The organism is Sphingomonas sp. 2378 (assembly GCF_038084995.1).
In the GTDB taxonomy this organism is placed as follows: Bacteria; Pseudomonadota; Alphaproteobacteria; order Sphingomonadales; family Sphingomonadaceae; genus Sphingomonas.
Window position 1 is genome coordinate 1 of the sequence record NZ_JAXCMJ010000002.1, and the last position, 57,186, is coordinate 57,186.

53 protein-coding genes (1 of these 53 only partly in view) are annotated in these 57,186 nt (G+C 66.2%); 25 read left to right on the top strand and 28 right to left on the bottom strand.

Features of this window, described 5'->3' with window-relative positions; translation table 11 throughout:
• Positions 1-884, top strand: an 884-nt coding sequence (locus tag SM191_RS01125; protein WP_341504590.1) for a hypothetical protein, incomplete at its 5' end; no start/stop codon positions are given.
• 387 nt (positions 885-1,271) lie between these two features.
• Here the strand turns inward: SM191_RS01125 and SM191_RS01130 are convergent.
• On the bottom strand, positions 1,272-2,045 hold the full coding sequence (locus tag SM191_RS01130) for a metallophosphoesterase family protein (protein WP_306998204.1): 774 nt from the start codon (positions 2,043-2,045) through the stop codon (positions 1,272-1,274).
• Positions 2,046-2,055: 10 nt separating this feature from the next.
• Positions 2,056-3,162 carry a catalase family protein gene (locus SM191_RS01135; protein ID WP_341504592.1) on the bottom strand — a complete coding sequence of 369 codons (1,107 nt, stop codon included), beginning with the start codon at positions 3,160-3,162 and terminating at the stop codon, positions 2,056-2,058.
• A gap of 117 nt (positions 3,163-3,279) precedes the next feature.
• Here SM191_RS01135 and SM191_RS01140 point away from each other — a divergent pair, with 117 nt between their 5' ends.
• The 3 genes from SM191_RS01140 (at position 3,280) to SM191_RS01150 (ending at position 7,964) form a co-directional block, all read left to right on the top strand.
• On the top strand, positions 3,280-4,308 hold the full coding sequence (locus SM191_RS01140) for a quinone-dependent dihydroorotate dehydrogenase (protein ID WP_341504593.1): 1,029 nt from the start codon (positions 3,280-3,282) through the stop codon (positions 4,306-4,308).
• Positions 4,309-4,354: 46 nt separating this feature from the next.
• Positions 4,355-6,100: a gamma-glutamyltransferase gene (ggt, locus tag SM191_RS01145; RefSeq protein ID WP_341504594.1), complete on the top strand. Its 1,746-nt coding sequence runs from the start codon at positions 4,355-4,357 to the stop codon at positions 6,098-6,100.
• Between the two features lie 76 nt (positions 6,101-6,176).
• The gene (locus SM191_RS01150; RefSeq protein WP_341504595.1) at positions 6,177-7,964 is read left to right on the top strand and encodes an AMP-dependent synthetase/ligase; all 1,788 of its coding nucleotides are present in this window, start codon (positions 6,177-6,179) and stop codon (positions 7,962-7,964) included.
• Positions 7,965-8,079: 115 nt separating this feature from the next.
• Here SM191_RS01150 and SM191_RS01155 read toward each other — a convergent pair whose 3' ends face one another.
• Positions 8,080-8,661 (bottom strand): hypothetical protein, encoded by a 582-nt coding sequence (locus tag SM191_RS01155; RefSeq protein ID WP_341504596.1) that lies wholly within the window; start codon positions 8,659-8,661, stop codon positions 8,080-8,082.
• Between the two features lie 13 nt (positions 8,662-8,674).
• Positions 8,675-10,198: a fumarate hydratase gene (locus SM191_RS01160; RefSeq protein ID WP_341504597.1), complete on the bottom strand. Its 1,524-nt coding sequence runs from the start codon at positions 10,196-10,198 to the stop codon at positions 8,675-8,677.
• 138 nt (positions 10,199-10,336) lie between these two features.
• On the opposite strand from SM191_RS01160, the gene SM191_RS01165 reads away from it, so the two are divergent.
• The 4 genes from SM191_RS01165 to SM191_RS01180 all read left to right on the top strand — a co-directional run bounded on the left by SM191_RS01165 (position 10,337) and on the right by SM191_RS01180 (position 16,313).
• The gene (locus tag SM191_RS01165; protein WP_341504598.1) at positions 10,337-12,988 is read left to right on the top strand and encodes a putative bifunctional diguanylate cyclase/phosphodiesterase; all 2,652 of its coding nucleotides are present in this window, start codon (positions 10,337-10,339) and stop codon (positions 12,986-12,988) included.
• Between the two features lie 82 nt (positions 12,989-13,070).
• Positions 13,071-13,538, top strand: a complete 468-nt coding sequence (locus tag SM191_RS01170) for a DUF3429 domain-containing protein (protein ID WP_341504599.1) — start codon at positions 13,071-13,073, stop codon at positions 13,536-13,538.
• 360 nt (positions 13,539-13,898) lie between these two features.
• Positions 13,899-15,821, top strand: coding sequence for a ribonucleoside-diphosphate reductase subunit alpha (locus SM191_RS01175; RefSeq protein WP_445949799.1), 1,923 nt, complete (start codon positions 13,899-13,901; stop codon positions 15,819-15,821).
• A gap of 63 nt (positions 15,822-15,884) precedes the next feature.
• Positions 15,885-16,313 carry an endonuclease domain-containing protein gene (locus SM191_RS01180; protein WP_341504600.1) on the top strand — a complete coding sequence of 143 codons (429 nt, stop codon included), beginning with the start codon at positions 15,885-15,887 and terminating at the stop codon, positions 16,311-16,313.
• Between the two features lie 74 nt (positions 16,314-16,387).
• On the opposite strand, the gene SM191_RS01185 is transcribed toward SM191_RS01180, so the two are convergent.
• Positions 16,388-16,639, bottom strand: coding sequence for a DUF2171 domain-containing protein (locus SM191_RS01185; protein WP_341504601.1), 252 nt, complete (start codon positions 16,637-16,639; stop codon positions 16,388-16,390).
• A 74-nt stretch (positions 16,640-16,713) separates the two neighbouring features.
• On the opposite strand from SM191_RS01185, the gene SM191_RS01190 reads away from it, so the two are divergent.
• From SM191_RS01190 to SM191_RS01200, 3 genes are read left to right on the top strand one after another with little or no spacing between them, the layout of a single operon-like run.
• Entirely contained in the window at positions 16,714-16,893 is a 180-nt protein-coding gene (locus SM191_RS01190; RefSeq protein ID WP_341504602.1) for a hypothetical protein, read from the top strand.
• Entirely contained in the window at positions 16,890-17,192 is a 303-nt protein-coding gene (locus SM191_RS01195) for a hypothetical protein (RefSeq protein WP_341504603.1), read from the top strand. Before SM191_RS01190 ends, SM191_RS01195 begins: the two co-directional genes overlap by 4 nt.
• Before the next feature lie 5 nt (positions 17,193-17,197).
• Positions 17,198-18,253 (top strand): ribonucleotide-diphosphate reductase subunit beta, encoded by a 1,056-nt coding sequence (locus SM191_RS01200; RefSeq protein ID WP_341504604.1) that lies wholly within the window; start codon positions 17,198-17,200, stop codon positions 18,251-18,253.
• Between the two features lie 449 nt (positions 18,254-18,702).
• On the opposite strand, the gene SM191_RS01205 is transcribed toward SM191_RS01200, so the two are convergent.
• From SM191_RS01205 to SM191_RS01225, 5 genes are all read right to left on the bottom strand, one after another.
• Complete coding sequence (locus tag SM191_RS01205; protein WP_341504605.1) at positions 18,703-19,002, bottom strand: HNH endonuclease; 300 nt, start codon at positions 19,000-19,002, stop codon at positions 18,703-18,705.
• A gap of 127 nt (positions 19,003-19,129) precedes the next feature.
• Positions 19,130-19,765 carry an outer membrane protein gene (locus tag SM191_RS01210; protein WP_306998169.1) on the bottom strand — a complete coding sequence of 212 codons (636 nt, stop codon included), beginning with the start codon at positions 19,763-19,765 and terminating at the stop codon, positions 19,130-19,132.
• A gap of 231 nt (positions 19,766-19,996) precedes the next feature.
• Positions 19,997-20,323 (bottom strand): MliC family protein, encoded by a 327-nt coding sequence (locus tag SM191_RS01215; RefSeq protein ID WP_341504606.1) that lies wholly within the window; start codon positions 20,321-20,323, stop codon positions 19,997-19,999.
• Positions 20,320-20,661 carry a DNA primase gene (locus tag SM191_RS01220; protein WP_341504607.1) on the bottom strand — a complete coding sequence of 114 codons (342 nt, stop codon included), beginning with the start codon at positions 20,659-20,661 and terminating at the stop codon, positions 20,320-20,322. Before SM191_RS01220 ends, SM191_RS01215 begins: the two co-directional genes overlap by 4 nt.
• Positions 20,662-20,732: 71 nt before the next feature.
• Positions 20,733-21,980 (bottom strand): multidrug effflux MFS transporter, encoded by a 1,248-nt coding sequence (locus SM191_RS01225; RefSeq protein WP_341504608.1) that lies wholly within the window; start codon positions 21,978-21,980, stop codon positions 20,733-20,735.
• A gap of 170 nt (positions 21,981-22,150) precedes the next feature.
• Between SM191_RS01225 and SM191_RS01230 the strand changes: the two genes are divergently transcribed.
• Positions 22,151-22,648 (top strand): hypothetical protein, encoded by a 498-nt coding sequence (locus SM191_RS01230; protein ID WP_341504609.1) that lies wholly within the window; start codon positions 22,151-22,153, stop codon positions 22,646-22,648.
• A gap of 70 nt (positions 22,649-22,718) precedes the next feature.
• Positions 22,719-23,675, top strand: coding sequence for an isopenicillin N synthase family dioxygenase (locus SM191_RS01235; protein WP_341504610.1), 957 nt, complete (start codon positions 22,719-22,721; stop codon positions 23,673-23,675).
• 99 nt (positions 23,676-23,774) lie between these two features.
• Here the strand turns inward: SM191_RS01235 and SM191_RS01240 are convergent, their stop codons facing one another.
• The gene (locus SM191_RS01240) at positions 23,775-25,064 is read right to left on the bottom strand and encodes a homoserine dehydrogenase (RefSeq protein ID WP_341504612.1); all 1,290 of its coding nucleotides are present in this window, start codon (positions 25,062-25,064) and stop codon (positions 23,775-23,777) included.
• 122 nt (positions 25,065-25,186) lie between these two features.
• Here SM191_RS01240 and SM191_RS01245 point away from each other — a divergent pair, with 122 nt between their 5' ends.
• Complete coding sequence (locus SM191_RS01245; protein ID WP_341504614.1) at positions 25,187-25,756, top strand: 3'-5' exonuclease; 570 nt, start codon at positions 25,187-25,189, stop codon at positions 25,754-25,756.
• Between the two features lie 197 nt (positions 25,757-25,953).
• On the opposite strand, the gene SM191_RS01250 is transcribed toward SM191_RS01245, so the two are convergent.
• From SM191_RS01250 to SM191_RS01270, 5 genes are all read right to left on the bottom strand, one after another.
• Positions 25,954-26,391 (bottom strand): hypothetical protein, encoded by a 438-nt coding sequence (locus SM191_RS01250; RefSeq protein WP_341504615.1) that lies wholly within the window; start codon positions 26,389-26,391, stop codon positions 25,954-25,956.
• Positions 26,392-26,410: 19 nt separating this feature from the next.
• Positions 26,411-26,827, bottom strand: coding sequence for a hypothetical protein (locus SM191_RS01255; RefSeq protein ID WP_341504616.1), 417 nt, complete (start codon positions 26,825-26,827; stop codon positions 26,411-26,413).
• A 97-nt stretch (positions 26,828-26,924) separates the two neighbouring features.
• A complete protein-coding gene (locus tag SM191_RS01260; protein WP_267435433.1) occupies positions 26,925-27,194 on the bottom strand; it encodes a hypothetical protein in 270 nt (89 codons plus the stop codon).
• Positions 27,195-27,213: 19 nt separating this feature from the next.
• Complete coding sequence (locus SM191_RS01265) at positions 27,214-27,648, bottom strand: CoA-binding protein (protein WP_341504618.1); 435 nt, start codon at positions 27,646-27,648, stop codon at positions 27,214-27,216.
• Between the two features lie 94 nt (positions 27,649-27,742).
• Positions 27,743-28,693, bottom strand: a complete 951-nt coding sequence (locus tag SM191_RS01270; protein ID WP_341504619.1) for an Mrp/NBP35 family ATP-binding protein — start codon at positions 28,691-28,693, stop codon at positions 27,743-27,745.
• Positions 28,694-28,764: 71 nt separating this feature from the next.
• Here SM191_RS01270 and hflK point away from each other — a divergent pair, with 71 nt between their 5' ends.
• From hflK to SM191_RS01295, 5 genes are all read left to right on the top strand, one after another.
• Positions 28,765-29,892: a protease modulator HflK gene (gene hflK, locus SM191_RS01275; protein WP_341504620.1), complete on the top strand. Its 1,128-nt coding sequence runs from the start codon at positions 28,765-28,767 to the stop codon at positions 29,890-29,892.
• Positions 29,889-30,755 carry a protease modulator HflC gene (hflC, locus tag SM191_RS01280; RefSeq protein ID WP_267435437.1) on the top strand — a complete coding sequence of 289 codons (867 nt, stop codon included), beginning with the start codon at positions 29,889-29,891 and terminating at the stop codon, positions 30,753-30,755. The genes hflK and hflC overlap by 4 nt, the downstream gene beginning before the upstream one ends.
• Positions 30,756-30,863: 108 nt before the next feature.
• Positions 30,864-32,393: a Do family serine endopeptidase gene (locus SM191_RS01285; RefSeq protein WP_306998140.1), complete on the top strand. Its 1,530-nt coding sequence runs from the start codon at positions 30,864-30,866 to the stop codon at positions 32,391-32,393.
• Between the two features lie 114 nt (positions 32,394-32,507).
• On the top strand, positions 32,508-34,118 hold the full coding sequence (locus SM191_RS01290; RefSeq protein WP_341504621.1) for a helicase HerA-like domain-containing protein: 1,611 nt from the start codon (positions 32,508-32,510) through the stop codon (positions 34,116-34,118).
• 370 nt (positions 34,119-34,488) lie between these two features.
• Positions 34,489-36,468, top strand: coding sequence for an OPT family oligopeptide transporter (locus SM191_RS01295; RefSeq protein ID WP_341504622.1), 1,980 nt, complete (start codon positions 34,489-34,491; stop codon positions 36,466-36,468).
• On the opposite strand, the gene SM191_RS01300 is transcribed toward SM191_RS01295, so the two are convergent.
• From SM191_RS01300 to queF, 5 genes are all read right to left on the bottom strand, one after another.
• Positions 36,443-37,726, bottom strand: coding sequence for a glycoside hydrolase family 130 protein (locus SM191_RS01300; protein WP_306998134.1), 1,284 nt, complete (start codon positions 37,724-37,726; stop codon positions 36,443-36,445). The two genes, SM191_RS01295 and SM191_RS01300, sit on opposite strands and share 26 nt — an antisense overlap.
• Before the next feature lie 61 nt (positions 37,727-37,787).
• Positions 37,788-40,067, bottom strand: a complete 2,280-nt coding sequence (locus SM191_RS01305; protein ID WP_341504623.1) for a glycosyltransferase family 4 protein — start codon at positions 40,065-40,067, stop codon at positions 37,788-37,790.
• 252 nt (positions 40,068-40,319) lie between these two features.
• On the bottom strand, positions 40,320-41,213 hold the full coding sequence (locus SM191_RS01310) for a SurA N-terminal domain-containing protein (RefSeq protein WP_341504624.1): 894 nt from the start codon (positions 41,211-41,213) through the stop codon (positions 40,320-40,322).
• 199 nt (positions 41,214-41,412) lie between these two features.
• On the bottom strand, positions 41,413-42,162 hold the full coding sequence (locus tag SM191_RS01315) for a PEPxxWA-CTERM sorting domain-containing protein (RefSeq protein WP_341504625.1): 750 nt from the start codon (positions 42,160-42,162) through the stop codon (positions 41,413-41,415).
• Positions 42,163-42,321: 159 nt separating this feature from the next.
• A complete protein-coding gene (queF, locus tag SM191_RS01320; RefSeq protein ID WP_341504626.1) occupies positions 42,322-42,762 on the bottom strand; it encodes a preQ(1) synthase in 441 nt (146 codons plus the stop codon).
• 21 nt (positions 42,763-42,783) lie between these two features.
• Between queF and SM191_RS01325 the strand changes: the two genes are divergently transcribed.
• The 6 genes from SM191_RS01325 (at position 42,784) to SM191_RS01350 (ending at position 50,223) form a co-directional block, all read left to right on the top strand.
• On the top strand, positions 42,784-44,322 hold the full coding sequence (locus SM191_RS01325) for a cryptochrome/photolyase family protein (protein WP_341504627.1): 1,539 nt from the start codon (positions 42,784-42,786) through the stop codon (positions 44,320-44,322).
• Positions 44,323-44,537: 215 nt separating this feature from the next.
• Complete coding sequence (locus SM191_RS01330; protein WP_341504628.1) at positions 44,538-45,383, top strand: sulfurtransferase; 846 nt, start codon at positions 44,538-44,540, stop codon at positions 45,381-45,383.
• A 5-nt stretch (positions 45,384-45,388) separates the two neighbouring features.
• A complete protein-coding gene (gene metC, locus SM191_RS01335; protein ID WP_341504629.1) occupies positions 45,389-46,585 on the top strand; it encodes a cystathionine beta-lyase in 1,197 nt (398 codons plus the stop codon).
• The gene (locus SM191_RS01340; protein ID WP_341504630.1) at positions 46,582-47,874 is read left to right on the top strand and encodes a mechanosensitive ion channel family protein; all 1,293 of its coding nucleotides are present in this window, start codon (positions 46,582-46,584) and stop codon (positions 47,872-47,874) included. Before metC ends, SM191_RS01340 begins: the two co-directional genes overlap by 4 nt.
• A 195-nt stretch (positions 47,875-48,069) precedes the next feature.
• Positions 48,070-48,906: a TorF family putative porin gene (locus SM191_RS01345; protein ID WP_341504631.1), complete on the top strand. Its 837-nt coding sequence runs from the start codon at positions 48,070-48,072 to the stop codon at positions 48,904-48,906.
• Positions 48,907-49,083: 177 nt separating this feature from the next.
• Complete coding sequence (locus tag SM191_RS01350; RefSeq protein ID WP_341504632.1) at positions 49,084-50,223, top strand: TonB family protein; 1,140 nt, start codon at positions 49,084-49,086, stop codon at positions 50,221-50,223.
• A 60-nt stretch (positions 50,224-50,283) separates the two neighbouring features.
• On the opposite strand, the gene SM191_RS01355 is transcribed toward SM191_RS01350, so the two are convergent.
• The 7 genes from SM191_RS01355 to SM191_RS01385 all read right to left on the bottom strand — a co-directional run.
• On the bottom strand, positions 50,284-50,697 hold the full coding sequence (locus SM191_RS01355) for a DUF3035 domain-containing protein (RefSeq protein ID WP_341504633.1): 414 nt from the start codon (positions 50,695-50,697) through the stop codon (positions 50,284-50,286).
• Positions 50,690-51,196, bottom strand: a complete 507-nt coding sequence (lspA, locus tag SM191_RS01360) for a signal peptidase II (RefSeq protein ID WP_341504634.1) — start codon at positions 51,194-51,196, stop codon at positions 50,690-50,692. The genes SM191_RS01355 and lspA overlap by 8 nt, the downstream gene beginning before the upstream one ends.
• Positions 51,189-54,020: an isoleucine--tRNA ligase gene (gene ileS / locus SM191_RS01365; RefSeq protein ID WP_341504635.1), complete on the bottom strand. Its 2,832-nt coding sequence runs from the start codon at positions 54,018-54,020 to the stop codon at positions 51,189-51,191. The genes lspA and ileS overlap by 8 nt, the downstream gene beginning before the upstream one ends.
• 35 nt (positions 54,021-54,055) lie before the next feature.
• Positions 54,056-54,994: a bifunctional riboflavin kinase/FAD synthetase gene (locus SM191_RS01370; RefSeq protein WP_306998109.1), complete on the bottom strand. Its 939-nt coding sequence runs from the start codon at positions 54,992-54,994 to the stop codon at positions 54,056-54,058.
• A gap of 33 nt (positions 54,995-55,027) precedes the next feature.
• Positions 55,028-56,074 carry a GGDEF domain-containing protein gene (locus SM191_RS01375; RefSeq protein ID WP_306998107.1) on the bottom strand — a complete coding sequence of 349 codons (1,047 nt, stop codon included), beginning with the start codon at positions 56,072-56,074 and terminating at the stop codon, positions 55,028-55,030.
• Between the two features lie 160 nt (positions 56,075-56,234).
• Positions 56,235-56,702, bottom strand: a complete 468-nt coding sequence (locus SM191_RS01380; RefSeq protein ID WP_341504637.1) for a dihydrofolate reductase — start codon at positions 56,700-56,702, stop codon at positions 56,235-56,237.
• Positions 56,699-57,186 carry the 3' portion of a thymidylate synthase gene (locus SM191_RS01385; RefSeq protein ID WP_341504639.1) on the bottom strand. It continues 307 nt past the right edge of the window, so only the last 488 of its 795 coding nucleotides appear in the window; its start codon lies off the right edge, out of view — the gene reads right to left on this strand; the stop codon is at positions 56,699-56,701. Before SM191_RS01385 ends, SM191_RS01380 begins: the two co-directional genes overlap by 4 nt.

Below are 57,186 nucleotides of genomic sequence, written 5' to 3' on the forward strand. Positions count from 1 at the left end.
CCCCCGCCCCGTCGCCCGAGCCGCCCGCGACCCGCCTGCCCGACCCCGAAACCTCGCCCGACGCGACGATGGCCAACCGGCCCGATACGGGTGCCGAGGGGATGACGATCACCAACGCCCAGACGACCAGTCCGGCGATAGCCGCCCCCGGCACCGCCGCGCCGGAAAGCGGCGAGGCGGAGCGCGACCTGCCCTTCTGGCCGCTGCTGATCGGCACGGGGCTCGCCGCGCTCGCCATCGGCCTGTGGCTGGGTCGTCGCAGCCGTCGCCCGCAGGCGCTGCCCGCGCCGACCATCGCCCCGGTGCCGCCGCCCGCCGAGCCGGTGGACGAACGCCCCGCCGTCCCTCGCGCGCCTCAACCGGCCCCGGCCCAACCCGCCGCCGCTCCCGCCCTGCCGCCCGAGCCGAGCTTCCTGGCGGTCGAGGCGCGTCCCTTGCGCGTCGGGCTGAACATGCTGTCGGCGACGATCGAGGCGGAAGTGACGGTGCATAATACCGGCGCGACCCCGATCGGGCGGGTCGCGGTCGATCTTCGGCTGCTGAGCGCCCATGCCGGGCTCGACGCGCAACTGATCGAACTGGCCCGTCAGCCCCAGGGGCGCCCGATCGTCCCGCCCTTCGCGCTGGGGGCGGGCGAGAGCCGTACCGTGCGCGGCGTCACGGCGTTGCCGCGCGAGGCGATCCATGTGATCGACGCCGCCGGTCGCCCGATGTTCGTCCCCGTCCTCGCCGCCGCGGCGCATACCGACTGGGGCGTCTCACGCTGCGCCTATGCGGTCGGGCTGGAGCGCGTCGACTCGACCAAGTTGTCGCCGATCTGGCTCGACCAGCCGGGCCGGATGTTCGACCAGGTCGCCGCGCGCCCGCATGTGATGAAGGGGTAAGCGGACCCGAGGCGGAGCCCGGTTTCGGAAGGCGGTCGGCGAAACTCAGGATGGTTGGCGCGGAGGCGTGGAGGACGCGGAACTGTCTTGCACGCCGCATCTATGTCCTGTTGCTATCGACCTGTGATCGGTAGGGTGACCGCGCCACCAGCCCGACACCTCCGCGTTCTCCGCGCCTCCGCGCGAACATCTTTATGATCCACACGATGCGCGTGGTCGTGGCCTTCGACTTCGCTCAGGCTGAACGGAGGTTGGGAAGCGATTACGTCAACGCCGGTAGAGCCGGTGCCTTCTGAACCCGGACATAGTCGCTGAGAACTATACCAAACCCCGTTCAGCCTGAGCGAAGTCGAAGGCCGCACCCCGCCCAAACCAAACCCAAACCGATCACCCCGTCCGCATATCCTCGGTGATGACATGCGGCGCGGTTTCGCCGAAGCGGCGGACCAGCGTCTCGAACGCCAGCCCCTCGACACGGATCTCGTTGAAGGCGGGCGGGGTCTTGCGGGTGCGCTTGGACAGGGTGCCCGCACCGATCATCCGGATGATCCAGCCATTGCGATCGACCGGCACATCGAACGGGTCATGGACATGCCCGCTCAGCACCGCATGGGCACCCGCCGCCGCGAGTTGGGTCAGCGCTTCGTCGCCGTTGCGGGTCTTGGCCGTGCCCTTGGTCCCGCCCTCGATCAGCGGGTGGTGCGCGGCGACCAGGATCAAATGATCCTTGGGCGCCTGCTCGATCAGCGCGAGCGCACGGCGGAGCGAACCGAGGCTGACCCGCCCCTTGGACCAGTTCCACCGCCACTGGGCGCGTGCGGTGGTCTTGAGCGGCACCACCGTCACGCCGGGCAGGTCGAGCGGTTTCTCGATCATCCGCTCGACCGCCGCATAGCGCTGATAGGGCGCGAAGAACCGCCGGAACGGGTCCCAATAATAGGGGATGTCGTGATTGCCGACCTCGACCGTCACCGGCACGCCCAGCGATCGCAGCCATTCCCCGCCCGCCTGAAACTCGCGCTTGGTCGCGCGCATCGTCAGGTCGCCGGTCATGATGACCGCATCGGGCTTTTCCTCCGCCACCCGCTCGGCGAACCAGGCGAGGGCGGCGGGGTCTTCGGCACCGAAATGCACGTCGCTGACATGAAACAGACGGATCATGCCGCCAGTCCTAGCCTCTGCGCGCGGCTCTCGGCAACTCGGCCAGTTCGCGCGGCTCGTGCATCGGACAGCCATTCACCCGACCGCGATAGTCCGCCGAGAAGCGATAGGTGTCCTTGCGCGCCCGGTTGACATTGCCCAGCGGCTGATGCGCGGCGAGGCCGTGCCAGATGCTGTAGGACAGTGCGTCGTCGATCGCATTGGTCTCGCCATTCCGCCAACTGATCTGCGGTTCGGCGGCGAAGGTCGCGACGGTGACATAGGGACTGTCCTCCTCGCTCCATTCGGCGGTGGCGTCCTCGATCGGCATGGATTCCAGATCGCGGTTGAGTTGGACGCGGAGTTCCCACTGGCCGCCCTGCTCGATCATCACTTCGCGCACCACCTCGCGCAGCGCATCGGGCCGGTCGTGGGTGTCCACCGTGTCGCCGGTCAACCGGGTCAGGGCGGGGCTGACGGGGAAGAGGGCGAATTTGGCGACATGGTCGCCATAGCGGAACGGCGTCTGGCTGTAATAGGTCTCGCCCAGCGGATGGACCTGCTTCGCCCCGCCCAGCGTCTGGAGCGTCGGGCTCTCGATCCCGACCGTTTCCAGCGTCGCCTCGATCCCGCGAAGGATGCCCGAGAGCAGCTTCTTGCCCCCTTCCGCCTTGTCGGTGGTGGTGGCCAGCATCTTCAGATTCTTGGCGAAGGCGTCGGCGGTCGGCGCGGTGAAGACTGGCGCGTTGGCCATCACGAAATCCTGGGTCGCATCGCCTTCCGAGCCGGGCAGCCGCTCGCCCTCGACCCCGATGACCTTGAGCGCCAGCCCACGCGGCAGGCCGATCGCGTCGTCCAATATGTCGCCCGGATTGGTCGAGATGCGCGCCACCGCCTCATATTCGCCGCCCCGCGCGAACAGCCCTTGCGCCAGTTCGGGCGGAAGGCCGTCATGAACGGTCAGCGTGCCCCGGATGATGCCGTGCGCCTTGGCATGGACCGCTCGGACGCCGTGGCAATAATCCTTCGACGTGGTGTCAAGGATATGCGCGAAGGACTGCTTCATCTGCTCGACGGTTTCGCCTTCCTCGGGCTTCACGTCTTCGACCTGGGGGGTGAATGGCACGGGGGTCTTCATCGGGGCTCTCCCTATAGGCCTCCACAAACCCATGTTATGTCATAGCGTTCCTTTTGATTACGCATGCCGTTCGATCTTGCCGCTCCCCTCCCCCCGCAATCCGCTAACCGGCCCGACATGGCCTTTTACCACCCGCTCCTCTTCGCCCTCGATGCCGAACGTGCCCATGGTCTGACGGTGGCGATGCTGTCGCGCTGGGGGTCGCTGGGGGCGCCGCTGGGGGTCGATCCGGCGCGCTATCCGCGTCTGGCGACACGCGTGGCGGGGATCGACTTCGCCAATCCGCTGGGGCTGGCGGCGGGCGTGGACAAGAATGGCGAGGCGATCGACGGCTTTTTCGGCCTGGGCTTCGGCATGGTCGAGATCGGCACGCTGACCCCCAAGCCCCAGCCCGGCAACGCCAAACCCCGCCTGTTCCGGCTGGTCGAGGACAAGGGCGTGGTCAACCGCTATGGCTTCAACAATGGCGGGCTGGACGCGGGGCTGGCGCGGGCGAAGGCGGCGAAGCGCAAGGGCGTGCTGGGCATCAATGTCGGTGCGAACAAGGACGCCGCCGACCGGATCGCCGACTATCGCCACGGCGTGACCCACGCCGCGCCGATCGCCGATTATGTCACGATCAACATTTCCAGCCCCAACACGCCGGGCCTGCGCGATCTGCAACATGGCCCGGCGTTGACCGAGTTGCTGGCGGCGTCGCGGGAGGCGGCGGGCTCGGTGCCGCTGTTCCTGAAGGTCGCGCCCGACCTCGAACCCGCTCAGATCGATGAGATTTCGCGCGCCGCGATCGACAATCGGCTGGATGCGATCATCATCGGCAACACCACCATCACCCGCCCCGATGTGAGAAGCGCCAACGCCGCCGAAACCGGCGGACTGTCGGGTCGCCCCCTCGCCCGGCTCGCCCGAGCCCGGCTGGCCGATTTCCGACAAGCCACCGGGGCTGCCATGACGCTGATCGCGGCGGGCGGGATCGATAGCGGCGCGGAGGCCTATGCCCGCATCCGGGCGGGAGCGAGCCTGGTCCAGCTTTATTCGGCGCTGGTCTATGAAGGGCCCGGTCTGGCGGCGCGCATCCTGGCCGATCTCGACACGCTGCTCGCCCGCGATGGATTCGCGAACGTGGCGGAGGCGGTCGGAGCCTGACGTTACGGCTTGGCGCGGGGCGGGCCTTGCCGCTAGGATCGCGGCCATGAAGCACTGGCTCCTGTCCGTCGCGGCGCTCGCGCTGCCCTTCGCCACGCCCGTCGAGGCGCGCCAGCCCGCCCCGAAAGCCCCGGCCACAGGGATGGTCAGCGCCGCCGACCCCCGCGCCGCCGCCGCCGGGGTGGAGATATTGCGCGCCGGGGGCAGCGCCACCGACGCCGCGATCGCGACCATGCTGGCGCTGAACGTGGTCGAGCCGCAAAGCTCCGGCATCGGCGGCGGCAGCTATTGGGTCCGCCATGACGCGCGCGGCACCACCACCATCGACGCGCGCGAAGCCGCGCCGATGGCCGCCACGCCGCAATGGTTCTACGGCCCGGACGGCCGCCCGCTCAGCCATTCCGAGGCCGTGCCCGGCGGGCGCAGCGTCGGCGTGCCCGGCGCGTTGCGGGGCATGGCGCTGGCGCATGCCAAGGGCGGCAGGCTGCCCTGGGCCCGGCTGTTTCAGCCCGCGATCCGGTTGGCCCGCGACGGTTTCGCGCTGACTCCGCGCCTCCAGACCGCATTGACCCGCTATGGCGCGCATGTCGACGCCACCACCCGCACCCGCCTGACCGGCCCCGACGGCCAGGTACTTCCGCTCGGCAGCACGATTCGTAACCCGGAACAGGCCGCGCTGCTGGAACGCATCGCCAGGCTCGGCCCCGATTATTTCTATGTCGGACCGCAGGCGCAGAAGCTCGTCACTACGGTCAACACGGCGGCGCGCAATCCGTCGAAGATGACCACCGGCGACCTGGCCTCCTATGCCGCCAAGCCCCGTCCGCCGCTCTGCGCCACCTATCGCGGCTATCGGATTTGCAGCATGGCCCCGTCATCGGGCGGCGGATCGACCATGTTGTCGATCCTGAAACTGCTCGAACGCTTCGACATGGGCAAGCTGGGCAAGGATTCGCCCGTCGCCTGGCATCTGTTCGCCGAGGCTTCGCGCCTCGCCTATGCGGACCGCGACATGTATCTGGGCGATCCCGATTATGTCCGGGTGCCGTTGAAGGGTCTGTTCGACCCGGCCTATATCGCCAGCCGCTCGGCCTTGATCTCGCCCGACCGGACCATGGCGTCGGTTTCGCCCGGAACGCCCCCCGGCGCGCCGCCGCGCGTCCGCGCCCCGGTCAGCGAAGTGCCGGGCACCACCGATCTGGTGACCGTGGACGATGCGGGCAATGTCGTCGAGGTCACGACCACGGTCGAAGGGTCGTTCGGCTCCGGCCTGTCGGTCGACGGCACGATGCTGAACAACGAGCTGACCGATTTCGATATCGTGCCGGTCAAGGACGGCGATCTGGTCGCCAACCGGGTGGAGGGCGGCAAGCGCCCGCGCAGTTCGATGTCGCCGACCATCGTCTATGGCCCCGACGGCAAGGTCCGCCTCGCAGTCGGCGCGGCGGGCGGATCGACGATCATCGCGCAGGTCGCCAAGGCGATCATCGGCGTCATCGACTGGAAGCTGAGCGCGCAGGACGCGATCGCGCAAGGGTTGCTCTTCGCGCCCTATAAGGTCGCGACGGTCGAAAAGGGCACCACGCTGGAGGCGCTCGTCCCCGGTTTGCAGGCGCTGGGCGAGACGGTCACGGTCGCGCCGATGGGCCTCAAGGCCAATGCGATCGAGCGCGTGGGCAACCGCTGGGTCGGGGCCGCCGATCCGCGCAGCGAAGGCGTCGCGATCGACGTGACCGGCCGCACGACCGAGATCCAGCGGGTCGGCGACAAACCCGGTCGCCCGCCGGAATAAGCACACGAACCCGACAAGCATACAAAGAGCCCGATCGCGCGTTTACGGACGCGATACGGGCCGGTGGGAGAGGCATATGCGCACGCTGGAATATTTCCCCAATCTCGTCACTATGTTCTTCACCCGCGCCGCCGAGAAGGACGACGCGCCCTTCCTGTGGCGCAAGGACGCGGGCGAATGGCGCGCGATCAGTTGGGCCGAGACGGCACGACAGGTGGCCAGCCTGTCGGCGGGGCTGAAGGCCGCCGGGCTGCAACGCGGCGACCGGGTGATGCTGGTGTCGGAGAACCGCCCCGAATGGTGCATCGCCGACCTCGCCATCATGGCGGCGGGCTGTGTCACGGTGCCGACCTACACCACCAATACCGAGCGCGATCACACCCATATCATCGAGAATTCGGGTGCGCGCGCGATCATCGTCTCTACACAGAAGCTGGCGACGACGCTGATGCCCGCCGCGCTACGCTCCAACCATGTCCAGACGGTGATCGGCCTCGAGCCGCTGAAACTCGGCCCGAGCCAGATCGAATGCCGCCAATATGACGCGATGATCGCCGCGCATACCGCCGACCCGGTCGCGGTGGCGGCACAGGCCGATTTCACCCGCGAGGATCTGGCCTGCATCATCTATACCTCGGGCACCGGCGGTGCGCCGCGCGGGGTGATGCAGCATCACGGCGCGATCCTGCACAATTGCGCCGGGTGCAGCGCCGTCATCGCCGAGGATTTCGGCTGGGACGACGAGGTGTTCCTGTCCTTCCTCCCCCTCTCCCATGCCTATGAGCATACCGGGGGGCAGCATTTCCCCATCTCGCTGGGCGGGCAGATCTATTATGCCGAGGGGCTCGACAAGCTGGCCGCCAATATCGAAGAGGTTCGCCCGACGATCATGTTCGTCGTGCCCCGCCTGTTCGAAGTGCTGCACACCCGCATCGCCAAGGCGATCGAGAAGAAGGGCGGGCTCGGCGCGCGGCTGCTCGACCAGGCGCTGGCACTGGGCGCGAAGAGTTACGACGGCAAGCTGCGGCTGATCGATCGCCCGGCGCAACTCGCGGTCAACATGCTGTTCAAGCCCAAGATCGCCAAGCGCTTCGGCGGGCGGTTGAAGGCGATGGTGTCGGGCGGCGCGCCGCTCAACCCGGAGATCGGGCTGTTCTTCCACTCGATCGGCCTGACCCTGCTGCAAGGCTATGGCCAGACCGAGGCCGCCCCCGTCATCGCCTGCAACCGCCCCCGCGCGGGCGTGCGGATGGAGACGGTCGGCCCGCCGCTGGCGGATACCGAGGTGCGGATCGCCGAGGACGGCGAAATCCTGGTGCGCGGCGAGTTGGTCATGCACGGCTACTGGCGCAACCCGACCGAGACCGAGCGGGTCCTGAAGGACGGCTGGCTGCACACCGGCGACATCGGCGAGATCGATGCGGCGGGCCGCCTGCGCATCACCGACCGCAAGAAGGACCTGATCATCAACGACAAGGGCGAGAATGTCGCCCCCCAGAAGGTCGAGGGGATGCTGACCCTCCAGCCCGAGATCGGCCAGGCGATGATCGCGGGCGACCGGCGGCCCTATATGGTCGCGCTGATCGTGCCCGACGCGGAATGGACCGCCGAATGGTGCGCCAAATCCGGCACAGGCTGCAACCGCGCCGCGCTGGACGACGATCTCGATTTCCGCGGGGCCATCTCGGCGGCGATCGACCGGGTCAATCGCGACCTGTCGGTGAGCGAACGCATCCGCCGCTTCATCATCGCCGACGAACCCTTCGCGATCGAGAACGAACAACTGACGCCGTCGCTGAAGATCCGCCGCCATGTGTTGCGCGAAGTGTACGGCGAGCGGTTGGACGCGCTTTTCAAAAATTAGAACGATAGCATTACTATTCTACGGGTAACAATCTCAAAAAATTGAATTTAACTAATCAAAATTTTTCTCATAATATTCTCGTTGTTTTGATTCAATGATAAATTACAGTAACTCTTCAATTTATTGGCCAACGACGCCGATCCGCCGCATCCCAATCCTCTTTATACTGTTGAAACCAGATATCTCGCGCCCTATCCCAAGGCACTTTACAGATGTAGCCAAACACGATCAACAATGCGGTCATATATGTTACTATCCATACCTGACTCCCTTTACTTACGTCTATTTCGGTAACGATTAAACGATAAGCACCATTAGCTGCCGCAAAAAGCCCTCCTGCAATCGCCGTCACGGCAAGCAAACTCCATCGCTGATTCATTCTCTCCACTATTGTTCTTGCGTAACCACCCATCATCGCCGACAATACGAATATTGCTACAACACCAAACATCAGCATAGAAATTTGGGGAATCCCAAGGAACAACACTGCTTCAGCGCCCTCTCCTTTGATGGTTCCCAACTTTATTACAATAAGCAGAAAAACAAAATATAGAAACAAAACAATATACAAGGGAAAAATGAGCGACACCAAACCAGCCCAAGGCTCTGATGCTCTAATCCAACGCTGATTGCGAAATATCCACTTCCGATGGCAGAGATCTAAAGCGGCAATAATGGATAGTAGGCGTATTAACATTGCCGACGACACCTTATGCAAAATTAAGCAGGCCTTCCTTGGCGATCTTCTCGCGCCACACCAGCGGGGCCAGGGTGTGGACGTTCTGGCCCTCGGCATCGACCGCGACGGTGACGGGGAAATTCTCCACGTCGAACTCGTAGATCGCCTCCATGCCCAGATCCTCGAAACCGACGACCTTCGATCCCTTGATCGCGCGGGCGACCAGATAGGCCGCGCCGCCGACCGCCATCAGATAGGCGGACTGGTACTCCCGGATCGCGTCCGTCGCAGCGGGGCCGCGCTCGGCCTTGCCGACCATCGCCAGCAGGCCCTGGTCGAGCATCATGCGGGTGAACTTGTCCATGCGGGTCGCGGTGGTGGGACCCGCAGGGCCGACCACTTCCTCGCCGACCGGATCGACCGGGCCGACATAATAGATCACCCGTCCCTTGAACTCGACCGGCAGCTCCTCGCCGCGGTCGAGCATGTCCTTGATCCGCTTGTGCGCGGCGTCGCGCCCGGTCAGCATCTTGCCGTTGAGGAGCAGACGGTCGCCATGCTTCCAGCTCTTCACCTCTTCCGCCGTCAGCGTGTTCAGGTCGACACGTTTGGCGGCCTGAAGGTCCGGCTTCCAGTCGACCTTGGGCCACTCGTCCAGCTTGGGCGCCTCCAGATAGACCGGCCCCGAGCCGTCCAGCGTGAAGTGCGCGTGGCGGGTGGCGGCGCAGTTGGGGATCATCGCGACGGGCTTGGACGCGGCATGCGTCGGCCAGTCCATGATCTTGACGTCGAGGATGGTCGACAGGCCGCCCAGCCCCTGCGCGCCGATGCCCAGCGCATTGACCTTGTCGAACAGCTCGATGCGCAGCGCCTCGATATCGTTCCTGGGCCCGCGCGCCTTGAGCTGGCCCATGTCGATCGCGCCCATCAGCGATTCCTTGGCGAGCAGCACCGCCTTTTCGGCCGTGCCGCCGATGCCGATGCCCAGCATCCCCGGCGGACACCAGCCCGCACCCATTTGCGGCACCATCTCCAGCACCCAGTCGACGATCGAGTCGGACGGGTTCATCATCTTGAACTTGGACTTGTTCTCCGACCCGCCGCCCTTGGCCGCGACGTCGACCGTCACCTTGTTGCCCGGCACCATCTCGACATGCAGGACCGAGGGCGTGTTGTCCTTGGTATTGCGGCGGGTGAAGGCGGGGTCGGCAAGGATCGAGGCGCGCAGCTTGTTTTCGGGGTGGAGATAGGCGCGGCGCACGCCCTCATCGACGACCTCTTGCAGCGAACGGTCGCCCGACAGGCGGCAATCCTGGCCCCATTTGACGAAGACGGTGACGATGCCGGTGTCCTGGCAGATCGGGCGATGCCCCTCCGCGCACATGCGGCTGTTGGTCAGGATCTGCGCGATGGCGTCCTTGGCCGCCGGGCTCTTCTCGGCCTCATAGGCTTTGCCGAGCGCGCGGATATAATCCATCGGGTGGTAATAGCTGATGAACTGGAGCGCGTCGGCCACGCTCTCGATCAGGTCGGTGTCGCGGATCAGGGTCGTCATGCGCCGCCTTTTGCGACAGCCGGACGCGCTGTGCAATGTCGACATGAGGTCGGGCACGCCCGCTGAGGGCGGCTTCAGTCATTCTTAACGTCAATCATGGCAGGAGCGGTCCCAAATCCCTGGGATCGCAAACCGCGCATGTCGTCCGTGACCACCGACCGAATACCGCTGCTGGCCCTGATCGGTCTTGTCGAGGACAATGACGAGCTGCTGATCGCGTCGCATATCAATCGGTTGAAGACTTTGTGCCGGACATGGCCATTGGCCATTCTGCAGAATCTGATCGCGATGGCCGTGATACTCGGCTTCAGTTCTCTGGGTGATTCGCGCGCGTTGTTGATCGAGAAGACGGCGGCGTGCGGCGTTATCTTGTTCGTCGCGCTGGCGATCGGGATTTTTCTTTATCACGGCGTTTCACGACAAAAGCCGCTTTACCAGATGAAGCGGTGGCTCGGCCTGTTGAGCCTGGTCCTTGCCTTGGCGACCGGCCCGCTGCTCTTCACCGTCGCGCGGGCGCATCATGGGCCCAGCGGATGGGGCTCGGCGCTGGCGCTCGCCTGCACGATGTGGGTGACGGCGGCGATGCTGCATCCGGTGCGGGCGGCGATGCTCGGATATTCCTTCGGCTTCGCCTTCCTGGCGCCGGTCGCGGCGATCGCCTGGGGCATATCGGTCCTGCCGGTCCTGGCGGGGGTCGGGCCGGCCATGTTGCTGCTCGTCGTCAAGGCGTGGCGCATGGGCCGGCTGGATTATGATACCGCCAGCGTCAGGGCGCAGGAATTCGGCCAGGGGAAACAGGCGGTCAAGATGATCGCCGAGTTCGAGGAACATGGCACCGGCTGGTTCTGGGAAACCGATCGGCGGGGACGGCTGACCTATCTGTCCCGGAAAGTCGCCGAGGATCTGCGCGCATCGGGTCTGGATCCCACGCGGCGGATGCTGACCGAGATCTTCCAGATGGACCCCTCCGCACCGGGGACCGAGCGGACCCTGTCGTTCCACATGGCGTCGCGCACCAGCTTTTCCGACTATACGGTCTGCACGGTGGCCGATGGCCCCGAGGCAGAACGCTGGTGGTCGATCTCGGGCCGTCCGATCATCGACGGCATCGGGCGGTTCCGGGGTTTCATCGGCTCGGGCTCCGACCTGACAGAGAAGCGCCGGTCGGAGGCGGAAATCACCCGCCTCGCCCTGTTCGACAGCCTGACCGGGCTGGCCAATCGCCAGCGGATGAAGCTGTCGCTCGACAAGACGCTGAAGCAATCGCTCAGCCCCTATCGCCCGACCGCGCTGTTCCTGATGGACCTGGACCGGTTCAAGGCGGTCAACGACACGCTGGGACATCAGGCGGGCGACCTGTTGCTGCAACAGGTCGCGCGGCGGCTGGAACAGGTGGTCGGCGATGTCGGGCTGGTCGGACGGCTGGGCGGCGACGAGTTCCAGATCCTGCTGCCCGGCATCGATGCACGCGACCGCCTGGCCTCGCTCGCCAGCGAGATCATCGCGACCCTCTCCCACCCCTATGAGATCCAGGGCAACGAGGTGACGATCGGCTGTTCGATCGGCATCGCGATCGCCCCCCATGACGGCGCGGATTCGCAGACGCTGATCCGCAACGCCGATCTGGGGCTCTACGCCGCCAAGGGCGACGGGCGCGGCGTCCATCGCTTCTATGCCGAAGCGATGCTGGAGGGCGCACGCAGCCGCAAGCGGATGGAGGAGGACCTGCGCATCGCCATCTCGCAGGGCCAGTTCCAACTCGCCTATCAGCCCATCGTGTCGACCCGCGATTCGCAGATCGTCGGCTATGAGGCGCTGCTGCGCTGGAACCACCCGACGCAAGGCGACATCTCGCCCGTGCAATTCGTGCCCGTGGCGGAGGAATGCGGGCTGATCGAGCAGATCGGCGAATGGGTGTTGCGCACCGCCTGTACCGAGGCGGCGGGCTGGCCGCTGCCGGCGCGGGTCGCGGTCAACGTCTCGTCGATCCAGTTCGCCAAGCCGCATCTGCCGGCGCTCGTCGCCCAGGCGCTGGCGCAATCGGGGCTCACGCCGTCGCGGCTGGAGCTGGAGATCACCGAGAGCGTGTTCCTGAACGACGACCAGGAGTCGCAACGCCAGTTTGCCGCGCTCAAGGCGCTGGGCATCCGGCTGGCGCTCGACGATTTCGGCACGGGCTATTCCTCGCTCGGCTATCTGCGCCATGCGCCGTTCGACAAGATCAAGATCGACCAGTCCTTCGTGCGCGGCGCGATCCGGACCGGCAGCCGCAATGCGGCGATCATCCGGGCGATCGTGACCCTGGCCGACACGCTGGGCATGGAGACGACCGCCGAGGGGGTCGAGATTCAGGACGAGATCGCGTTGATCCGCGATCTGGGGTGCAGCCATATCCAGGGCTATGTCTATGGCAGACCCACCACCGTGTCCGAGGTTCACCGGATGCTGGGGGAACGGGGCGGTCGCGCCGAGCCGGTCGGGCTCAAGTCCAATCGCTCCCCGCGTATCAAGATCCTGCGGACCGCCCAGATCCTGTCGGGCATCGCGACGATCGACGTTCGGATCCGCGACCTGTCGACCACCGGTACGATGGTCGAGGGGCTTCCCCCCGCCTATATCGTGGGCGGAGCGGCGGTGGGAGTGCGCCTGGGCACGGACAAGCCCTTGCGGGGCTATATCCGCTGGGAACGCGAAGGCCGGGTCGGTATCGCCTTCGCATCCCCCCTGCCCGAGGATCACCCCTGGCTGGAACCCCCCGAAGCCGAGGAACCACGTCGCCATATGGCGTAAAGGAGCCGATGCAATGCCGGACGCGCTGAGGATCGGTCGGGGATAAGCGGGATAGGAACATCCCCCCGTACGTTCGCGCCCCATGACGTCACCCATGTCGCCCGCGCCGACACCCGAAGCCGCCTCGCCCCGCACGCCCGCGCTCAGCCTGATCTTCGGCTATGGCCCGGCGCTGGTCCTGCCGATCGCCGCGCTGGCCGCTTGGACGCGAGTGCCGCTGGCGCTGCTGATCGGGCAGATCTGGGGAGCGGCGATCCTCATCTTCCTGGCGGGGGTCGTGCGCGGGCTCAGCTTCTTCACGCCCGGTGGCCCGCATCTCTCGCAGATGTTGACGATGATTCTGCGATTCTCGCTGGGGTTGGTCGCGCTGATCGCGGGGCCGCAGACGGGGTTCGCACTGTTGATCCTGGGCTATGCCTCGATCGCGCTGACCGATCCCTGGATCGCGCGCTGGGGCGGGGCGCCGCTTCATTTTGCGCGGCTGCGCCCCCCGCAAATGATGGTCGCGCTGATCGGCCTGATCGCGATGTTCCTGCTGTCGCTCGGCTGATCCCGAACGCCGAAAAATTTTTTTGGGGGCTTGCGCTTCGCGAACCCCGCAGCAATCCATGCGTCGCGGCTTTCGCGCTGCCGATCCGCGCCGCCATTCGTCGCAACCAACCCCCTCGCCAGGCTTTAACCTCTTGCGGTGCTCGCCGGGATTTTCCACTATGGATTGTGGAAGAGGCCGGGAACGGCCCCAAGCACTGGTAGTAGGGGTCATGCCCGACAGGCATGACGAGGAATGGAAACCAGGCCCGGAATCGGGACCTTGGGAACCGTCCTGCCCATGCTGCCGCGACGCCTGCGCGTCGTGCCGGGGCCATGCCGACGACCCGAACGGGACCAGAACAAGGGAGCGGCATCGATGATGGATTTCAGGGATAGCCGGGATAGCGACATGACGACTGATATGCTCGAAAAAATGGCGGCGAACACGGCTCAGGCCAGCACCCCCGCCCCGACGCCCGCCGATACCAAGTCGGTGCGCCCGCAACCCTATCCGGTCGAGGTCGACCATGCCCGCGACGCGCGGCTGACCGATTTCGGCAAGGAAACGCTCAACGACCGCTACCTCCTGCCCGGTGAAAGCTATCAGGACCTGTTCGTGCGCGTGGCCTCTGCCTATGCCGACAATGCCGAGCATGCGCAGCGGCTGTACGACTATATCTCGAAGCTGTGGTTCATGCCCGCCACGCCGGTGCTGTCGAACGGCGGCACGGGTCGCGGCCTGCCGATTTCCTGCTATCTCAACTCGGTGCCCGACAGCCTGGACGGCATCGTCACCACCTGGAACGAGAATGTGTGGCTGGCGTCGCGCGGTGGTGGTATCGGCACCTATTGGGGCCAGGTGCGCGGCATCGGCGAGCCGGTCGGCCTGAACGGCAAGACCAGCGGCATCATCCCCTTCGTCCGCGTGATGGACTCGCTGACGCTGGCGATCAGCCAGGGTAGCCTGCGTCGCGGTTCGGCCGCCTGCTATCTCGACATCTCGCACCCCGAGATCGAGGAGTTCCTGGAAATCCGGAAACCCAGCGGCGACTTCAACCGCAAGGCGCTGAACCTCCATCACGGCGTCCTGATCCCCGACGCCTTCATGGAAGCTGTGCGCGACGGCGCCGAGTGGCATCTCAAGAGCCCGAAGACCGGCGAGGTCCGCGCCACGGTCGACGCGCGCGCGCTGTTCCAGAAGCTGGTCGAGACCCGCCTGGCGACCGGCGAGCCGTACATCGTCTTTGCCGACCATGTGAACAGGAACATGCCCAAGCATCACCGCGAACTGGGCCTCAAGGTTTCGACCTCGAACCTGTGTTCGGAAATCACCCTGCCGACCGGCATGGACCATAAGGGCAAGGACCGCACGGCGGTGTGCTGCCTGTCGTCGCTCAACCTGGAAACCTGGGACGAGTGGAAGGACGACAAGGGCTTTATCGAGGACGTGATGCGCTTCCTCGACAATGTCCTCCAGGACTATATCGACCGCCACGAGCCGGGCATGGAGCGTGCCGCCTATTCGGCGGGTCGCGAGCGTTCGGTGGGCCTGGGCGTGATGGGCTTCCACAGCTTCCTCCAGGCGCGCGGCATCCCCTTCGAGGGGGCGATGGCCAAGTCGTGGAACCTGCGGATGTTCAAGCACATCAACGCGCAGGTGAACCAGGCGTCGATGACCCTGGCGGTCGAGCGCGGGCCCTGCCCCGACGCGGCGGATGTCGGCGTGATGGAGCGCTTTAGCTGCAAGATGGCGATCGCGCCGACCGCGTCGATCAGCATCATCTGCGGCGGCACCAGCGCGTGCATCGAGCCGATCCCGGCGAACATCTATACCCACAAGACGCTGTCGGGGTCGTTCGTCGTCAAGAACCCCTATCTCGAAAAGCTGCTGATCGAGAAGGCGAAGAATTCGGACGCGGTCTGGAACTCGATCCTGGAGCATGGCGGCTCGGTCCAGCATCTCGACTTCCTGAGCCCGGAAGAGAAGGACACGTTCAAGACCTCGTTCGAGATCGACCAGCGCTGGCTGCTCGAACTGGCGGGGGACCGGACGCCCTATATCGACCAGGCGCAGTCGCTGAACCTGTTCATCCCGGCCGATGTCGAGAAGTGGGACCTGCTGATGCTCCACTTCCGCGCCTGGGAACTGGGCATCAAGTCGCTCTATTATCTCCGGTCGAAGTCGGTGCAGCGCGCCGGTTTCGCAGGGAGCGGCGGGGTCGAAGCCGACAACACGATCAGCGCGCCCAAGTTCGAAATCGGCGAGACGACCGATTATGACGAGTGCCTGGCGTGTCAGTGAGGTGATTTCCCTCTCCCTCTGGGAGAGGGAGGGAGCCGCATAGCGGCGGAAGGGTGAGGGTGTGTGCGTCACTACGACAACCATCGCTCCGGCACGGTGCAACGTGCCCGCCAACTCCGCCGCGACGCATCCGAACCCGAGCGCCGCCTGCTCCGCGCATTGCGTGAAGCCTATCCGCATCTGAAATGGCGTCACCAGGCGCCGCTGGGACCTTTCTTCGCCGACATGCTGTGCTTTTCCGAAAAGCTGGTCATCGAGGTCGACGGCGACACCCATGCCGTCGCGGAAGGCCATGATGCGTCACGCAAAGGCTTCATGGCGCGCGAGGGGTATCGCACGATCCGTGTCAGCAATGCGGACGTGATGGAAAATCTGGACGGCGTAATACGGCGCATTTCCTTCTCCCTGCGGGAGAAGGAAGGGGCCCGCGCGGTCGAGCCGCGTGGGAAGGATGAGGGTGTGTCGCACAGGAAAAAGGGTGGGTCGGCATGAACCGTACCCACCCTCACCCTTCCGCCGCCTATCGGCGGCTCCCTCCCTCTCCCAAAGGGAGAGGGTTTGGGAAATCACTCCGCCTCTTCGAACTGGTCGACGGCGTTCTGGGCGGTGGCGGACAGGCGGACCTTGTCGCCCTCAATCTCGGCGACCAGGCCGAGCGGCAGGTAATGATGCTTGGCGCCCTGCCCGTCCTGGGTTTGCGGGCTGTCGTTCTTGGTCAGCTTGATGCGGTCGCCATCGACATGGTCGACGGTGCCGACATGGACGCCGTCCGCACCGATGACTTCCGCATGTTCCTTGATCTGGCTGACATCGACCATCGTTCGTCTCCTGTGTTGGGTTCGGCTTCGGAACGCTCCAAGCCGGAATTGGTCGCATGACATCGGCGTTCATCATGTACGCGGTAGCGGCCGTGCTGGGCGGGATCGGCGCGACACTGCTGCTGCAACTCCGCACGCCCCGATCGGACCAGGGCCGCTATGCCCGGCTGATCGCGGGCACCATGTGCGCCATGGGCGGGATCATTCTCGCCGGTTTCGCCACCGCGCTTCGACAGTGGAGTGCGGGGGCATGATCCCGATCGAGCGTGCCCTGGCCCTGGTCGCCGCCATCATGGTCGTCGGCTTCATCATCCTGGGTTTCCAGGCCTATAGCGATGCCGACCTCGGCCAATGCTTCCTTGAAGCGCATGGCCGTCGTTCGCGCTTGGTCCGCGATTATCTTTGCAGCCCCTATCTGCTGGCGGGCCGTCCGCGCGACTGGTTCGCCTTCGTCTGGCTCTGGTCGTTCCCCGTGACGATCGCGGCCCTCACCCTTTCCGCCCGGCGCCGAGTGCGCCGTGCGTCCGTCTTGAACACCATTCGTCCGGAGTAACCCCGATGCCTCTTCTCCAAGCCTCAAAGCAGTATAAGCCCTTCGAATACCCCTGGGCGTTCGAGTTCTGGAAGCGCCAGCAACAGCTCCACTGGCTGCCCGAAGAGGTGCCGCTGGGCGAGGACTGCCGCGACTGGGCGCAGAAGCTGACCGATCATGAGCGCAACCTGCTGACCCAGATCTTCCGCTTCTTCACCCAGGCGGACGTCGAGGTGCAGGACTGCTATCACGAGAAATATGGCCGGGTGTTCAAGCCGACCGAGATCAAGATGATGCTGACCGCGTTCAGTAACATGGAGACGGTGCATATCGCGGCGTACAGCCATCTGCTCGACACGATCGGCATGCCCGAGAGCGAATATGGCGCCTTCCTCGAATATGCCGAGATGAAGGACAAGCATGATTACATGCAGAATTTCGGCGTCGACAGCGACGAGGACATCGCGCGCACGCTGGCCATGTTCGGCGGCTTTACCGAGGGCGTTCAGCTCTTCGCGTCGTTCGCGATGCTGATGAACTTCCCGCGCTTCAACAAGATGAAGGGCATGGGCCAGATCGTCAGTTGGTCGGTGCGCGACGAGAGCCTGCACTGCGAAGGCATCATCCGCATGTTCCACGCCTTCTGCCAGGAGCGCCAGTGCCTGACCAAGGCGGTCAAGGACGACATCGCCGATGTGTGCCAGACGACGATCCGCCTGGAGGACAATTTCATCGACCTCGCCTTTGAAATGGGCCCGGTCGAGGGGATGAAGCCCAAGGAGATCAAGAAGTATATCCGCTACATCGCCGACTGGCGTCTGGGCCAGCTGGGGCTGAAGCCGATCTATATGATCGACGAGCATCCCCTGCCCTGGCTGACCCCGCTGCTCAACGGCGTCGAGCATGCCAACTTCTTCGAGACGCGCGCGACCGAATATTCCAAGGCGGCGACGCGCGGCCAGTGGAACGACGTCTGGGACGCGTTCGACACGCGGCAAAAGGCCAAGACCGCCAAGGCGGCGAACGAGGAGCCGACCGAAACCGGCGACATGTTCTCGGCCGCGGGCGTCGCGGCGGAGTGATCCGCGAGAGGGCGGGCTTCGGTCCGCCCTTTTTTGTTCGCGCGGAGGCGCGGAGACGCGGAGATTTCCGGGTTCGCGCAGAGGCCGCAGAGAAGTAGATCATGGCGGGTGCATTCCCCCGCGCCGTTCAGCCTGAGCGTAGTCGAAGGCCACGCGATGACCTCTGATAAACGCATCCCCGAGCGCGAAGCGCTTTCAAGTAACTGCTTGGGCCTCTGGCCCGAAAATGCCTTGGGGCAAGGGGATGCCCTTGGCCTTCGACTGCGCTCAGGCTGAACGGAAGGGGTGGATGCGGGTGAAGGCCAGCCGCGCGTCTACTCCGCGCCCTCCGCGCCTCTGCGCGAACCCAAAAGCCTCCGCGCCTCCGCGTCTCCGCGCGAACCCAAAAGCCTCCACGCCTCCGCGCGAACAAAAATCTTCGCGTCATCGCGGCTTCGCGTGAAACAAAATCACCGCGCCGCCCGCGTCGGCGCATGGAAGTCCGCCGGTTTCCCCGCAATCCACTTCAGAAACCGCACCATGTCCGGATGCGCCCGCAGCACCGCGAAGTCCGCATAAGCCCGTGCCAGTTCCGCGTTGGACAGCGTCGCATGGATCGTGCGGTGACAGATGGGATGCACCGGCACCGTCTCTCGCCCGCCCTCGCTCTTGGGCACGGGATGGTGCCATTCCACCTTCACCCCCAAGGGCCTTTCGCACAGCGCGCAGACCGGAACCGTGACCGCCTCGATCCGTTCGGCGGCGGCCATCAGCCCCGCCTTTCGCTTCACCCGTCCAACCATCGCCACGGATATGGGGAGCCATCGCGCACAGGAAAACGGGGCTCGGCATCGCTGCCGAACCCCGTCCCCTTAAGCCAACTGGATCCGAGAGGGATCAGAAGTGTGCGACGACACCCGCCATCGGGCGGAACGAATGCGCGTCGTCGAAGGTCGAAACTTCCATGCGGAGGCGCAGACCCGAATTGCCGGTCAGGCCGCCCAGACCGATATCCTTGGGGCCGACTTCCGCGCCGACGCCGTACACGGTGCCGTGATAGTCGCGCTTCAGGTCGCCAGCGACGCCCGGTGCGAAGTTGTGGAAGTTGTTCCAGCGATAGCCGACCTTGCCGTAGAACAGGCCGCTCTCACCGGCGCGGAAGCCCGCGCGGCCATAGGCGCCATACTGCCAGTCGATGTCACCCGACACGCCCTTGGCGACCGAGCCCTCGGCACCGACGAACACGGGGCCCAGCGGGATGTTGGCACCGACGATGCCCTCGACCAGCGCGCCGTCCAGGTTATAGCCCTTGGGCTGCGCGGGGATGCCGGCGACCGACTGGCGATCGAACTGCTCCCAACCACCCATGATCGCGACGTACGGCTCGATACCGAAGGCGCGGGTGCCGTCGGGAGCGGTCGCGGTGTCGGCGGCCGGTGCCGACGTGTCGCTGGTGGTGTTCATGTCCTGCGCCATGGCAGGCACGGCAACGAACGCAGCCGCCGCAGCGGCGACGAGGGAAAGCTTACGCATACGAGATACCCTTCTCTTATTCTATGTGGGGCGGCGGATCGAACCGCTCAGCCCAGGCCCGCTTAACCGGCAATTGCGCCAGGAGTTGCACGGGAAACGCGAATTTCAGTCGCCTTCCGACAAGCTGTGCCATGAAAGTCACAGTTCCTGTCACTTAGATGAACCAAATGGGGGCGGATTGGGGCGATCGCGGTTTTCCGCCATTTTTCCGCCTCTTTTGTCGCCCCCGCTTCAGCGGAGCGCGGTGCAGCGCAGGGAGTCACCGGTGGGCCGTGTCAAAACAACCTCACCCCCCTTGCCGCGAAGGTCATGGCCGAAGCCCGCATAATGGATGCCGGATGCGACCGGCTGTCCGGCCATCCGCACCTCCAGATCGCCGTCGAGACGCAACAACGCGCTGTCGTCGCGGTTATCGAATCGCGCCCAGAAGCGGCTGCCATTCTCGCACTGAAAGGTGGTGGAGATCATCGGCGGCATCGCGGCGCGGGGATCGGGCATGGTCGAGCAGCTGACCAGCACGATCCCGCCCGCCGCCAGCGCCACGGGCAACCGCGTCATGGCCGAAGCGCGGCGTCGTCGGCCTCGTCGATATCGCCGTCGGCGACGGTGTCGTCCTCGAAATCCTCCTGGAGATCGTCTTCGTCGATATCCTCGGCATCCATGTCGACCGAGGCGTCGCTTTCGCCAACCTCCTCCGAATCCATGTCGATTTCGTCGATCGGTTCGTCCTCCACCGTATCGTCGCCCAGATCGGGTGCGATATCGGTCAGCAGCACGCCGTCCGTCGGGCCGTTGCGCGTCGCCTCCAGGATTTCGGCACGCTGGCTCTCGTCATAGCCTTCCTCGTCCCAGCCATCGTCGCCGGGTCCCTGGCTGGGAACCTGATGTCCGCCCATGCTCGCCTCCTCTACTTGGTTGCAGATGAGGAACGGTGCGGTGGGCCGGGCGGTTCCCGAGCGGAGCGGGTTCAGGTGGGGCGGAACATGCGCCCGCGCTCGGTCAGGAACACCATCGCGAAGGCCACGCATCCGGCGATCAGGAAGCCCAGGATCAGCGGGCGGGTCGTCGTATCGAACGCCTGGCCGATCCCCGCGCCGATCAGCGACCCGATCGTGACGCTGGTAAAGCCCTGCACGCTCGACGCGGTCCCGGCGATACGCCCCATATTCTCCATCGCCATGGAGGAGAAGTTGGAGGTCGCCAGACCGAAACACGCCATGGTAATCGCCTGGAGCACGGCGAAGACGATCAGCGACTCACCCCAGAATTGCGCGATGCCCAGATGGATCGCCGACACGAGGATCAGGATCGTCACCGCGCTGTGGCTGATGACCCGCGTGCCCAGCCGCATGACGATGCGCGAGTTGAGCAGGTTCGCCGCCGCCATCGTGACCGAGGTGGTGGCGAAGATCAGCGCGAGCAGCTTTTCCCGCCCGAACGTTACCGCCATGATCGGCTGGACCGAGTTGAGATAGCCATAGAGCGCCGCCATCAGCGCGGTCGCCGCCAGCGTATAGCCCAGCGACAGCCGGTCGCTCAGCGTCTCACGCCAGCCGCCCAGGATGCGCGGTAACGAGATGGGCTGCCGCGCCTCGGGCGCCAGCGTCTCGGGCATCCGGATGGAGAACCAGGCCAGCACCAGCCCCGCCAGCCCCGCGATCGTCCAGAAGATCAGCCGCCAATTGCCGAACAGCAACACCAGTTCGCCGAAGGCGGGCGCAAGGATCGGGACGATCATGAACACCATGAAGGCGATCGACATGACCTGCGCCATGGCGCGGCCATGATAGCAGTCGCGGACCAGCGCCACCGTCGCGACCCGCGTCGCCGCGATCGCCGCGCCCGCACAGACGCGCGCGACCAGCAACAGCGTGAAGCTGGCCGCCACCGCCGCCGCGCCATTGGCGATGACATAGATGACCAGCGCGACGATCAGCACCCGCCGCCGCCCATAGCGATCGGCGAGCGGTCCGTGCACCAGTTGCGCCACGCCGAACCCGATCAGGAAGGCGGTGACGACGAACGGGCGGGCGGCGGGCGACGCATTCAGGCTCTCGCCCATGGCGGGCAGCGCCGGCAGCATCGAATCGATGCCGAGCGCGGTCAGCGCCATCAGCGCCGCGATCAGGAGGACGAATTCGACAAAGCCGATCGGCGCGCCGGGCGGCTCGGCCACGACGGACGCCGCCGGAGCAGCGGAACGGGGTTCGGACATGATGGCTGTCCCTTAGGGGGAATTGGTCCGAAGGGAAACCGGGAAAGCGGCCCGAGGCCGGCGGTCGTCGCCGCACGCGCCACGACGTTCAGCACGTCGACAGCTTGTGGGCCCCACAGGGTACAACTCGCTGTATTGGATCAACAGGGCACGCAAGGGAGTTTGCCGCCATGATTACCCCGTACCGCATTACCCTGTCGCTCCCGCTTGTCGCGGCACTGGCCCTGTCGGCATGCGATCGACCGAGTCAGGGCACGTCGATCACCGTGAACAGCTCGGATGGCGAGACGCTGGCCTCGGTCGATGGCAAGTCGGGCGAGGTGAAGCTGGCGCTGCCGGGCTTTCAGGGCGCGTTCAAGCTGCCCAAGGTCTCGCTGGAGGCGGATAATTTCGAGCTGAACGGCGTCCACCTCTATCCGGGATCGACGATCCGCAACGTCGATGTCGGCAATGGCCGTGACAAGGCGTTCACCATGACCTTCGACAGCCCCGCCGACTTGGCGACCGTGCGCGGCTGGTTCCAGGAGAAGATGGGCGAGGCCGATTTCACCCTGACCGATCAGGGCGGCGCGCTGGTCGGCAAGACGGCGGAGGAAAAGCCCTTCCGCCTCGACCTGCGCCCGGCGGGCGGCGACCGATCGACCGGGACGATCACGCTGGGCGGATAACTCGGCCTGTTCGGACGGCCTGGGCGCGTTATAGTGATGCCAGCCTGTTAGATTTTCTGGACATATCGCCATGACCGACACCCGCTCCGCCGAGGTTCCGACGCTCAGCCTCGCCGATCAGGACCGCGATCCCGAGGGCTTTGCCGCCGCGCTGGGCGGCTCGTTCGAGCGGTTCGGTTTCGCCATCGTCGCGGACCACGGCGTGCCCGCCGACCTGATCGACCGCGCCTGGGCGCAGACCAAGGCGCTGTTCGACCTGCCCGAAGAAGAGAAGCGCGGCTATCACGTCCCCGGCGGCGGCGGCGCGCGCGGCTATACCCCGTTCAAGACCGAGATCGCCAAGGACGCCAAGGTCGTCGACCTCAAGGAGTTCTGGCATGTCGGCCGCGAACTGCCCGAGGGCCATGCCTATGCCGACCGGATGCCCGCCAATATCTGGCCCGAACGCCCTGAGGGGTTCCGCGCGGATTTCCTGGAACTGTTTACCGCGTTCGACAAGGCGGGGGACCGGCTGCTCTCCGCCATCGCGCGCCATCTGAAACTCGACCCGCACTGGTTCGACCCGGCGGTGAAGGACGGCAATTCGGTGCTGCGCCTGCTCCATTATCCGCCGATCCCGGCGGATGCGGAGGGCGTCCGGGCGGGCGCGCATGAGGATATCAACCTCATCACCCTGCTGCTCGGTGCCGAGGAGGCGGGGCTGGAACTGCTCGACCGCGATTCGGGCGAGTGGCTGGCGATCCGCCCGCCCGAGGGCGCGATGGTGGTCAATGTCGGCGACATGCTCCAGCGGCTGACCAACCATGTCCTGCCCTCGACCACGCACCGGGTGGTCAACCCGCCGGTCGAGCGGCGCGGCTTTTCGCGTTACTCGATGCCGTTCTTCCTGCACCCGGCGCCCGATTTCCTGATCAAGACGCTGCCGGGGACGGTGAGCGAAGGCCACCCGGATCGGTACCCGGAGCCGATCACCGCGCATGACTATCTGTTCGAGCGGTTGGTGGAGATCGGGTTGATCAAGAAATAGCCTTCACACCGTCATCCCGGCGCAGGCCGGGATCTCTGGCGAGGAAATGCCGTCATCGCCAAAGGCCCCAGCCTGCGCTGGGGCGACGGTTCGGGGATATCACCCCAGAATATGCATCAACAGCGGCTGCCCGACCAGGCTCTGGCTCCCGCGCAACCGCTCCAGCGCCTGCGCCACCGCGCGCTCCGGCCCCTCATGCGTGACGATCGCGATCATCACCCCGCCGTCCGCCGCCTCACCGCGCTGGATCAGGCTCTCGATCGAAACCCCAGCATCGCGCATCGCGGCGGCGATCTCGGCCAGCACGCCGACCTTGTCCTGCACGGTGAAGCGCAAATAAGCCCGCCCGCGCCGCTCGCCGCTATCGGCCTTGGCGGCGGGGGTCAGTTCGTGCGCGGGCATGGCGAAGGACGCGCCATATTCGCCGCGCGCGATGTCGATCAGGTCGGCGACCACCGCGCTGGCGGTCGGGCCGTCCCCCGCCCCCGCGCCCTGGAACAGCAAGCGGCCGACGAAATTGCCCTCCGCCACCACGGCGTTGGTCGAACCGGTGACATGCGCCAGCGGATGGTCGAGCGGCACCAGATGCGGATGCACCCGCTGGAACAGGCCGCTCGCCCCCTCTTCCGCCACGCCGACCAGACGCACGCGATAGCCGAGCGACGCCGCCTGCGCGATGTCGGCGGCCAGCACATGCCGCACGCCGCCGATCGCGACGTCCTCGAAGGCGGGCTGTGTCCCGAAGGCGATGGCGGCCAGGATCGACAGCTTGTGCGCCGCGTCCACCCCATCGATGTCGAAGCTGGGGTCCGCCTCCGCATAACCCAGCGCCTGGGCCTCGGCGAGCACCTCGGCGAAGTCGCGGCCTTCCGCTTCCATCTTGGACAGGATGAAATTGCAGGTGCCGTTGAGGATGCCATAGACCCGCGCGATCGCGTTGGCCGCCGCACCTTCGCGCAGGCCCTTGATGACGGGAATGCCGCCCGCCACCGCCGCCTCGAACTTCAGCGCCGCATTGGACGCCTCCGCCTCCCGCGCCAGTTCCAGCCCGTGATGCGCCAGCATCGCCTTGTTGGCGGTGACGAACCCGCGCCCGGCATCGAGCGCGGTCCGCGCGAGCGTCAGCGCGGGGCCGTCCGATCCGCCGATCAGTTCGACCACCACATCGGCATTGGGGTGGAAGGCGAGCGCGGCGGTATCGTCGACCCATTCGAAGCGCGACAAGTCCACGCCCCGGTCCTTGGTCCGGTCCCGCGCGGAGACGGCGACGATCTCGATCGGGCGACCGGCGCGCCGGGTAATCAGGTCACGGTTCGCGTCGAGCAGGCGAATGACGCCGCCCCCCACCGTGCCGAGTCCCGCCAAAGCCACCCGCAATGCGTCGCCCATATCGTCTTCCTGTATCCCGAGCGTTCGTAGAGCCTCGGCGGGTAGCGGATAGAAACGGTCGCTGTCGAGCCATGGGGCGACCTTTTATTGCTCGAATGGCGATAGGGCGCTAAAGTGGCGGGATGATCTCCCCCGATTTCGTGGTCATCGACGTCGAAACCGCGTGCCAGCGTACCAGCAGCATCTGCCAGATCGGCATCGTCGGCTATGCGGCGGGCGTCGAGGTGCTCGCCTATGAAACGCTGGTCGATCCGTGCGACGAGTTCAGTCATTTCAACATCGGCATCCACGGCATCACGGCGGAGCATGTGCTGGGCAAGCCGACCTTCGCGCATCTCCATCCCGAACTGGCGGGGCATCTGGGCGGGCGGGTGACCGTGGCGCATTCGGGGTTCGACAAGGGCGCATTGGGCCGGGCCTGCGAGCGCGACGCGCTGCCCCCGATCGCCGCGCGCTGGCTGGACAGCGTGACGATCGCGCGGCGGGCCTGGCCCGAACTGCCCAATCACAAGCTGAATACGCTGGCTACGTTTCTGGACCTGGAGCATCGCCACCATGACGCGCTGAGCGACGCGCGCGCGGCGGGGCAGGTCGTGTTGCGGGCGATGGCGCAGACTGGCCTGACACTGACCGACTGGTTCACCCCGCCGCCCTCGGCGCGGGCACGCGCGCGGCGACAGGCCGGGGCCTGATCACCCGATCCTCCCCATCTCCAAGCCGAGCTTGGGGAGGAATAGAGTGCTTCTCGCTCCTCCCCGGCACGGGGAGGGGGACCATGCGAAGCATGGTGGAGGGGGCGTGCGGCCAGCTATGTCCTGTGGGGAAGCCCCCCTCCGTCAGGCCTTCGGCCTGCCACCTCCCCGTGCCGGGGAGGAATGGGGACACGATGTCAGGGTTCCAGATGCCCCTGCGGCCCCGGTCCATCCAGCGCGATGGGAACGCGGTTGCTCTTGTCGCGGGATTTGTCGACCAGCTTGCTGATCCCAATCCGCGCCTCGTTGGCGAGCAGCATCGCGGGGCCCAGGATGTTGACCCCGGTCTGGCACCCCCATTGGCTGGCCGCACAGGGCGTGCCCGACGCCCGCAACGCACCGATCCCGGTCCGTTCCGGATTGGAGGGGATGGGGCCGGCCGGTATCTCACCCGGCACGTCTGGGATACGGTCGTCGGCCTGCCGCCGCCCGCAGACGATCACATCCTCCCTGGTCCCCGCCGAGGGCGGGCAGGGATCGCGCGCGAGGATCGAAAAACGCTCCGTGCCCGGAGCGGCCGGTGGCGGCGGGGTGGCCTGGGTCGCCTGTAGGGCGATCAGCAACAAGGCGATCATCGGCCGTTCCTCCTTCGCGTCATGGCGCAGGCTTGCGCAGCGTCGGCCCGCCGCCGCCACGGGGGTTCGTATCCAGCGTGACCCCGACATGACCACCGCCGACCAGAAAGGGCGACATACTCTTGACCGAATTGGAGCGCGCGAGCAGCCTGGTCCGTTCATCCATCACCCCTTCATGGCGCGGATCGCCGGGCTCCGGCGGGATTTCGAAGGGCATGCGGAAGCGATCGGCATTACGGCGACCGCAGACGGTGATGTCGGTCCCGTTAGGGTCGTAGACGCAGCGCTTCTGGACCCCGCTCGCTTCGCGCGTCTTCGCCATGATCGCCTCGACCGACGGGACCGCCGGTGATGCTCCGTCTTGAACAGGCGCCGCCATCACCAGCATGCCCCCAAGCACGGCCATCGTCATCGCCACCATGACACCTCCCGGCATCGCGTTCGCCCGGACCATCTCGATCAGGCGCGGGGCATCATGCCCGGTTCCACGATACGCCCGCCAGTATCGTTACGCTTATGTCATTTTCAGGGCGTCAGTCGATCTGAGTGCGGAACAGCGTGCGCGGCTTGCTGCGGCAATATTTGTCGCCGACCACGGCACAGTACGTGCCGTCATTGGCGAAGGCCCGCGCCTTGGAATCGATCGGCGTGCCGTGATCCTGCGCCAGGCGATAGGGTGAAGGCTTCGCCGTGCCCGGACAGGCCCCCGTGGCGCAGGCGGGCGTCAGTCGGGGCAGGGTCATCGCATGGCCGGCATGTCCTTGCGGAGCGGCCAGCATCAACAGGATCGGCACCATCGCCATTCTCCCCTTTGTTATAGTTTCAGTCCTGGCCGACCGGCTCCACACCCAGCCGGGGCAGTTCGATCGCGGGGCAGCGGTTCATCACGACCTTCAGCCCGGCGGCTTCCGCCCGCGCGGCGGCCTCCTCGTTGACGACGCCAAGCTGCATCCAGATCGCCTTGGCCCCGACCGCGATCGCCTCGTCCACGATGGGCCCGACCGCATCGGAGCGGCGGAAGATGTCGACGATGTCGATGGGGTCGCCCAATTGGCCCAGCTCGCGGAAGACGAACTCGCCATGGACATGCTCGCCGGTGATCTGCGGGTTGACCGGGATCACGCGATATCCGTGATCCTGAAGGCGCTTCATCACGCCGTAAGAGGGCCGGTCGGGGCGATCCGAGGCGCCGACCAGCGCGATGGTACGCGCCTCCTGCAACAGAGCGCGGATATCCTCATCATCGGTCAGCGGCATGGACGGTCCCCTTGGCGGACCGCCCCTTCGGCCTGTCGTATCGACGGGGTGCGGACGGTCTATCCCGCTCCAACGCCCCGACGATCCGCCGGTTTCATCCGCGCGAGAGCCAATCCGCCACCGACTTCGCCAGCGGTGCGAAGGTCATGTCCCCCTCCCCCGCCGCCGGCGGCTGTCCCGCATCGGACGCTGTGCGAATCGCGATGGTCAGCGGCACCCGGCCCAGAAACGGAATCCCCAGCTCCGCCGCCGCCGCCTCGGCCCCGCCCGATCCGAACGGGTCGGAATATTCGCCGCAATGCGGACAACGATAGCCTGCCATATTCTCGACCAGCCCGATGATCGGCACGCCCGCCTTGGTGAACAGGTCGATCGCCCGCCGCGCATCGATCAGCGCCAGGTCCTGCGGGGTCGAGACGATCACCGCGCCCGCTGGGCGATGCTTCTGCACCATGGTCAGTTGCACGTCGCCGGTGCCGGGCGGCAGGTCGAGCACCAGCAATTCGGTCGCGCCCCAGTCGCCATCGACAAGCTGGCTGAGCGCCCCCGCCGCCATCGGCCCGCGCCAGGCGATCGCCTTGTCCGGCTCGACCAACTGTCCCATCGAGAGCAACGACACGCCATAGGGCGTGGGCACGGGTTGCAGCTTGCCGTCCTGCGCGACGGGCTTCACCCCCTCGGCGGCCATCAGGCGCGGCTGCGAGGGACCATAGATATCCGCATCGACCAGCCCGGTCCTGATCCCCCCCCGCGCCAGCGCGATGGCGAGATTGGCGGACAGGGTGGACTTGCCCACCCCGCCCTTGCCGCTGGCGACCGCGATGATCCGGCGCTCGCGCTTCTCGGCGGTCAGGACGACGCGGACGTCCTCGGCCCCCGACTGGATCGCGGCGGCCTTCACCTCGTCCTCCAGCGCCTGTCGGCCCGCGCCGTCGAGCCCCGTGGTGTCGAGGACGACGCCCGCCCGCGCGCCCTCCATCCGCACATTCGCGCGCTTGCCCGCCACCGCGGCCACCGCCGCCTTTACCGTCTCGATGATGCTCATGGCCGCCAGATAGGATGCGATACGCGGCTTGGCACTGTTTTTGTCGGCGAACCGTTCCTATAACGATGAGCATGAGAAAGCTGACGGGCCGGTTTCAACGCCCCCCCAATCTAGCCGCCGAAACGCCGAAGGGCCCCTGGGGCGGGTCCGGCGAGGACTCCGATGGTGGCCCCCGCAACCCCTGGGCGGTGCCGCCGGGTGGCCGCAAGGCACCGGGCAAGCCCACCGCGCTGGATGAATTCATCCGCAAGGCGCGCGGCGCCGGCGGCGGCGGTCCGGGCGAAGGCCCCGGCGGCACGGGGGGCGGCTTCGGCGGCATTCCGGGCGCGCCCGGCGGCCGGACGCTCTGGGCGATAGGCGCGGCGATCCTGTTCGGCATCTGGGTGCTCTATACCTCGATCCACCCGATCGGCCCGCAGCAACGCGGCGTCGTCACCTATTTCGGTCGCTATACCGGCATATTGGAACCGGGCATCCAGTTCACGGCCCCCGCCCCCATCGCCAGCGTCCGCGTGCTGGACGTGCAGAAGATCCGTACCGAGAATTTCCCCGAAGGCTCGGACGCGAATCTGGTCCTGACCGGGGACCAGAACATCATCGACCTGACCTATTCGGTGCGTTGGGACATCGCCAATCCGCGCGACTACGCCTTCCGCCTCGCCCAGCCGCAGGAAACCGTCCGCGCCGCCGCCGAAAGCGCGATGCGCGCGGTGATCGCGGAGACGACACTGGACCAGGCACTGGGTTCGGGCCGCACCGGCATAGAGCAGCGCGTGCAGGAGATGACCCAGGCGATCCTGAACGAGTATCGCTCGGGCGTTCGTATCCAGGGCGTGGCGATCAAGCAGGCCGCCCCGCCGCAGCAGATCGTCGACGACTTCAACAAGGTGACGGCGGCGCAGCAGCGTGCGGTCGCCGATGTGAACCAGGCCCGCTCCTATGCGCAGCAGGTGATCGCGCGCGCCCAGGGTGAGGCGGCGCAGTTCGACAAGATGTACGAGCAATATCGCCTCGCCCCCGAAGTGACCCGCCGCCGCATGTATTACGAGACCATGGAGGCCGTGCTGGCCAAGTCCGACAAGACCATCGTCGAGGCACCGGGCGTCGTCCCCTATCTGCCGCTGTCCAAGGCGCGGCCGACACCGCCGCCGCCCGAAGTCGCGACGCCCACTCCTGCGAATCAGGGAGGTGGCCAGTGAACGGCCTGACCCTTCGCAACCCGATCGTACTGGGTGTCGCCCTGCTGGTCGCGGTGATCGTCGCGGCGGCGACCTTCGCCATCGTGCCCGAGACCAAGCAGGCGGTTATCTATCGCTTTGAACAGCCCCGGCGGATCGTCAACGGCTATCGCCCGAACGAGGAACTGGGGGCGAGCGGCGCCGGGTTGATCGCACGCATTCCGTTCGTCGACCGGATCGTCTGGGTCGACAAGCGGGTGCTCGACCTCGATCTGGAAAAGACCCAGGTCCTGTCGACCGATCAGCTCCGCATGAATGTCGATGCCTTCGCACGCTTCCGCGTGGTCGATCCGCGCCGGATGCTGGCGACGGCGGGCACCGTCGACGGCGTCGTCAACCAGCTTCGCCCGATCTTCGGCTCGGCGCTGCGCAACGAACTGGGCAAGCGCCGCTCGACCGAATTGCTCAGCCCGGAGCGCGGCCAGGTGATGGACGCGATCCAGGTGCGACTCGACCGAATCGCCCGGCAGTATGGCGTGCAGATCGTCGATGTCCGGATCAAGGAGGCCGAATTGCCACCGGGCACCCCGCTGGAAAGCGCGCTCGCCCGGATGCAGACCGCGCGTCAGCAGGAGGCGATCACCATCGCCGCGCAGGGGCAAAAGCAGGCGCAGATCGTCCGCGCCGACGCCGATGCGCAGGCCGCGCAGATCTATGCCCAAGCCTTTGGCAAGGATGCAGGTTTCTATGATTTCTATCGCGCCATGCAGTCCTATCGCCATACCTTCGGCGCGGACGGCAGCACGCAGGAACATGGCAACACCCAGATCATTCTGTCGCCCGAGAACAGCTATCTGAAGGAATTCACCGCGCCGGGTCGATAAGGATTTATACACCTTTCGACCTGTTCATATTCAAGCGTTGTTCAGCAAAATCGTGACATATAGGCCACGGTCAAACTGAATTTTCTTCATTGAGAGGACCTTAGCCCAGTGCGCTACGCCTACGCCATTACCAGTGCGCTCCTCCTCGGTGGTGCGACCGCGACCCTGGCCCTCCAGCCGGGCACCGCGCAGGTCGCGCAGAACGAGCCGGGCGCGATCCAGGCCGTCGCGCCCCGCGCCGGTGCGCCGATGAGCTTTGCCGACATGGTCGCCAAGCTCCAGCCCGCCGTCGTCAACATCTCCACCAAACAGTCGATCACCGTGAAGCAGCAGGCGAACCCGTTCGCCGGTACGCCGTTCGAGGGCTTTTTCGGCCAGTTCGGCGGCCAGGGCGGACCGCAGCCGCAGAAGCGCGAGGGCGCGTCGCTGGGTTCGGGCTTCCTGATCTCGCCCGACGGGTACATCGTCACCAACAACCATGTGATCGCGCCGGGGGCGGCGGGGGCGTCGGTCGATTCGATCACCGTCACGCTCAACGACCGCAAGGAATATACCGCCAAGGTCGTGGGCCGCGACGAAACCTCGGACCTCGCGGTCCTGAAGATCGACGGCAAGAACCTGCCCTTCGTCCGCTTCGGCGATTCGTCGCGGGCACGGCCCGGCGACTGGGTGCTGGCGATCGGCCAGCCCTTCGGCCTGTCGAGCACCGTGACCGCCGGTATCGTCTCGGCCGTGCACCGCGTGACCGGGCAGGGCGGCGCGAACGACCGCTTCATCCAGACCGACGCCGCGATCAACCAGGGCAATTCGGGCGGCCCGATGTTCGACATGAACGGCAACGTCATCGGCATCAACAGCCAGATCTATTCGCAGTCGGGCGGCAATATCGGCATCGGCTTCGCCATCCCGGCGGAGGACGCCAAGCCGATCATCGACCGGCTGATGAAGGGCCAGAAGATCGAGCGCGGCTATCTGGGCGTGCAGATCGGCGGCCCGGTCAATGACGATGTCGCGGCCTCGCTGGGCGTGCCCAAGGGCCAGGGCGAGATCATCGCCAAGGTCGAGCCGGACGGTCCCGCCGCCAAGGCCGGCCTGAAGGCCTTCGACGTGGTCACCAAGGTCAACGGCCAGGCGGTGACGCCCGAGCAGACCCTGTCCTATCTGATCGCCAATGTCCCGCCGGGTGGTCGTGTCCAGCTCGACGTGTTGCGCGGTGGCAAGCCGATGTCGCTGACCGCGACAGCCGCGACCCGTCCGTCGAATGACGAACTGCGCGCGACGATGGGCGACGGTTCGGACGCCTTCCCCGATAATGACGACGACGCGCAGGCCGCCCCCACGGCGGGCGGCGGGCTGGGCCTGTCGGTGCAGGCGCTGACCCCCGCGATCGCCCGCGCGATCAACGTCGATCCGACGACTCAAGGCGTGGTGATCGCGGCGGTCGATCCGTCGAGCGATGCGGCGTCCAAGCTGAAGCGCGGTGATGTCATCACCGCGATCAACGGCACCGCCATCCGCAGCGCCGCCGATATCCAGCGGATCGTGACCGAGGCCAAGTCGGCGGGTCGTCCGCAGGTGCTGGCCCAGATCACGCGCGGTCGCATCGCGGGTGCCCTGATCCCGCTGCGCATCAAGTAGCACCCGTCTTTTCCCTCCCTCATCATGGGAGGGCGGGGAAAAAGGCCGTCGCATCTCGATGATGCGGCGGCCTTTTCCTATTCCCGTCGCCCAACAGCGCGATAAGATGCGGGCATGGACGGCATCTTCATCGGCATGGGCGGCGGCAAGCCGCAGACGATCGACCTCAAGCGCGCGAACCGGCACGGCCTGATCGCGGGTGCGACCGGCACCGGCAAGACGGTGACGCTCCAGACGATGGTCGAGGGTTTCTCTCGCGCCGGGGTGCCCAGCTTCGTCGCGGACGTGAAGGGCGACCTGTCCGGCCTGGGCATGGCGGGATCGGCGATGGGCAAGACCCATGCCGCCTTCACCGCTCGCGCCGCCGAGTTGGGCATGACCGACTGGACCTATGACGCCGCGCCCGTGCAGTTCTGGGACCTGTTCGGTCGCCAAGGCCACCCGGTCCGCGCCACCGTGTCGGAGATGGGGCCCCTGCTCCTCGCCCGGATGATGGGCCTGAACGAGACGCAAGAGGGGGTGCTGACCATCGCCTTCCATCTCGCGGACAAGGAAGGGTTGCTGCTCCTCGACCTGGACGATCTCCAGGCGATGCTGGCCGAATGCGCCGCGCGGGCCGAGGAACTCACCACCACCTATGGCAATGTGTCCAAACAGTCGGTCGGCGCGATCCAGCGCGCGTTGCTCCAGTTGCGCACGCAAGGTGCCGAGCATTTCTTCGGCGAACCGGCGCTGGAACTGGCCGACCTGATCGCCACCGATGATTCGGGGCGCGGCGTCGTCAACATCCTGGCCGCCGACCAGTTGATGGCGAGCCCCAAGCTCTATGCCACCTTCCTCCTCTGGCTGTTGTCCGAACTGTTCGAGCAACTTCCGGAGATCGGCGACCCGGACAAGCCGAAACTCGTCTTCTTCTTCGATGAAGCGCATCTGCTGTTCGACGATGCCGGACCCGCGCTGGTCGACACGATCGAGCGCGTCGTGCGGCTGATCCGGTCCAAGGGCGTCGGCGTCTATTTCATCACCCAGAACCCCATCGACGTGCCCGACAAGATCGCCGGGCAACTGGGCAACCGGGTGCAGCACGCCCTGCGCGCCTTCACCCCGCGCGATCAGGCGGCGGTGCGCTCGGCGGCGGAAACCTTCCGGGCCAATCCCGGCGTCGACGTGGCGAGCGCGATCACCGAGTTGAAGGTCGGCGAGGCTTTGGTCTCGCTGCTCCAGCCCGACGGTTCCCCCTCGCCAGTCGAGCGCACGATGATCGCGCCACCCCGCAGCCGGGTCGGCCCTGCGACGCCGGAGGAGCGCAAGGTGCTGGTCGAGACGGATGCGGTCGGCACGAAATACGATCAGGCGATCGATCGCGAATCGGCCGAGGAACTGCTCGCCGCCAAGACGCAGGAAGCCGCCGCCGCTGCCGCCGAAGCCAAGGCGGCGACCGAGGCGGACAAACAGGCGGCGCAACAAGCCAAGGCCGATGCCAGGGCGGCGAAGGACGCCGAACGCGCGCGGATCGCGGAACAGCGCGAGGCGGCGAACTCGCCCTGGGCCAAGATGGCGACCAGCGCGGCGCGATCGGCCAGTTCCTCGATCGGACGACAGGTGGCGAACGAGATCGGCAAGCAGGTGTTCGGTGGCGGCGCGCGGCGGCGGTCGAACGGCGCCGGCGGCGGGATCGTCGGCGCCGTGGTGCGGGGGGTGCTGGGGAATTTGTTCCGGGGGTAATTTCCCCTCCTCCGTTCAGCCTGAGCAAAGTCCAAGGCCACAGGATTGGGTTTTTGCAAGCCATCGCGCGCGCTTGGCGAGAATCGAGGTCCAAGTGCCACCCAGTTGGGAGTATGCGGTAAGATGAGCGCGTGGCTTCGGTATCCCGCCATCGATAATGCACTGCAACGGGGGCCCGGCCTTCGCCGGGGTGGCGTGATGGAGGCAGACAGATCTCGTGGCCTTCGACTTCGCTCAGGCCGAACGGAGGTGGGGGGGGTAGGAAGATACCTCGCCCGTTCGCGCCGAGCGAAGTCGAAGCGCACGTTCCCCGCTCACCCCCATATGGAAACGCTAGGCGAGCGCGCCGCACTCTGCCACATCTGCGGGCATGAGCCGTACTCCGACCGCTACCACCCCGCCGATCGCCGAACTCACCCTTCGCGGGATCGCACTGGGCGGGATCATCACCCTGTTGTTCACCGCTGCCAACGTCTATCTGGGGCTCAAGGTCGGGCTGACCTTCGCCACGTCGATCCCGGCGGCGGTCATCTCGATGGCGATCCTGCGCTATCTGCCCAACAGTTCGGTGCTGGAGAACAACATCGTCCAGACGGTCGCCTCGGCGGCGGGGACGCTGGCGGCGATCATCTTCGTGCTGCCCGGCCTGGTCATGATCGGCTGGTGGCAGGGTTTCCCCTATCTGCTGACCGCCGGGATTACCGCGACCGGGGGCATATTGGGGGTGATGTTCTCGGTGCCGCTGCGCCGCGCGCTGGTGGTCGACACCAACCTCCCCTATCCCGAAGGCCGCGCCGCCGCCGAGGTGTTGAAGGTCGGTGCAGGCAGCCGTGAGGGCGAGGCGGAGAGCGCGACCGGCCTGCGCCTGATCGTCGTCAACGCCATCGCCTCGGCCGGGTTTGCCATACTCACCCAGACCAAGCTGGCCGTATCGGAAGCGGCGATCTTCTTCCGAACCGGCGCGGGGGCGACGGGGATTGCGGGCGGGCTGTCCTTCGCGCTGGTCGGGGTCGGGCATCTGGTCGGCCTGTCGGTCGGCCTCGCCATGCTGGTCGGGATCGCGATCGGCTGGTGGGTGGCGCTGCCCATCCTGACCGCGATGGCACCCTCGGCGGGACCGGTCGCCGAGTGGGCAGGCGGCGTGTTCAGTCGCGACGTACGCTTCCTGGGCGCGGGCGTGATCGGGGTGGCGGCGATCTGGACGCTCATCAAGATCATCGGGCCGGTGATCGGCGGCATCCGCTCTTCGCTCGCCGCCGCCTCCGCCAAGCGGGACGGCGCGGTGCTGGCGGTGGGCGAGCGTGACCTGCCGATCGGGATCGTCGCGGCGGTCGCGCTGGCGACGCTGGTGCCGATCGCGGGGCTGCTCTGGTCGGTGATCGCGGGTGGGCCGCTGGCGGCGTCGGGCTTCGCGTTGATCGGCGGAGCGCTGTTGTTCATCCTGCTCATCGGCCTCGTGATCGCCGCCGTCTGCGGATACATGGCGGGCCTGATCGGCGCGTCGAACAGCCCGGTGTCCGGGATCGGCATCCTGTCCGTCCTCGCCGCCGCGCTGTTGCTGGTCGGATTGTTCGGGCGCGGCACCTCGCCCGATACGACACAGGCGCTGGTCGCCTATGCCCTGATCGTCACCGGCATCGTGTTCGGCGTGGCGACCATCTCCAACGACAATCTCCAGGATCTGAAGACCGGCGAACTGGTCGGCGCGACGCCGTGGAAGCAGCAGGTGGCCTTGGTCATCGGCGTCGTCTTCGGCAGCCTGGTGATCCCGCCGGTGCTCGACCTGCTCAACGCGACTTTGGGTTTCGCCGGTACGCCGGGGGCTGGCCCGAACGCCCTGTCCGCCCCGCAGGCGGCGTTGATCTCGGCGCTGGCCAAGGGTGTGCTGGGCGGCGACCTCAACTGGGGGATGATCGGGATCGGGGCGCTGGTCGGTGTCGGCGTGATCGTGGCGGACGAAGTGCTGGGCAGGCTCGGCTGGATTCGCCTGCCGCCGCTGGGCGTGGGGCTGGGCATCTATCTGCCGATGACGGCGACGCTGCCGGTCGTGCTAGGGGCGGCGATCGGCCATGTCTATGACCGCTGGGCCCGCCGCAGCGGCAATCCCGAAGCCGCCGAGCGGCTGGGCGTGCTGGCGGCGACCGGCATGATCGTGGGCGAAAGCCTGTGGGGCGTGGGCTTTGCGGGGATCGTCTACCTGACCAACTCGGACGCGCCGCTGGCGCTGGTCGGCGACGGGTTCGCGACCCCGGCGCTGGTCGGGGGGACGCTGGTGTTCCTGGGGATCGTGGCGGCGCTGTATCGCTACACGCGCCGCCGGGTGATCACATTGCCGCCAGCAACTCGCTGATCTTCACGAAGGCGAAGCCGATCGAACTGTCCGCGATGCCATAGGGCAGGAACAGCGAATCGCCGTGCCGGATCGCACCGCAGGAATAGACGACGTTGGGCACATAGCCCTCGCGATCCTGATCCTTGGCGGCCAGGATCGGCTGCTTCGTCCGGCCCAGCACCTTGGAAGGATCGTCCTTGTCGAGCAGCGCGGCGCCGATCGAATATTTGCGCATCGCGCCGACACCGTGCGTCAGCAGCAGCCAGCCCTCGTCCGTCTCGATGGGCGGGCCGCAATTGCCGATCTGCACCAGCTCCCACGGATAGACGGGGGTCAGGATCTTCGCCCCTTCGTCCCAGTGCGTCAGCGAGTCCGACTTGAGCAGGAACAGATTCTCGCCGTCCTGCCGCCCGATCATCATATACTGCCCGCCGACCTTGCGCGGGAACAGCGCCATGCCCTTGTTGCGCGCGGCTGAGCCCGTCATCGGCACCAGGTCGAACGCGCGGAAGTCGCGGGTGCGCATCAGTTCCGACTGGATGCCCGAGCCGTCATAGGCGGTGTAGGTGCCGATCCATTCCACCGCGCCGTCGTCATGCGTGAACTGGACGATGCGCATATCCTCCAGCCCCTTGGACTGGGCGCGGGTGATCGGGAAGATGACCGTGCCCGACAGGGTCGAGTCGCGGTGGCGGTGCACGGTGATCGGGCCGCTCGGCGCATGTTCCTCGCCCCAGCCATGCACGTCGGTGGCGGTGGCGAAGGGCGGCTCGGGCGCGAGGCGAAGCTGGTTCTGGTCGTTGATGATGCCTTCGCGGAAGGCGACCGAGGAAATATGCCCCTCACCCACCGCGCGCATCGACATCAGGATACGCTGCGACCCCGGCTGGATGCCGGTCTGGTCGAAATGCGGCACCGCCGAGGGGTTCATCAGCGCGGCGGCGGCATAGCTGTATTCGTGGCAGAAATAGGCGCCGATCAACTGCCGCTTCTCGTCGCTGATCTTCGCCCCGTCGAGCTTCAACAGATCCTCGATCTGGTCGTAGCGGGTCATGAAGACGCGTCGCGTCTGCCAGTGCCGGGCCTCGAAATCCTTCAGCACGGTTTCCAACTGGTCGCGCGCTTCCTGCGGCGTCATCGCCAGCACTTCGCCGACCAGCCGTTCGGTCCGGCTGGGCGGTGCGCCGTTGCCGCCGCCCCATGCGATATGGAAGGGCCGCACCACGACGCGCGAAGGATCGGCATGAAGCCGCAGCCGGTGGTTGAACAGATCCATCGCGCTACCGTCTCGCCATCTTACCAAAAACGCTCATCCCATCCCCCCATGCGACAGCGCATCAGGCGATGTGACGATCGGCTCCTGCCATGGATGAGGCGGATTGGCAAAGGCTTGCGATAGCGCAATTGGCCAGTTGCAGCGCCAGGATCGATTCGGCGCCCTGGTTGCGGTTGAGCCCGGTCGGCATCAGCCCGTCGAAACAGCCGCCGTCACTGGCGGTGGCCAGCGGCAGGTCGAGGTCGTTCATGCCCAGAAACCAGCCATAGGCCCGCTCGCCCTCCGCGATCCAGCGCGGGTCGTGGGTCGCGAGATAGGCCGAATGGCACGCCTCCACGGTCGCCTGCGCCTCCAGCGGCTGCTGGTCGAATTGCAGCGGCTCGGCATAGGGACGGCCGAAACTCTCGCTGCCCACCGCGCGGAAGCGGCCCTCGGGCGAGGTCTGCTTGCCGACGATCCAGTCGAGCGTGGAAATGCCGCAATCGATCAGGTCCTGCCGCCCCAGCGCACGCCCCGCCTCGATCAGCGCCTGGGGCACGCGGGCATTGTCATAGGCGAGCACGATCTCGAACCACTGCCATTCGGGGCGCCGCGCTTCTTCGAGCAGGGCGAGGTGCAGGTCGGGCATCTTCTCCAGGATCGAGCGCGCCAATTGGTGCCCCGGCCGCGCCTCCAGCATCGCGGCGGCCCCGAGCATCGCAAAGGCCTGCGCGCGCAACGAACCCAGGTCCAGCGCCAGCGATGCGGTGGCGTCGAACCACATCTGCGCCCAGTCGCGATGCTTGGACTGTTGCGCGTCGCGCGCGGTCACGCCCAGTGCCCAGAGGGTGCGCCCGTTGGAATCCTCCGATCCCACATCCTCGCACCAGCTCCGGTCGAAGCGCATGAAGTTGCGATAGCGCCGCGCCTCCGGGTTCCAGGCATATTGCAGGAACGAGGCGTAGATGGTCGTCCACTTGTCGCGCGTGACAGGATCTATATCCGGCGCCTGCGTCATGAAGATCAGCGCACGGGCATTGTCGTCGATGCAATAGCCGTGGCGACGGTCGGGCACCGAATAGATGGCGTGCTGCAACATGCCGGTCGAATCACTCATCCGCTCCACAGCGGACAGATCGGGGGCAAGTGGCTTGATCGCGCTGGACGCGCCCGACGTGCCCGTCGCGATCCGCCGCGGGCGGGTGGTGATCGCGGTGCCGATCAGCTTGATCGCGCCTTCCGCCAGACGCGGCCAGATCATCGTGCGGCCGCGCGCATAGGCGCGGCTCGACAAATGGTCGCGCGCCGCCTGGTCGCTCAGCAACCGGTCGATTTCGCGGGCGAAGGCACCGACATCGCCGAAGGGCACCAGCACGCCATGCTCGTCGGCCAGGATCTCGGTCGCATGGACATAAGGGGTGGAGATCACCGCCTTGCCCACGCCGATCGCATAGGACAGCGTCCCGCTCGTGATCTGGGCGGGGTTGGAATAGGGGGTGGCGTAGATATCCGCCGCCTGGAGATAGTCGAGCAGTTCGTCATGCTCGACGAACGCATCGACGAACGCGACATTGTCCGACACGCCCCGCGCTGCGGCCAGCGCCTTCAGCCGGTCGCGATACGCCTCGCCCTCATGCGCGATCAGGTTGGGATGGGTCGCGCCCAGCACGACATAGAGCAGTTCCGGGTGATGCGCGGCGACGGCGGGCAACGCCTCGATAATCGTCTCGATCCCCTTGTTGGGCGCGAGCAGGCCGAAGGTCAGCACGACCTTGCGCCCTTCCCAGCCGAAACGCGGCTTCAGCGCCTCGGGCGACATCAGGGCGCGGTCGGGCACGCCGTGCGGGATCATCGCGATCTGGCGCGGATCCGCGCCATAGACGCGCTGGAGGATATCACGGCCCTTGTCAGCCATGACGATGATCTTGGCACAGCGACGGAGCAGCCCCTCCATCACCCGACGCTCGTCGGCGGAAGGCTTTTCGAGAATGGTGTGCAACGTCGCGATCACCGGCAGGGTGGTGCGATCGAGCAGCGCCAGCAGATGCTCGCCCGCCGCGCCGCCATAGATGCCATATTCATGCTGGACCCAGATGGCCTGCGCCCCGCTGGCATCGATGCGGCGTGCCATGTCGATATAGGCGCCGCGATCGTTCTGCGGGACGGCGGCGGTCACCGCAGGGGGATAGGCATAGCGTCCGGGATGGTCATCCATCGCATAGACATCGACCGAAAGTTCGGGAAATCGGTCGCGAAGCGCGGAATAGACGTCGGTGGTGAAGGTGGCGAGCCCACATTGCCGGGGCAGAAAGTTTCCGATCAGCGCCAATCGTTCGATCACGGTTCCGTTCGCATCCACCATTTCGCTTGTCCTTGCAGGCGCGAGGGTTGGCGGCGACCCGCACTTCCCCTCTCGTACACGGTTAACACGCGGTCGGCACGATGGTTGCAGCGCGTGTTACATTTTCGCTGCACTGCAACTTTGGAACGGGACCGGTCGACGCCAGGGCGGGGCCGGTGGTGGAGTCGCCGGGTCTGAAATGGTCGGCACGATGCCCGATGACCCCGTATCCGGGTCCGAACAACATCATGCCTCGGCTCGGCGCTCCGGGGGTCAGTGGGGCACGCCAGAGGTTGCGGTTGCTGCGTCGGACCTATGCTCGGTCGCATCCTGGATCGCCTTGCTGGCAGTGGAGGACCTGCCGTCCGGCGTATAGCCCGGCTGATAAGTGATGGCGGCGTCCTTGCGGGCCTTTTGCAGCGTCTGTCCCATGGCGTCGGCAATCGACTTGCGCCGCAGAATCTCCGCCGCAAGCCCACGCGCCACATCGCCACTCACCGGCGTCGGCAGACGCTGGATAATGGCGTTCGCGGTATAGAATCCCTTATAGGGCAACAAGATAGGATCGACCAAAGGCTGTTTGGCGACCTGGCTCGCGATGGCCGGATCCAGAAAGGCGGTGTCGATCAGGACGTGATCGCGGGTAAAGGGTATCGCGCTCCGGCTCAGCCCATCGGCCAGCGCATCCAGCGTCCTGAACTGACCAAGCGACAATAACGCCTGGGTGCTGGCCGGTTGCGCGAAGCGGATCTGGTCGACGTAGAATTTCTGACGCTGCGCGAATTCGAAGGGATGGGCGGCGATATAGCGGTCGGTCGCCTGGACGGTCGGCGCCGCCACGGTGTCGGCAAGCTTTTTCGCCAGCATCTCGACCAGCAGCTTCTGCTCCTGACGCTCCCGCTGCGCTGCGAATTCGGGGGACTTGTCGAGGCCCATTTCTCGCGCGGACTCCGCCAGCAGGGCGCGATCGACCAGTTGTGGCAGGATCGTCTTGCGATACGCCAGCCGGTCGACGTTCGGCGGCGCATCCGTCAGTTCGGCGTCCAGCGCCTGGGTGGTAATGCCCTGTCCGTCGACCTTGGCCACCGTCTGGCCCTCGGGCTTGGATTGGCAACCCGACAATGCCACCATCGCCAGAGCCGCGGCCTTCAAAAGCAGATGTCTCACGCGCACCGACTCCGTTCTTCCTATCGCCTCCGCCCGTGCGGAGGTCATCGAGCCGAGATTCCGGCCCGCCTTCCCTATCCGGGAAGCCGTTGCCATGTGCTTGCGGGTCGGAATCCCAAAAAACCCCAAAAAACGACCGGCCGCACGATGCGCGGCCGGTCCATTCGCTGCCACCGCCCCAATGCGGCGGGTGGGAGGCTCAGGCGATCGTCATGGCCGGCGCACCGCCGCGCCGACGCTGGACATAGCCGACCAGCGCCAGGCCCAGCAGCATCATCGCCCAGGTCGCAGGTTCCGGCACGGCGGTCGGGTTCGAGACGGGCACGGAGCCAGCGCCATAGCCGGTGCCGCCCGCGAACGTCGCGACACTGACGCCGACGCCCGTGGTCGGATCGATGCTGAGGATATTATTGTCCTTCACGCCGAACAACCCGTCGGCCGTGGCCGCCAATCCGAACACGTCCGTGGTCCCGCCGATCAGGCGGGCCGCGCCGGTGATCGTATCGACCGTCGCAAGCCCGAGATTGCTGGCGAGGTACAATTGACCCTTGAAGAAGGCGAGATCGCCCGCCGATTGGATGCCCATCGCGCCGACAAGGCTCGTCTGGCCGTTGGTCGGATCGATCTTGTAGAGAGCGTCGCTGCCCGAGCCGAACAGCGTCCCGTCGGCGCCGAAAACCAGGCCGTTCACGAAGCCGCCGAGCGAACCCAGCACCGTGGTCGCGCCGGAAGTCGGCGAAATCTTGAACAGCGTCCCGCCATTCACGCCGAGCAGATCGCCGCCGGAACTCAACGCGATATCGAACATCACGCGACCGGTGTTGCTGATCACCGTGCTGCCCTTCGTCACCGTGTCATAGGAGATAAGGTTGCCGTTCGAGTCATTGATGAGAATGGTGGGGTTGGCATTGGCCGCACCCGCAGCCCCCAACCCGATCAACACAGACACTAAGACTGCGAAATACTTGAATATCTTCTTCACTGCCCCGCCTCCATCAATCATCGGATCGATGCCAATTGCCGGGCATAGTTACAGGACGCGAGACAGTGCTTCAAATATTGTCGATGTTTCAAACCGAGATTGACGGGACATCTCGGCGGGACTTGCTCAACCCCGGCCGCGATAGCCCGCCACACCCTGGTCGGGCAGCCACAGATCGGCGGGCGGGGCGGAGGACTGCCAGAACACGTCGATCGGAATGCCGCCGCGCGGATACCAATATCCGCCGATGCGCAACCAGACGGGCTTCATTTCCTGAAAAAGACGCTCGCCGATGCCGACGGTGCAGTCTTCATGGAACGCGGCATGGTTGCGGAAACTGCCCAGGAACAGCTTCAGCGACTTCGACTCGACGATCGTCTCGCCGGGCACATAGTCGATCACCAGATGCGCGAAGTCGGGCTGGCCGGTCACCGGGCAGAGCGAGGTGAACTCGGGTGCCGCGAACCGGATCAGGTAGGTGCGCCCCGGACGGGGGTTGGGAACATAATCGAGCACCGCCTCTTCCGGGGAAGCGGGCAGCGCGCTGGTCTGGCCGAGATGCTTCATGAAAGGCCATGTAGGACAGCCATGCCCAAAGCGCCAACGCTGATCCCGATTCTGGGCGACCAATTGTCGATGAATCTGTCCAGCCTGGAGGGCGCGGACCCCAAACGCACCGTGCTGCTGATGATGGAGGTGGCGGACGAGACATCGTACGTGCGCCATCACAAGGCCAAGATCGCCTATATCCTGTCGGCCATGCGCCACCATGCCGAGGCGCTGAAAAAGGCGGGCTGGCAGGTCGACTATGTCAAGCTGGACGATCCGGACAATGCGGGCAGCTTCACCGGCGAAGTCGCGCGTGCGGTCGAACGCCACGACCCCGAACGCATCGTCGTTACCCAGGCGGGCGAATGGCGCGTCGCCGCCATGCTGGACGCATGGGAAACGATGTTCGGCATCCCCGTCGATATCCGCCCCGACACCCGCTTCATCGCGTCCCAGGCCGAGTTCGAGAATTGGGCGAAGGACCGCAACGAACTGCGCATGGAGTATTTCTACCGCCTGATGCGGCGCAAGACCGGGCTGTTGATGAAGGGCGACAAGCCCGAGGGCGGCAAATGGAATTACGACGCCGACAATCGCAAGCCCGCGCCGAAGAAGGACACGCCGCCCGAACCGCTGAAATTCGCGCCGGACAAGATCACCCGCGACGTGCTGAAGCTGGTCGCCGCCCGCTTCGACAATCATCCCGGCTCGCTCGACGGTTTCGCCTATGCCGTCACCGCCGACGAGGCCCAGAAACAGGCCGAGGCGTTCATGGCGCATGGCCTGCCCAAGTTCGGCGACTATCAGGATGCGATGCTGACCGGGCGGCACCAGCTCTGGCACTCGGTCCTGTCGCCCTATATCAATTCGGGGCTGCTCGATCCGCTGGACCTTTGTCGCATGGCCGAGGCGGAATATGAGGACGGCAACGCCAGCCTTAATTCGGTCGAGGGCTATATCCGCCAGATCATCGGCTGGCGCGAATATGTGCGCGGGCTCTACTGGCATGTCGGGCCGGATTATGTCGACCGCAATGTCCTGCGCGCGAAGCGGCCGCTGCCCGGCTTCTACTGGACCGGAGAGACCGACATGCACTGCATGGCCGAGGCCTTGGGACAGACGCTCGACACCGCGCACGCGCATCATATCCAGCGGCTGATGGTGACCGGCAATTTCGCCCTTCTGATCGGCGCGGACCCGGCGGAAGTGCATCGCTGGTATCTGGAAATCTATGTCGACGCCTATGAATGGGTCGAACTGCCCAATGTCATCGGCATGAGCCAGTTCGCCGATGGCGGCATCATCGCGTCCAAGCCCTATGTGTCGTCCGGCGCGTACATCAACCGCATGTCGGATTATTGCGGAGCTTGCCGATATGACGTGAAGCAGCGGGTGGGCGAGGACGCCTGCCCGTTCAACGCGCTCTATTGGGATTTCCTGGCGCGGCATGAGGAGCGGTTCGGCCAGAATCCCCGGATGGCAATGCCCTATCGGAACTGGAACCGGATGGCGGAGAAGGACCGGCAGGCGATCCGGGCGCAGGCGGCGGGGTTTTTGGAGGCGTTGGATCGGGGATAGTGATCCCCTTGGCCTTCGACTTCGCTCAGGCTGAACGGGATTTAGGGATAAGGGCCATACCCATCAGCCGTTCAGCCTGAGCGAAGTCGAAGGCCACGCCCCACCCTCGCCCCTGGCCGCTCCCCTCCCGCCTGCGGGAGCGGCTTACCGCGCCCACGCTTGCGACCCTGCCCTGAACGCGCCTAGGTACGGGCGATCGATCAAGGGGAGCCCCGATGCCGCCACTCCTAACCCCGCAAGACCTTGCCGCCATCGCAGGCGAAGCCGATCTGCGGATCCTCGACGTCACCTATTTCCTGGACGATCCCGGCGACGCGAAAGCCCGGCGGGGATATGAGGACGGGCATATTCCCGGTGCGCGCTTCCTGGCACTGGGCAAACTCGCCGATCCCGACAGCGACCTGCCGATGACCCTGCCCCAGCCGGACGCCTTCGCCCATGCGATGAGCGCGGCGGGCGTCGGTCATGCCGACCGGATCGTCCTCTACGATCGCTCGCCGCTGCACAGCGCGGCGCGGGTCTGGTGGCTGCTCACCCTGTTCGGAGCGAAGTCGGTGTCGTTGCTCGATGGCGGGCTGGCGGCATGGCGCGCCGCCGGGCAACCGGTCATGGTCGGCCCCGCCGACGCGATCGACACTCCCGGCCTGTTCGTCGCGCAGCCCGATCTCTCCCGCGTCCGCAGCCTTCGCGAAGTGCGCGCCCATATCGAGGCGGGCGATGCGCAACTGGTCGACGCGCGCTCGCCCGGACGCTTCGCGGGCGCCGAGCCGGAGCCGCGCCCCGGCGTCGAGCCGGGCCATATCCCAGGTTCGCGCAACCTGCCCTATTCGAAGCTGTTCGAACCCGATGGCCGGTGGAAATCGCCCGATGCCATCGCCGCCGCCTTCACCGCCGCCGGGGTCGATCCCACCGTGCCGATGGTCGGCACCTGCGGCTCGGGCATCACCGCCAGCGTCCTGGCGTTCGGCGCGGAGCGGATCGGCGCGACGATGCCCGTCTATGACGGAAGCTGGACCGAATGGGGCTCCGACCCCAGCACCCCCAAAGCGAAAGACGTTTGAACGCGATGACCGACGACGATCTGCCCATCAAGCCCGCCACCCGTCTGGTCCAGGCGGGCCGCCGTGCCGAATGGACCAAGGGCGTGGTCAACGTCCCCGTCTGGCGCGGCTCGACGGTGCTCTACGACAATGTCGCGCATATGCGCGCCACCGGCGCGGGCGACCTGCATGAGAAGCTGTTCTACGGGCGTAAGGGCCTGCCCACCCAATGGTCGCTGGCCGATGCGCTGACCAGCCTGGAGCCGGGGGCGGAGGCGACCTTCCTCTACCCGTCCGGCGTGGCGGCGATCGCGGCGGCGCTGTTGTCGGTGCTGTCGCTGGGCGACGAATTGCTGCTGGTCGACAGCGCCTATGATCCGACACGCGGGCTTGCGACCGGATTGCTCGCGCGGATGGGGATCACGACGCGCTTCTACGATCCGCTGGTGGGTGCTGGCATCGCCGATCTGATCGGCCCGGCGACCCGCGCGATCTTCCTCGAAAGCCCCGGCTCGCTCAGCTTCGAGGTGCAGGACATTCCCGCCATCGTCGCGGTGGCGAAGGCGAAGGGCATCACGACGATCCTCGACAATACCTGGGCGACGCCGCTGTTCTTTCCGGCGATCGAGAAGGGCATCGACCTGACCGTGCTGGCCTGCACCAAATATGTCGTCGGCCATTCGGACGCGATGCTGGGGTCCGTCACCGCCGCGCCGTCGCATTGGGCGGCGCTTCGGGATACCAGTTTCCAGCTTGGGCAGGTCGCCAGCCCCGACGACGCCTATCTGGGCAGCCGGGGCCTGCGCACCATGGGCGTGCGGCTGGCCCAGCATCAGGCGAGCGCGCTGACCATCGCCCGGTGGCTCGCCGAACAACCGGGCGTGGCGCAGGTGCTTCACCCCGCTTTGCCCTCCTGCCCCGGCCATGACGTGTTCGCGCGCGATTTCCTGGGCTCGAGCGGGCTGTTCGCCTTCGTCCTCGACGGCGGCAATGATGCGGCGCGCACCGCGATGCTCGACGGGCTCGCCCATTTCGGGCTGGGGTTCAGTTGGGGCGGCTATGAGAGCCTCGCCATCCCCGCCGATCCGCACCGCTATCGCAGCGTCACCAGGCGCGACTTCGCCGGGCCGCTGATTCGGTTGCAGATCGGGCTGGAGGATGTGGACGACCTGATCGCCGATCTCGACCGGGGGCTGGACCGCTTCCGGGCGGCGCGCGGATGACGCTGTTCGAATGGCTTCAGGCGAGCGGCATCGAACTGCCGACCCGCACCGAGGCCATCGAGGCCGGGGTCGCCGCCGCCCTGACGCTGGCGATGCTGGCGGGCGGCGTGGTGGCGGGGCGCAAGGTCGGACCACATGTCGCCGCGCTGATCCAGCGCTTCGCCATCGCCCATGGCGAGGCGATCCAGGTCCGCATCTGCGCGATCACCCGGCATGTCGCCGCCGCCTTCCTGCTGATGACGCTGGGCGCGATCTGGCCCTGGGGGTCTTTGGCGGGGGTGCCGATCGGGCTGGCGCTGGGCGCGTCGGTGGCACGGGCGGGGTTCCAGTTGCTGCGCGGGCTCAACCTGCCGCGCTGGCTGGCCTGGGTCTTCGCCATCGTCTGCTTCGTCGCGCTGTTCAGCCGCGAGATCGGCGGGCTGGAGCCGGTCACTCGCCTTGCCGAGCAGATCGGCTTCACCGTCGGGTCGCGGCGCTTCTCGGTAATGCTGCTGGTGACGATGCTGGTCACCATCGTCGCGATCCTGGCCGTCACCCGCGCCGTCACGCGCATCACCGAGCAGTGGATCGGCCATGCGCGCGGGTTGGATCCGACCCAGAAGCTGCTGGCGCAGAAGCTCGCCAGCATCGGCATCGTCGTCATCGCCTTTTTCTTCGCGACCGACCTGCTGGAAATCGACCTGACCAGCCTGGCGCTGTTCTCGGGCGGCTTCGGCCTGGCGATCGGTTTCGGGTTGCAGAAGACGATCGGCAATCTGATCGCCGGGATCATCCTGTTGATGGACCGATCGATCAAGCCGGGCGACGTCATCGCGCTCCAGAACGAGATCGGCTGGGTCAACAAGATCGGGGTGCGCGCCGTCTCGATCATCACCCGCGACGGCAAGGAGCATCTGATCCCGAACGAGAATCTGATGACGCAGGAGGTGGAGAACTGGTCCTATTCCGACCGCAACGTCCGCGTCCGGATTCCTGTTTCGATCGCCTATGACAGCGACCTGAAACTGGCGCAGGAGTTGATGCTCCGCGCCGCGCACGAATCGCCGCGCGTGCTCAAAAGTCCCAAGCCCGGCGTCTGGTTGATGGGCTTCGGCGATTACGCGCTGCAGCATGAAATCCTGGCCTGGATCAGCGACCCCGAAAGCGGCGTCGGCAATGTTCGCTCCGATGTCCTCAACCGCCTGTGGTTCCTGTTTAAAGAACATGGCGTCGGCCTGCCTTATCCACAGCGCGACATTCATATCCGATCCTTGCCGACGGGCGAACGGCACGAAAATTTAGGCTCTTAATCTGTGTTATTTGCGCAACATCCTGTGCGATGAATGTCGCCATGCGATAGATTATGCTTGTGCGGTGCACCACCGCCTGCCAATATTTCAGACATCGCTACGGCAGACGGTCCGCCGGGTTCGCCCGACATACAGAGGCCGCACCGATGCGAGCTTGCAGGTGAGAACATCGAATTTCCGTTTGAAAGGGAAACGATGCGCTTCTCCACGATCCTCCTTGGCGGCCTCTCGCTGGTTGCCGCGACGCCCGCCTTTGCGCAGGACAGCGGCACCGAAACCGCACCGCCCTCGCCCATCACGGTCAGCGGCAGCGCCGCGATCCTGACCGACTATCGCCTTCGCGGCGTGTCGCAGACCAACAAGAACGCCTCCGTCCAGGCCGCGCTGACCATCGCGCATGAAAGCGGCTTCTATATCGGCACCTTCGCCTCCAATCTGGCGGGCTGGGGCACGTTCGGCGGCGCCAATATGGAGCTGGACGGCATTGCCGGGTACAAGCACAGCTATGGCACCGCGACCGTCGACGCGGGCGTGACCTGGTACACCTATCCGGGCGGCGCGTCGGAAACCGACGTGGTCGAATTCTTCGGCCGCCTGTCGGGCACCGCCGGTCCCGCGACGCTGACCGCCGGCGCCTATTACGCGCCCAAGCAGACCTCGCTCGGCAACTTCTCCAACACCTCGTACAGCCGGGGCCAGCGCTGGGATAACGTCTATCTGACCGGCGACGGCGCGGTCGGCATTCCCAGCACGCCGATCACCGCCAAGGCGCATATCGGCTATTCCAAGGGCAATCCGGGCCTGGGCCCCAACGGCACCAGCCTATCGCCCACCGGCAGCTATTGGGACTGGTCGCTGGGTGCCGATGTCGCGGCGTACAAGAACCTGACCTTCAACGTCTCGTACATCGACACCGACATCACCAAGTCGAAGGCGGCCTATATCCAGCCGAACTTCTCGCAATATCAGACGCCGGGGGGCGCCTCGATCTCGGATGCGACGGTGGTCTTCTCGCTGACCGCGGCCTTCTGATCCGAAAATCCATCGGGGGGTGAAAGGGTGGCGTCGGCAACGGTGCCGCCCTTTTCCATATGGGACTGGCTGTGGGGCGATTTCCTCCATAAGCTGCGCGACGTCGACCCGAACTGGGGCGCGAGGGATCGCCCGGACCGGAGATCGGCGGATCGTCGAGGGAGTGAAGCACCCGCCATGCCCCGAACCACAGGCCCGATCGTAACCGTCCCCGCCATCGCCGCGATCGTCGCCGCCGCACTGTCGGCCCTTCCCGGCCAGGCCACGGTCCCGCCCCCGCCGACCGATCGCTCCCTCATCGGCTGGACGCCCGGAGAGGTCCGCTGCGGGGCCAATCCGGTCCCCGGGCAGCCGATCCGCCGCCCCTGGAATGTGCTGAGCTGGGGAACGCCGACCTCGCCGGACCGGGTCACCTATCGATTCGCGATCGACGCGACGGGGCGGCCGGTGTCGATCACCCGCGATGCGCCGGGGTTCGTCGCCTTTGCCGAGGATACCGCCCCCGCCTTGGCGGCCAGTCGCTTCGCCTCCGGCGCGCCGCAACAGGGTTGCACCGTCACCTTCGCCCGGTGGGGCAGCAAGCTGGGCCAGGCGGATGTGGTCGAACTCATGTCCTATACCATCCATTCGACCAGCGGCCCGTTGCCCAAAGAGGGGTGGGACCGGATACGGAGCGCGGCGGGCAGTTGCTTCGACATGCCCTATCCCCAGCCGCTGATCCGTCACTTGCCCGATTTCCGGGCGCTTCCTGCGACACCCGGCGTCCAGAGCTGGTCGATGATCGCCTATGACCTGGATGCACGCGGCAAGCCCCTCCGCCCCCGTGTCTTCAGCGGCACGGGCAATGCCGCGCTCGACAAGGCGTCGCTGGCCGCCATCCGCGCGTCGCGCTTCACCAAGGGCGCGCGGACCGGTTGCTTCTATCCCTTCCACCGAGCGCCGATGAAGATGGAGGCGCCCGCCATGCCGCCAGCGCTGCACGACGCGAAGGTCGATGGGAGCACCTGTCCCGACCAGCATGGCTGGGCCAATCCGCCCCAGTTGCGCTTCCCCGAGCCGTGGCGGCGGCGCTCGATCGAGGGTTGGGCGGTCGTCAGCTACGACGTCGCGACCTGGGGCGAGTTGGGCAATATGAAGGTGATCGCCGCCGAACCCTCGAGCGAATTCGGCGATCAGGCGATGGCGGTGCTGCGCAGCGCCCGCTTCGCCCCCTCACCCCAGGGCCATGTCGGCTGTGTCGACCGGGTAAAGTTCGTGATGGGGCCGGAGAATATGCCCCCCGGCGATGCCGACGGCACGGCACCGCCCGCCTATTGACCATAAAAAAGGGGCCGGGAAGCCTGTGCGCCCCGGCCCCTTTTCCAAATTCGATCGGGATCAGTTGGTCGCGGCGCGCGCGTCCTGGCCGTCGCCTTCGGGCGCGGCGACGATGTCGCGGGTGGTCGCGCCCTTGTCGACGACATTGGTGCCGGGGTCGCCGACCGAGGAGCGGATGCCGGCATCGGCCGTATCCGCACCGGCATTCTGCACCAGCCCATATTCCGACTGGCTGCGCGCCGCCTGACCGCCGAACAGCGCGTCGAGCGTCTGCTGCTGGCCGCTGCGCGCCTGGACGGGAGCGGCACCCGGCTGGGGCGGGACCAGCGCGAAGTCGGGCGGAATGATCAGGGAGGGCTGGCGCGCGACGGCGAATTCATCCGGGCGCGCCCGGTCCAGGCCACGTCCGGCCCCACATCCCGTCAGCAACGCGGCGCAGGACAGACCTGCGATGACGGGCACCAACTTACGCATTGCTCTTCTCCACGGGAGCGGGCCGGTCGCGCACGAGAAGCGCGCGCGCCAGCAGAACCAGAACGCCTATCGTAATCGCTGCATCGGCGACATTGAAGACCAAAAAGGGCCGCCACTCGCCGAAGTGCAGATCGGCGAAGTCGACCACATAACCGAACCGCACCCGATCGATGATATTGCCCAGCGCGCCGCCGAGCACACAGCCCAGCGCGACCTGATCCACCGGATTGCGCTCGCGCGTCATCCAGAAGCCGACCGCCAGCGCGATCGCCCCGGTCATCGCGACCAAGGCCCAGCGCGAGGCATTGCTGTCGGCGGTCAGCAGGCCGAGCGAGATGCCGTAATTGGGCACGAAGCGCAGGTTGAAGAAACCCACGATTTCGCGGACATCGCCCAGTCCACGCAAGGCCAGCGGGCCGGTGACCGCCCATTTGACGACCTGATCGAGCAGGAACAGCGCGAAGGCCGTCGCCAGCCCCAGCCGGGGGAACTTACCCATGCGCGACCACCTCGGCGCAACGCCCGCACAATTCGCCATCCACCGCCACATCGGGCAGATGCCGCCAGCAGCGACCGCATTTGTGCTTCGTCGTGCGGGTCACCGTGACGCTGTCGGCCAGGCTTACGTCCGCGACGATGAACGCCTCGGCCAGTGCATGGGGTTCGAGCGGCAGCGACGGCACCGTCACCTCGGCCTCGTTCGACGAACGCACGGTCTTTTCGCGGCGCAACGGCTCGATCGCCTCGGTCACTTGGGCGCGAAGGCCCCGGATCTCGGTCCAGCGTGCCATCAGCGCCTCGTCCTCGCCAAGCTGCGGCAGTTCCGGCCATTCGAGCAGATGGACCGAGCCATCCTCCGAAGGGAAGCGCGACTGCCACACTTCCTCGGCCGTGAAGCACAGGATCGGCGCGGCGTAGCGGACCAGCGCGTGGAACAGGATGTCGAGCACGGTGCGATAGCTGCGACGCTTGGGATCGGTCGCGGCGTCGCAATAGAGCGAGTCCTTGCGGATATCGAAGAAGAAGGCCGACAGATCCTCATTCGCGAAATCGGTCAGCGCGCGCAGATAGCGGTTGAACTCATACGCATCCGCCGCGCGGCGCAACTCGGTGTCGAGCGCGGTCAGGCGCGCCAGCACGTAGCGCTCCAGTTCGGGCATCGCGTCGAACGAGATACGCTCCTCTTCCGCGAACCCGTCGAGCGCGCCGAGCAGATAGCGGAAGGTGTTGCGCAGCTTGCGATAGCTGTCCGAGGCGGTGGCCAGCACCTCCTTGCCGATGCGGACATCCTCGAAATAATCGGTCGAGGCGGTCCAGATGCGCAGGATATCCGCCCCCGACTCGCCGATGATCTTGAGCGGATCGACGACATTGCCCAGCGACTTGGACATTTTGCGCCCCTGCCCGTCGAGCGCGAAGCCGTGGGTCAGGACGGCATCATAGGGTGCCCGGCCCCGCGTGCCGCAGGATTCGAGCAGCGACGACTGGAACCAGCCGCGATGCTGGTCCGAGCCCTCGAGATAGAGGTTCGCGCGCGTGCCTTCGCCATAGCGCGCCTCGATCACGAAGGCATGGGTCGAGCCGGAGTCGAACCACACGTCGAGAATGTCGTTGACCGGCTCGTAATCGGCCAGATTATAGTCGGCACCCAGCAGCGCCTGATGATCGGCGGTGAACCACGCATCCGCCCCGCCCGCCCGGAAGGCGTCGAGGATGCGGGCGTTGACCGCCTTGTCGTTCAGATATTCGCCGGTCTGGCGGTTCACATAGAGCGCGATCGGCACGCCCCAGGCGCGCTGGCGGCTGATGACCCAGTCGGGACGCCCCTCGACCATCGAACGGATACGGTTGCGGCTACGCTCGGGCACCCAGCGGGTCCGCTCGATCGCGTCGAGTGCGGTCTGGCGCAGCGTCGCGCCATTGCCCAGCGGCACGGTGAGGAGCGGTGTCACGCCCGAGATCGGGTCGACGGTCGCCATAGCCATGTCGGGCACCAGCGTCGCATCGGCACGGTCCATCGGGATGAACCATTGCGGCGTGGCGCGGAAGATGACCTTCGCCTTCGACCGCCAGCTATGCGGATAGCTGTGCTGGAAATCGTCCGAAGCGGACAGCAGAGCGCCGATCTCGCGCAGGTCCGAACAGATCGGCCCCTCGGCGGAGACGAACTTCTTGTTGATGACGCTGCCCTGGCCGCCCAGCCACGCCCAGTCTTCGCGATAAGTGCCGTCGCCCTGCACCGCGAAGACCGGGTCGATGCCGTTGGCCTTACACAGCAGGAAGTCGTCCTCGCCATGATCGGGGGCCATATGGACCAGACCCGTACCCGCCTCGGTCGTGACGAAATCCCCCGCCAGGAAGGGCCGGGGCTTGGCGAAGAAGCCGCCCAGCGCGTGCATCGGATGTCTGGCGGTCGCGCCCTCCAGCGCCGGGCCCTTCACCAGACCGATGGAAGTCTCCACCGCGATGCCGGTCCGCTTGGCGAAGGCGGGCAGCAGCGGCTCGGCGACCAGATAGCGACGCCCCGCGCTTTCGAAATGCAGATAGTCGATCGCCTCGCCATAGCTCAGCGCCTGGTTGACCGGAATCGTCCAGGGCGTCGTGGTCCAGATGACCGCTAGCGCGCCGACCAGATCGGGATATTCGGGGCAGCTTGCCACCTCGAACCCGACATCGATCTGGGTGGAGACGATGTCCTCATATTCGACCTCCGCCTCGGCCAGCGCGGTCTTTTCGACCGGCGACCACATGACCGGCTTGGCCCCGCGATAGAGCTGGCCCGACTCGGCGAACTTGAGCAGTTCGCCCGCGATCACCGCCTCGGCGTCATAGGTCATGGTCAGGTACGGATTGGCCCAGTCGCCCATCACGCCCAGCCGCTCGAACTGCGCCTTTTGCGTCCCGACCCAGGTGTCGGCATAGGCACGGCACTCGGCGCGGAACTGCGCGACGGGCACCTCGTCCTTGTTCAGCTTCTTGGCGCGATACGCCTCCTCGACCTTCCACTCGATCGGCAGGCCGTGACAGTCCCAGCCGGGGACATAGGGCGCGTCCTTGCCCAGCAAGGTCTGCGAACGGACGATGATGTCCTTCAGCACCTTGTTGAGGGCATGGCCCATATGAATGTCGCCATTCGCGTAAGGAGGGCCGTCATGCAGGATGAACCGCTCGCGCCCGGCCCGCTCGCGGCGGAGGCGGTCGTACAGCCCCATCCGGGCCCAGCGATCCAGAATCGCCGGTTCCTTGGCGGCAAGCCCCGCCTTCATGGGGAAATCGGTCTTCGGCAGGAAGACGGTGTCGCGGTAATCGGGCGCGTCGGTCATAAGGGACACGCCCTTAGCGGGTTTGAATTACCGCGTCATGCCGGATTATGCGTGGCGAGCAGAGCGCGCGCGCGGGCGCAATCCGCATCCATCTGCGCGACCAGCGCGTCGAGCGAATCGAACTTCGCCTCGGGCCGCAGATATTCGATCAGCTCGACCGATAGGCCCTGACCGTACAGGTCACCGGTGAAGTCGAAGAAATACGGCTCCAGCAATTCCTTGGGCGGATCGAAGCTGGGCCGGATGCCCAGATTGGCGGCACCGTTCAGCACCCGCCCATCGGCCAGCCGCCCGCGCACCGCATAGATGCCGTAAGCGGGGCGCAGATACTGTCCCATGTCCAGATTGGCGGTCGGATAGCCGATGGTGCGGCCCAGCTTGTCGCCATGCTGGACCACCCCCTCGATGGTGAAGGGCCGGGTCAGCAGGCGCGCAGCCTCGCGCGGCTGTCCGGCGACCAGCGCGGTGCGGATGCGACTCGAGGATATCGTCTCCCCGTCCAGCATGACCGGCGCGACGGCATCGGTGGAAAAGCCGCGTGCGATGCCCCAGGCGCGCAAGGCGTTCACGTCGCCGCTCCGCGCCTGGCCGAAGGTGAAGTCCTCGCCCGTCACCACCCCGCCGACACGCAATGCGGCGAGCAGCCGCTGCTCGACAAAATCCTCCGCCGACAGCGCCGCCAGTTCGGGGTCGAAGCGGAACACCAGCATCGCATCGACACCCGCCGCCGCGAACAGCCGCTCGCGCTGGTCGAGCGTGGTCAGGCGAAAGGGCGCCGCGTCGGGCCGGAAATAGCGGATCGGATGCGGATCGAAGGTCGCGACCAGCGCGGGCCGTCCCTCCGCTCGCGCACGCGCGACCGCGGCACCGACCACCGCCTGATGACCGAGGTGAAATCCGTCGAAATTGCCCAGCGCGACGATCCCGCCCGCCAGATGCGCCGGGATCGGACCCGCGCCATCAACTCGCTGCATGGGCGGGCGCTATAACAGGCCGCACCGAATTGGCTAGGCGCGCGACATCACGCGATTGCCGATGCCCTCGCTCGCCACCATGCGCAACGCGTCGGCCCGGTCGAACGCCTCCTGCATCGGCACGCCGATCCCGACCGCGACCCCGGCGGACATGGTCACCACGCCGATCGGCTCGCCCGATCCCCGCAGGCGCAGGGTCCGCGCCTGCATCGCCGCGCGCGCGTCCTCCATCATCCCCGCCACCATCGACAGCGGGCGACCGCGCAGCACGACGACGAACAAATTGCCCTGCCAGCGGATGATCTCCGCCCCTTCCGCCACCTGGCGAAGCGTCGCGACGAAGGCGCGCAGGACATTGTCGGCGACCGACCGACCATAGCGTTCGTTGATCCCCTCCAGATCGTCCAGGCTGCACGCCGCGACGACATAGCCATGCGAATCGCTGGCCAGCCCGTCGATCAGGGTGCGCGCGCCGGTCCGGCTCATCACCCCGGTCAGCTGGTCGATATCGTCATTCTGCGGCACCGATTCGATCCGGCTGCGCAAGGCGGCGATGCTGCCCGACAATTCCTCCAGGTCGCGTTCGGTCTTCGAGATACGTGCGATCAACTGTTCGAGCAGCAGCGCGATCGCGCCCGAATCGGGGCCCAGGTCGTTGCCCAGGGTCCTGCCGTGCCGATGGGCGTGCGACAGGGCGGCGACGTCGCTGGTGAAGTCGCTGGTGATCTGGCGCGCGTCGCTGGTCAGCGAGTCGAGCGCCTCGGCATGGTCGCTGAGGTCGCGTTCCAGTTGCGCACGATCGGCCGCCGGTCCGATCGCCTCATGCTCGCGGACCAGCGGCATGAGTTCGCCGACATCCTCCTCGGTCAGGCGGACGCCGCCATCGGTGCGGCGCGCCACGTCCTGTCCCAACGGGCCATAGGGATGCAGCACGGTCTGAAGCGCCAGCGCATAGCTGTTCGTCGTGCGGGTCAGCCGATGGTGATCGAGGAACAGCAACGCCTCGCGGCTGGCGTCGAACAATCCGGGAGGATCGATATCGGGCCGGTTCTGACCTTCGCTCTCCCAATCCATGATCATCGCGTGGCGCCCCACCTTCGCTTCGACCGCACCGCGCCATCGCAGTCGCAATCCTTCTCTCAAGCCCGACCTTTACGAGCCTTCCGATCGCAAATGAAGATGGGCGGCGAACAAAATTTTCACAATGTTATTAACCGATCTTTACCGACCATTTCTTCTGTCACTTGGCCAGCGTCACAAAGGAATAAGCCGGGCGACCGTCCAAGGCAGGATAATGCTTTCTGTTAACTTCGCGCCAACCGATGAAGGGTGCGACGATCGTCTCGCCTTCGGCATCCATATCTATCTCGGTCAACTCGACCCGATCGGCAAGGTCGCGGAACAGTTCGAAAATTTCCGCACCGCCGATCACCGAGACCGCACCCTCGCCCGCCAGCGCCAACGCCTCCGCGACCCCGTGCGCGACCTCCGCCCCCGTCGCCGACCAGTTCGGGTCGCGGGTCAGCACGATGTGACGCCGCCCCGGCAGCGGCGACGGAAAGCTCTCGAAGGTCTTGCGGCCCATGATCATCGGCTGGCCCATGGTCAGCGCCTTGAACCGCTTGAGGTCGGCGGGGAGGTGCCAGGGCAACTGGCCGTCGCGCCCGATCACGCCGTTGCGCGCGCGCGCCAGGACCAGCGTGATCATATCGCCACCGCCGCCTTGATATGCGGCTGCGCGACATAGTCGTGGAGCACGAAATCCTCGGACTCATAGCCGTCGATCGCCTCGGGGCGACGCAGGATTTCCAGCCGGGGCAGCGCGCCGGGTTCGCGCGCCAGCTGCGTCCGCGCCTGGTCCAGATGGTTCAGGTAGAGATGGCAGTCGCCGCCGGTCCAGATGAACTCGCCCGCCTCCAAATTGCATTGTTGCGCAAGCATATGCGTCAGCAAGGCATAGGACGCGATATTGAATGGCACCCCAAGGAAGATATCCGCCGACCGCTGATAGAGTTGCAGCGACAATCGGCCATTCGCGACATGGGTCTGGAACAGGCAATGACAGGGGGCCAGCGCCATGGCGTGCAGGTCGCCGGGGTTCCAGGCCGACACGATCTGGCGGCGCGAGGCGGGCTGGGTGCGGATCTGCTCCACCAGCTCCGCGATCTGGTCGATATGGCGACCGTCCGACG

Bases quoted from the DNA above. Each gene is read 5' to 3' on its own strand.
- SM191_RS01340 (WP_341504630.1), top strand. From the start codon at position 46,582: ATGACGCTGTTCGAATGGCTTCAGGCGAGCGGCATCGAACTGCCGACC.
- SM191_RS01265 (WP_341504618.1), bottom strand. From the start codon at position 27,648: ATGCCGCTGACCGATGATGAGGATATCCGCGCTCTGTTGCAGGAGGCG.
- SM191_RS01330 (WP_341504628.1), top strand. From the start codon at position 44,538: ATGCCGCCACTCCTAACCCCGCAAGACCTTGCCGCCATCGCAGGCGAA.
- SM191_RS01325 (WP_341504627.1), top strand. From the start codon at position 42,784: ATGCCCAAAGCGCCAACGCTGATCCCGATTCTGGGCGACCAATTGTCG.
- SM191_RS01135 (WP_341504592.1), bottom strand. From the start codon at position 3,162: ATGAAGACCCCCGTGCCATTCACCCCCCAGGTCGAAGACGTGAAGCCC.
- SM191_RS01225 (WP_341504608.1), bottom strand. From the start codon at position 21,980: ATGTCCGAACCCCGTTCCGCTGCTCCGGCGGCGTCCGTCGTGGCCGAG.
- SM191_RS01150 (WP_341504595.1), top strand. From the start codon at position 6,177: ATGCGCACGCTGGAATATTTCCCCAATCTCGTCACTATGTTCTTCACC.
- SM191_RS01200 (WP_341504604.1), top strand. From the start codon at position 17,198: ATGCCTCTTCTCCAAGCCTCAAAGCAGTATAAGCCCTTCGAATACCCC.
- SM191_RS01235 (WP_341504610.1), top strand. From the start codon at position 22,719: ATGACCGACACCCGCTCCGCCGAGGTTCCGACGCTCAGCCTCGCCGAT.
- SM191_RS01160 (WP_341504597.1), bottom strand. From the start codon at position 10,198: ATGACGACCCTGATCCGCGACACCGACCTGATCGAGAGCGTGGCCGAC.
- SM191_RS01380 (WP_341504637.1), bottom strand. From the start codon at position 56,702: ATGATCACGCTGGTCCTGGCGCGCGCGCGCAACGGCGTGATCGGGCGC.
- SM191_RS01295 (WP_341504622.1), top strand. From the start codon at position 34,489: ATGAGCCGTACTCCGACCGCTACCACCCCGCCGATCGCCGAACTCACC.
- metC (WP_341504629.1), top strand. From the start codon at position 45,389: ATGACCGACGACGATCTGCCCATCAAGCCCGCCACCCGTCTGGTCCAG.
- hflK (WP_341504620.1), top strand. From the start codon at position 28,765: ATGAGAAAGCTGACGGGCCGGTTTCAACGCCCCCCCAATCTAGCCGCC.
- SM191_RS01245 (WP_341504614.1), top strand. From the start codon at position 25,187: ATGATCTCCCCCGATTTCGTGGTCATCGACGTCGAAACCGCGTGCCAG.
- SM191_RS01250 (WP_341504615.1), bottom strand. From the start codon at position 26,391: ATGATCGCCTTGTTGCTGATCGCCCTACAGGCGACCCAGGCCACCCCG.
- SM191_RS01210 (WP_306998169.1), bottom strand. From the start codon at position 19,765: ATGCGTAAGCTTTCCCTCGTCGCCGCTGCGGCGGCTGCGTTCGTTGCC.
- SM191_RS01345 (WP_341504631.1), top strand. From the start codon at position 48,070: ATGCGCTTCTCCACGATCCTCCTTGGCGGCCTCTCGCTGGTTGCCGCG.
- SM191_RS01205 (WP_341504605.1), bottom strand. From the start codon at position 19,002: ATGGCCGCCGCCGAACGGATCGAGGCGGTCACGGTTCCGGTCTGCGCG.
- SM191_RS01355 (WP_341504633.1), bottom strand. From the start codon at position 50,697: ATGCGTAAGTTGGTGCCCGTCATCGCAGGTCTGTCCTGCGCCGCGTTG.
- ileS (WP_341504635.1), bottom strand. From the start codon at position 54,020: ATGACCGACGCGCCCGATTACCGCGACACCGTCTTCCTGCCGAAGACC.
- SM191_RS01215 (WP_341504606.1), bottom strand. From the start codon at position 20,323: ATGACGCGGTTGCCCGTGGCGCTGGCGGCGGGCGGGATCGTGCTGGTC.
- SM191_RS01190 (WP_341504602.1), top strand. From the start codon at position 16,714: ATGTACGCGGTAGCGGCCGTGCTGGGCGGGATCGGCGCGACACTGCTG.
- SM191_RS01165 (WP_341504598.1), top strand. From the start codon at position 10,337: ATGTCGTCCGTGACCACCGACCGAATACCGCTGCTGGCCCTGATCGGT.
- SM191_RS01130 (WP_306998204.1), bottom strand. From the start codon at position 2,045: ATGATCCGTCTGTTTCATGTCAGCGACGTGCATTTCGGTGCCGAAGAC.
- ggt (WP_341504594.1), top strand. From the start codon at position 4,355: ATGAAGCACTGGCTCCTGTCCGTCGCGGCGCTCGCGCTGCCCTTCGCC.
- queF (WP_341504626.1), bottom strand. From the start codon at position 42,762: ATGAAGCATCTCGGCCAGACCAGCGCGCTGCCCGCTTCCCCGGAAGAG.
- SM191_RS01140 (WP_341504593.1), top strand. From the start codon at position 3,280: ATGGCCTTTTACCACCCGCTCCTCTTCGCCCTCGATGCCGAACGTGCC.
- SM191_RS01375 (WP_306998107.1), bottom strand. From the start codon at position 56,074: ATGATCATGGATTGGGAGAGCGAAGGTCAGAACCGGCCCGATATCGAT.
- SM191_RS01260 (WP_267435433.1), bottom strand. From the start codon at position 27,194: ATGGCGATGGTGCCGATCCTGTTGATGCTGGCCGCTCCGCAAGGACAT.
- SM191_RS01170 (WP_341504599.1), top strand. From the start codon at position 13,071: ATGACGTCACCCATGTCGCCCGCGCCGACACCCGAAGCCGCCTCGCCC.
- SM191_RS01230 (WP_341504609.1), top strand. From the start codon at position 22,151: ATGATTACCCCGTACCGCATTACCCTGTCGCTCCCGCTTGTCGCGGCA.
- SM191_RS01290 (WP_341504621.1), top strand. From the start codon at position 32,508: ATGGACGGCATCTTCATCGGCATGGGCGGCGGCAAGCCGCAGACGATC.
- SM191_RS01350 (WP_341504632.1), top strand. From the start codon at position 49,084: ATGCCCCGAACCACAGGCCCGATCGTAACCGTCCCCGCCATCGCCGCG.
- SM191_RS01370 (WP_306998109.1), bottom strand. From the start codon at position 54,994: ATGCAGCGAGTTGATGGCGCGGGTCCGATCCCGGCGCATCTGGCGGGC.
- SM191_RS01240 (WP_341504612.1), bottom strand. From the start codon at position 25,064: ATGGGCGACGCATTGCGGGTGGCTTTGGCGGGACTCGGCACGGTGGGG.
- SM191_RS01255 (WP_341504616.1), bottom strand. From the start codon at position 26,827: ATGCCGGGAGGTGTCATGGTGGCGATGACGATGGCCGTGCTTGGGGGC.
- SM191_RS01185 (WP_341504601.1), bottom strand. From the start codon at position 16,639: ATGGTCGATGTCAGCCAGATCAAGGAACATGCGGAAGTCATCGGTGCG.
- SM191_RS01220 (WP_341504607.1), bottom strand. From the start codon at position 20,661: ATGGGCGGACATCAGGTTCCCAGCCAGGGACCCGGCGACGATGGCTGG.
- SM191_RS01155 (WP_341504596.1), bottom strand. From the start codon at position 8,661: ATGTTAATACGCCTACTATCCATTATTGCCGCTTTAGATCTCTGCCAT.
- SM191_RS01305 (WP_341504623.1), bottom strand. From the start codon at position 40,067: ATGGTGGATGCGAACGGAACCGTGATCGAACGATTGGCGCTGATCGGA.
- SM191_RS01300 (WP_306998134.1), bottom strand. From the start codon at position 37,726: ATGGATCTGTTCAACCACCGGCTGCGGCTTCATGCCGATCCTTCGCGC.
- SM191_RS01270 (WP_341504619.1), bottom strand. From the start codon at position 28,693: ATGAGCATCATCGAGACGGTAAAGGCGGCGGTGGCCGCGGTGGCGGGC.
- SM191_RS01195 (WP_341504603.1), top strand. From the start codon at position 16,890: ATGATCCCGATCGAGCGTGCCCTGGCCCTGGTCGCCGCCATCATGGTC.
- lspA (WP_341504634.1), bottom strand. From the start codon at position 51,196: ATGGGTAAGTTCCCCCGGCTGGGGCTGGCGACGGCCTTCGCGCTGTTC.
- SM191_RS01175 (WP_445949799.1), top strand. From the start codon at position 13,899: ATGGATTTCAGGGATAGCCGGGATAGCGACATGACGACTGATATGCTC.